We start from the raw sequence: 57,671 nt of genomic DNA, 5'->3' as shown, positions 1-57,671 counted from the left end.
GGTGATGGATATCGCCTTCCAATGCAGTAAATCCATTGTGAATCGCATGCGCGGCAGCTAATCCTCCGCTTTCGAATCCTAATCCGCTAAGAAGGGTATTCGCTTCTACAACAGCTTCCAAGGCAGGAGTCACTACTTTGGCCTTCACGGATTCATAGGCAAGGTGGCCATATTTGAACAGCACTTCTTCACATTTTTCTGCAATGGCTTCACCTGCAATCGTTGTTACGCCTCCCGCCATGGTGTGGCCGCCAAAAGCAATAACGCTTCTTGCTTCTACCCAAGTCGCCAATGCATCCGCAATGCCAGAAGCCAGCAGACGGGGCGGAGCTTCTGCGATTATTTTGGTGTCAACAAGAACCAGGTCGGGATTTTTGTTATAAAAGCGATAACTATCAAAGGTGCCTTCATCGGAATATACCACCGAAAGAGCACTGGTTGGGGCATCTGTCGAAGCTGCAGTTGGAATGATGACCGTGTAGGCGTTCACTTCATCGGATACTCCTTTTGCCGTATCGAGAGTTTTTCCGCCTCCCACACCAATAACGACCGTAGCTTGAACATTCTTTGCAATCTCTGCAATCCTATTGATTTCTATTTTGGAAGCTTCACCATTGAAAATGACTTTCTCAGAAGAAATGTTTGCCTTCTCTAATTCTTGTACAACCTTGTCTCCGGCTATGCCCCAAACCATTTCATCAGCAATCACAATGGTTTTACTGCCCATTCCCTTCATGTATTCTCCGATTTTTTCCAATGCATTTTTACCTTGCACATACTTGGATGGACTTATATAAACTCTTAATGACATGATGCATTCATCCTTTTCAAATATATTTTGTCTAGAGCCCGGTCTCCTATACATTAACCTTTCCCCAATCAGAAATAACTTATGTAAGCACAAAAGGTTAGGAATTCAAGGATAATCGGACCCAAGGCTTAATTATTCGGTCTTGAATAAGAGTGAGCACGCAAAATGTCGGCTGAATAGGACTTTGTGCTGGTCGAAATCGTCCGCATTTATAGATAGATAGAAAGAATCATTTTTTCGGGAAGATCGGCGAATTGGGTGTACGACCGGCGCTGAATATAATACGATCAGACAAAGTCTTCTGCTGATTAACACGAATAGAACCGAAGCGGATAAACGGAGGGATACGATGAAATTACTAAAGACGATCGCGGTTACATTGGCAGGCATCTGCTTGCTTGGCATAGGCTGTACAGGTCAGAATCAGGGAGATGAGACAACTCAGGTGCAACTCAAGCAATCCGGCAGCAATATTCGGGTTCCCCACAATGAGCGGCTCCACTTATCCACCGACCAAAAGTGGATCGAGCAAGAAGGGCATCAATCCGATCTGATTCGGCTCCAATGGACCGCAGAAAGGGCCAAACCCGCGATCGTATGGATGGACGAGAAGGGTAAGGACAAGACGGCGATCATCTCGCACGATAAGGCAAACAATCCGGAGCAGCGAGACCATAAGCATATCTCGTTCGAGACAACCATGTCGCCGACCGGCGAATATCCGAACCAGCTGTTCACTCGATTTGAGATCCCTTTTGACACCGATGTAAGTGAAATCCGTACTCATTCTTCGAACTTCAATGTCATGAGCGGCATTTTGCGAGTAGCAGGGGAAAGTGGAACAAACCGGGATATGCAGTTCAGTGTAGCGGGTGAGGACAATGAGACGACAGCCAGATGGGCCATTCGGGCCGATAGTTCGGAGGAATCGGGTGACAATTCCGGGGCCGATCTGCAATTTGTGCGTTACGCCGATGATGGCGAAGTTGTTGATTCCCCGCTTACCGTTCAACGCAGCAGCGGCCATGTCGGAATAGGGACGAATGACCCTGATACCAAGCTTGATGTAAACGGGGACAAACTTCGAATCCGCGAGAAATATACGCCGGCTTCTTCTACAGATGCCTGCAGTCAGGGTCAGATGGCATGGGATGAAGAATATGTCTATGTCTGCGTGACCGAAAACAAGTGGAAACGAACAGAAATTTCCACTTGGTAACAGGGATATTGGGAGACAAGAGCTGTCTCCTTCCGCGTATTCTTGACCTTCACTGATGGATATGCTAAGTTGTGTTCATATAAAAGGAAGCTTAAGGGGAGGGATAAAGCGATGACGGAATTAGAGGTTGTGGATGTTCTTGTGAACCTGTCATCTTCGCGATTTATTGGCATGGTTCACTTTATAAACAATCAGTTACCGGAACTTTATCCCCCCATATCGATATATGCCTAGCGCTTTTTGAATGTCTGCCGCTCAGGTTTATTAGGAATAGGGTCGGGTTTGCGTAAGCGCCGAGAAGCACTGGTTGGACCGGTGCTTCTCGGCGTTTTCCATGACTTCCGTGTAACGGGCGGGATCGAAGGTAGATATTCTCGCCAACACTCAGTTGGAGGTCGATTTTGATGTCACAGATTCAAGTTTCGAACTTGACGTTTGCCTACGAAGGCACTTACGATAACATTTTTGAGAACGTTCATTTCCAGATTGATACCGATTGGAAATTAGGATTTACCGGCAGAAACGGCAGAGGCAAGACCACGTTCCTCCGTCTCCTGTTAGGAGAGCTCGAGTATAGCGGGACGATCTCCGCAAGCGTTGAATTCGAGTATTTTCCGTTCGAGGTCGAGCATAAAGAATATCTTACGATCGACGTAATTGAAGAGGTGCATCCGGACTATTTGCACTGGAAGCTCGTTCGAGAGCTAAACTGGTTGAAGATCTCGGAGGATGTCCTGTATCGTCCGTTCGAGACGTTATCTAACGGTGAGCAGACCAAGGTGCTTCTCGCAACACTATTTATTAAGGAGAACCGTTTCTTGCTGATTGACGAGCCAACGAACCACCTCGACTTGCATGCGAGACAACTGGTTGCCGATTACCTTGGCCGAAAAAGCGGATATATCCTGGTCTCTCATGACCGGGCCTTTCTGGATCGCTGTGTGGATCATATCTTATCCATCAACAAAACAAATATTGAAATCCAGAAAGGGAACTTCTCGACATGGTGGGAGAACAAGCAGCGACAGGATCAATTCGAGCTGGCGCAGAACGAGAAGCTGAAGCGGGATGTTCAGCGATTGTCGGAATCCGCCAGGCGGACCAGCGGCTGGTCGCATGAAGTGGAGAGCACCAAGAACGGCACGAGAAATTCAGGCTCCAAAGTAGACAAAGGCTACATCGGCCACAAGGCAGCCAAAATGATGAAACGTTCGAAAGCCATCGAACAACGGCAGCAGTCCGCCATTGAGGAGAAGAGCAAACTTCTCAAGAATATCGAGAGCGCGGAGAGCTTGCAAATTGCCCCGCTTCATTATCACAAGGAGCGTCTCGCTGAGCTGGATCATGTGTCGATCTACTACGATGGGCACCAAGTAAGCGAGGATGTGTCGTTCGAGATCGAGCGAGGGGAGCGGGTTGCGCTGTCCGGAGCGAACGGTTCCGGCAAGTCCAGTTTCATGAAGCTGATCTGTGGCGAGGATATTTCATACAGCGGAGGGTTCCAGAAGGACACCCAGCTGCAAATATCCTATGTATCCCAAGACACATCCCATCTTCAAGACGATTTGTCCGATTACGCAAAAAGCCACGGCATTGATGAGAGCCTGTTTAAATCCATCTTGCGCAAGCTTGATTTCTCCAGACTGCAATTCGAGAAGGACATGGCCACATACAGCGGCGGTCAGAAGAAGAAGGTATTAATCGCCAGAAGCCTTAGCGAAAGAGCACACTTGTATGTTTGGGATGAGCCGCTTAATTTCGTAGATGTGATCTCAAGGATGCAGATTGAAGAGCTGCTGCTCGAATACAAGCCGACACTTCTGTTCGTAGAACATGACAGCGAATTCGTTCATAACGTTGCGACCAAGGTCGTAGAACTATCCCACTGTGCAACGCCATAAATAGGCAGCGTGATCTCTATCAGGAAGAATGCGTCTATTGCACGTATGGTTTTTTTACAGTAAACTGACAGGTACAACCTGATAGACGGAAGGATGAATGATAACGATGACCATTCCTTCATTGCATAGAATTAATGAGCTTAGCCGCAAGACAAAAAAACGAAGGTCTGACCCCGGCAGAACAAGACGAGCAGCAGCAGCTTCGTCAGGAATATTTACAAGCGATCCGAGGACAAGTGTTATCCACCATGTCTACGCTGAAAGTGGTAGACCCGAACGGTGATGACGTAACCCCGGTGAAACTGAAAATAACGCAGCAGCAGAACCCGTCCAGGCTGCATTAAGCTCTGAAATCGGCATTGTGTAATGGATTTAAAAGACCTCCGCAACCTCTTAGGGAAAGGATATCCGCTTCCCATCGAGATTGGTTGTGGAGGTTTTTTTGTGCGAAATGAACTTTTGTTATGACTGCGATCTCTTATCTATGAAGAGGGGGGACCATATGAACGTAAGCCGTCTTGTCAGACAAGCCCAAAGAGGCAACAAAGAAGCTTTATTACAGCTCATCCTGGCCGAACAGGACGCTTATTATCGCCTGGCATATAGCTACATGGGGAATGAGTATGATGCGATGGATGCCATGGAGGACATGATTGTTACACTTTACGAGAAGCTGGAACAACTGAAAAAGGGGGAAGCCTTCTACAGTTGGAGCAAGACCATCCTGGTCAATCGCTGCAAAACATTACTCCGCAAAAAAGAACGATTTCTTCCACTCGGAGATGAGCAGGAATCCGTGCTTACTGCATTAATTGAGGATAATCCATATCGTTTGACGGAGTCTGAACTGAATATGCAGGAGCTGCTGTCTCATCTGAATCCACGGCAGCGGGAAGCGATTGAACTTCGGTACGTGCACGATCTTCCGTATCAGGCCATTGCGGACATAACCGGTACGCCGATAGGTACGATTAAATCCAGAATTTCGCAAGGAATACTTAAGCTGAAAGCTATGATCGGAGGTGATCGTTATGAGGACGATCGAGGAGAGATTAGAGGAGCACAAGCAGGACATGAGTACGATGCAGGCACCGCCGGAACTTGAAGGCAGACTTCGACATGCACTAGAGGAGACACCTGCCCGCAAGAAAAAAATGAATCGAGCAGCAACGTGGGTGTTATCGTCAGCCGCGGCACTCCTGCTGCTTGTTGGAACCTATCAATATCCTGCATTTGCTTATTACGGAAGCATGCTGCTTAACAAAATCGAGCTTAGCTCGCTCAGCTTCGCGGAAGTGGCGGAGCAGGGGTACGGGCAAACGGTGAACAAAAGCAAAACGCTAAATGACGGCACGGTTATTACCATTGATGGTGTGATTGCGGATGATAATGGTCTGCTTATGTATTACACCATCGATCGTACCGATGGATCTGTGTTTACGGATAACGGTTCGTTTCGCTACGGCGTGAACCATATTCATGGTTTCTTGACGGATTCAGACCCGAAGGAAGGTAATGGAAATCATAGCCAAGATGAGACTCAGTTTGAAGGCGTATATAAATTCGAGCCGGTTAGTCCATTCTCCCGAACATTAACCGTGACCTTCAGTGAATGGCTGGAGAATGGAAAGCGAGCTACCTATCCGATCTCCTTCAAATTTGAAGCGAACAAAGCGATGAAGAGCATCGTTAAAGAAGACATAGCCCAAGCTATTCCCGTCGATCAAGGATCTGTTCACTATGATGCCATTATCGCCTCACCGACATCAACCATCGTCAAGGGGCATTACGAAATGAAGTATGAGGGAGCCCCGAGATTTCCAGCCAGGACGAGTCTCTACGTGAATGGGGTGGAGGTGAAGTCGTGGGGAATGCGGGCGGATCATTCCGGACCCAAGGGCAGCCCGGCATTTGAACTTGAATTTGACGTGCTTCCGACAGACAGGGTTAAAACCATAGAACTGGTTCTGAACAATTTCAGCGGCTATCAGAAGGTAGAAAAGCCTATTTCCCTGGCGTCACCATCGGATCAATCGATCCGCATCGGCGATGAGAAGTTATGGATTCGAAGTGTTACCCCAACCGCTTCGGGTTATGATATCGTGATCGCGAGAAAACAATTTACCCTCTTGGAGAAGGAACATGTATCCGTGCAGGCGGGGGGCAAGACCGTTCCTGTTTCATCTATTTCCCAATCACGTCCTTGGGATCTGAAGAACGGCAATATCCTGCGGGAACAAACCTATTCGTTCAAGACAACCGAGAAGCCGGAGCTTCTGCTGCTGAACGAATTTCACTATATTAAAACCTATGATAAAAGCGTATATATACCGGTGAATTCTCCATAATCAACTGCTTCGATTTCATTACAGTGCCCTACAAGTAGAACGAACACTGCTTGGGGGCATTTTTCCTGTTCAAATGGGAACGCATGGGATAAATTGCTAACTCAACAACATACTAACTCGCAAGAGGTGGTAAAAATTGCAGCAATCGTAGGAGCAGAATCTTCAACATATTGAACAGCAAGTCCGGGATTTGCTTCGTATTCTCGGACATCTGAAGTTCGCGCTCACGCCGACGCATATCTCATCCGAGCTTCCGGGAGAAATGGTGGGCAATCTGTAGAACGGTAAAGTCATCATCCTGATTGACCAGTTCTTATTTGCTTTTTCTTTTCCAGCGATCATAACCGATTTGTGGTCAACAACGCTGGATGTCAACTATCCTTATCTGTTTCAGGTTTTTTTACGGAGTATACGGGCGTCAAAAAAACGTGTATGAAACATTTTCCTGCCATTACACGTTATATTGTCGAAGGACAAGAAACTATTACTGAATGGAGGACAGCCCATGTTGATCAACAAGAAGAAACCATGGTGCCAACATCCAAGGAATCGACGAAGCAAGCGTCTTGTATCGGGTATTGTTGCTAGCATACTTACTTTACAAGGAATCATGGCGTTAGTGCCGTCGCAAGTTTATGCGGAAACCGCCGATTTATCGCTCCGAAACTGGCATGCATCCTCACATATCTCTGTACCGACTATAAAGCCATCTTGGACGATGCAGGTAGACAATTATCTGGACATGTACGATACCTATGAAGGTCACCATGCAATCGCTGAGGAAGGGAAAGTATTTACGTTCGCCGACCAACAATTGATTGCTATCGATGCGAGGACGGGGAAACGGTTATGGAGTTATGGCAAGGATCTACAGCCTTATGTGACGTATGGCAATGGCGTCGTATATGGGCTGTCTGCTGATCATATGCCGTTTGCTCTTCATGCCAAGACAGGAAAGCTGCAATGGAAGTCCGGCACATCCACATTCATCGATACACGTCTGCGTACGGAGGTAATGATTCCGACATCCGACATGCTTTATGCCATCAATGGAAGCGTGACATTTGCATTTGATCGTGCGAAAGGCAAACTGCGGTGGGAGGCCAACGAGCCGTTAGCAGATGGACATGGAACAGCTTATCTGGAAGAAGCGGATGGTGTCATTCTCCGTACGTTCATGGTTCAAGGAGCGCTCTCATCCGTTCAGTTGAATGCGTATGACAAGAAGACGGGCAAGAAGCTGTGGGGACATTTCGGTCAGGGAGAAGCGCTGACAATCAAAAACGGCCTCGTATATTCGATTGATTACTATTCTCCTCAGTTACTCGATTATCAGTCCGTGCCGGATCGCAAAGTAATCGTGAACGCGTATAATCTCAAGAGCGGGATTCAGAAGGGAAGCCGCGAATTCACCTGGAAGCTGGAGCATGAACCGCCGTACGAGTACGGCCGGGGTGGCGTATTTCTAAGCGGTGGCAAGCTATATATCGAACAAGGCAATCAGGTGGCAGAGTATCCTTTTGACGATTACAAGACGGGTGAAGTGCCACTGAGAGCCTTGAGTAGTCCTTACGGTGAAGAGTGGATATTACTTGGCGTGGTTCAGGACAGATTGATGTACAGGGACTATAAGACAGGGGAAATGAAGGGCGTTAAGCTGGCAAATGGTCAACCGGTAGTGTTGAGTGGTGACGCTCCGATTTCACAGATTGACGTATACGATAAAGGAATGTACCGAGCGCAGCGCAATGGCACGCTGCTTGGCATTAACATACAGACGGCCAAGCCGGCCTTTAGAGTAACAACAGGTGCAGATCTGCACGAGTCAACCTTGAAGACGGGGGATATGGTGATCATCCAGGCGGAAGGCAAACTCCTCGGAATAAAAATACCGGCTTCATTGCGTTAGGCGAATCAGAATAGAGTTTGAAATCGTTCTTCTAATTGACTATGGAGCCGCATAACTTGCGGCTCTATTTGTTGTATGTAATGAGTTTTAGTAACCATCACGTATGTAATCCTTACTTAAGCTATGGACGATGAAATAGATGAGAACACAGCGGCTGTTACACTGCTTCTGATTAAGTATCGATCGTATCGATGGATCTATATTTACGCCTGAGCTTGAACCAGTCCGGGGTCTTCTGATTACACTGATCAACCTGGGTTTGATTGATGACGCTGTTGCCTTGTAGTCATGGAGAAGAAGTGCATCTGCCCAAGCGGCAGATGCATTTCTTCTATACTCTATGAAGGTCAGCGTCTGCCCGCTTTATATAGTTTGGGAGGAAAAGAGGTGCGGAGGATGACTAAAAAAAGTATGGAGACAAGAAAAAAAACGTTTAATTCAATCAGGCATACTCTTTTCTCTCGGTATGTTTCTGGGTATTCTGCTAGGCAACTATGTGAACATAACCCCCAAGCAATATTACCGTCCGGGACAGGGGGCAGTATGGTATAACCTAGCCCTTAATAACATGGGTGCAGCTCTCCTCATTGCAGGCACTGGTTTTCTGTTTTCCATTCCAACCATCATTATGCTGCTGTTTAACGCACGGGCGGTCAAGCAACGAGAGAAAATTCCCTGGGGGAAGGAAGCCAGACAGAGCGCTGCTTTGTTTGCTGTGGTCATGGCGATGCTGATCGCTGCAAGTCTGATTGAAGCCCATATAACTCCGGTTATCATGGATTGGACACGATGATATTCTCTCGTACCTAAAGAGTCTCGGTACCCATTTGAGAGTGGAGCCTGACTTAGACGATATCATAGGAAGAGACGGCCTCCCGAGAATTCAGGGGCCGTCTCTTGTTTTTTAACAGCCTTATGCACGGCTGTCCACTTGTGTGGTTATGACCCGCATGTTCTGGTCTTCTGGAATCTGCTGCTCAAGACGGAACTCATGAATCGGTGACCAGGACGCGTAAGGAGGTACGGCACAGGGTTCGCGATGCCAGCCAGCAGCCGCTGACGGCGATGACCAGGGCGATCAATGTCAGGCCAATGGCAAGCGGCCACTCCATGATCAGCGGCAGTTTGACAATGCCGTATGCAGACAGCAAACCACGCAGCACGGCTGGCAGTATGTAAATGCCGCACACCATGCCAACCATTGCACCAAGCGCACCCAGTACGGCAATGCCGCTTGTCAAGGCGCGACGGATGTCTGATACCGTCAGGCCAAGCGAAGCATAAATCCCGTATGTTTTTGTTTCCTTGCGAATATGCAGTCGGCAAGTGCTATAAACAATCAGGCACGTAACTGCAAGGAACAGAAGAGCCAGCATACTCATCGGAATGAGCAGCACGGCGGCAGCTTCCTTAAATACGGAATCAAGCAGCACCTCCTGCTTCATAGCCTGAATGACAGGGCCGTAACGTTGGTTTAGCTGTTGGACAAATTTATCGCTATCCGCCGGGTTCCATAGATGAACAAACCCCGCATCTGGATTTAATGGACCGACAAGTTCCGATGTGACCCGGGCTATATTCGACAAGTTGGAAATGGACTGAAACGTGCCGGTGATCAGCAGCTGATGCTCTTTTCCTTCAATGTAGATCGTGAGTGTATCGCCAATACCTTTGTGCAATTTGCGGGCAATATTGATTCCAATCGATATTTCATTAGACAGAACTGGATTTCGGCCAGAAAGCGAGGCTAATCCCATCTCGTCCATGCTGCCCACCACAACGGTCAGAGGGAGGCTGAACGTCGCCTGATGATGGCTACCGGGCTCCGCGATGACGCCGTTGGCCGAACCGGACCAATTCAGGCTGAAAACCCGGGGATCGTTCTCGATATAAGACTGCATGTCGGTCCGGTCCAATCCCTCACCGTTGATCACCATAATGGCGATATCCGCGTCGTCATATCCCCATTGGGCCGAGGTTTCGCTGATACGATAGACACTGGTTACCAGGAGTGTGCCAAAAACGAGCACAGCCGCGGTAATGCTCATTAACAGAAAGATCAGCGCAGCTCCTTTTTTGTTGCCGGTCACATGCTTCCAGCCGATCACTGCGGGCACAGACCACCGGTCCAGCAGCCGGGTACGGGTTCCGTGACGATGGGCATGGGAATGCGAAGACTCTGACATGCCGTATCGGATCGCCTGTATCGGTTCGATACGGCGTGTTTTGCCTGCGTAGAGGACAACGCATAACAGGATGATGAACAGCATGCCGACGCCGGTCCAGATCGTGATTCCCACCGACTGCACGGAAACAGGTGTTGTATCGGATTTGAGGAAGGAGAGAGAATTCTGGATGATGACATTCGAGAGCAGACGGCTGCCGATCAGGGCAGGAATCAAGGCGATCCCCGTGATGAAACCGTATTGGAGCATATAAGTGCCGATAATGCGTTCAGAGGACATACCGACCGATTTGAGAATCCCGATGGTACGGTAGTTGGCAAGGATCGTGTCCGTGATCGTAAACCCGATGGTAAGCAGGGCTACAACAATCATGACCAGTCCAAGGCAACTCATAACGAAGCCAATCACTTTGTTCATGATAAAGTAAAAGGCGGACAACTCGGCAAACGAGATGCGTTCCTCCAAAAACGGCGTTCCGAGCGCCTGCTCAAAGCGCTGCCAGTATGCTTCGCTTTGTTCGGGATGTGCAAAGCGAAGCGACAACATATATTGCTCCGGGGTAGACAGGCCTCCCATGGTTGACTGATAGTCGGCTTCGTTCATCCAAATGCGGGCCGAGGTGGAGAATGGGCCGCCATGAGACAAGTCAATGACAATGGCACTAATCGTGAACTGTACCGGGGCTGCCCCGGAGGTGAACACCAATTCATCCCCGACCTCCATTCCGTATTTGTACGCGAGGGAGGTGGGTATCCATACTGTACCTTCTTCCGGTTTGGTCAGATGGGCTGGACCTGCAGCAGGGAGGGGGTTATTGACTCCATGAGGCATGGGCGGTGTATTGATCATATACAGATAAAGATTGGGCAATTCTTCCCCGTTATAAGAGAGGCCAGTCCAAGGCTTGTAAGGAACCAAGCTGGAGGCGCTCACACCGTCCTGGGCTGACCACCATTCGGCCACCATGCGTTCATCATGCAGCCCGCGGGTCATATTTATGATCTCATGAGCACCCTGAGCAGCCGAATGTCGCTCCTCAAATACACTTTCCGTATTCTGCAAAACAATGAAAGCGGTGCTGACTAACAGCGCAGACAGTGCAATCAGCAGTGCAATCAGCGCGTTTTGCATTTTTCTCTTGCGAATATTTCCCCAGCACAGCGTCAATATGGCCTGCATCTTGGGCTACCTCCTCCCGGTGACATAAGCAAAAATCATCGCTTCCCGCTCGGAGGCTTGCTCTGGTGCATAAGGCCCCATATCCAGCGTTCCGCCAATCTTGCCATCGCGAATGTAGATGAGGCGGTTGCCGCGGCATGCTGCCTTCATATCGTGAGTAACCATGACAATCGATTGACCGTCGGCATTCATGCCGCTCAGGATGTCGAGTACAGTAACGCCTTGTTCGTAGTTGAGACTGCCGGTGGGCTCATCGGCAAAAACGATATCCGGGTTGTTGATGAGCGCCCTGGCGATGGCAGCTCGTTGCTGCTGACCACCGGATACCTGGGACGGCAGTCGGCTGCCTTCTTTTTCAAGGTAGAGGCTTGTCATCAGTTCGTGCGCTCTTTGTTTCACAGCTTCTTTGTCCCGGTTTGCAATATAACCAGGCAGAGCAATGTTATCGAACAGGGTTAAATCCGGTACAAGATTGCTGTTCTGATAGATGAAGCCGATCTGATTGGCACGAAAGCGTGCAAGTTCCTTGGCAGAAAATTGATTAAGCTGCTGTCCCTGAAGCTGGACTTCTCCGGCTGTGACCGCGTCGAGCCCGCTAAGCAAATAAAGCAAGGTCGATTTCCCGGACCCGGAATCTCCCATAATGACGGTAAAGTCTCTTTCGTAAATTGACAGATCGACATTGCGAACGGCATGGTACTGCTCCTTGCCGGTGGTATAGGTTTTGCATAAGTTGGAAGCTTGCAGCATGATGGTTTTGCTTGTAGGCATGATAGAGTCTCCTTTCTTCACTAGCTTCCAAAGTATAGCGGACAATTCTTGCACATTTGTTATCAAATTATAAATAAAGTATGACAGGGGTCAGCTTAACGGCAGCGTTAAGCAGAAAGTTGTTCCCTGCTGTTGTTTGCTGTGAAATTCGATCGTGCCGCCATGCGCTTCCATGATATATTTACAAATCGACAATCCGAGTCCGACCCCGTGCCGCTGGGCCAGTTTCGTGCGGTCCGGGACACTTCCCTGGTAGTAACGCTCGAAGATAAAGGGCATATCCTGCGGAGAAATCCCGCTGCCCGTATCAGAGACGATGATCCGCAAGCAGGACCATTCGGTTTGTTCCTCCACAGCGAGCGTGATCGTATCCCCGGGCTCGGTATGCTTCAGGGCATTTGTGACGAGGTTGGCGATGACCTGCTCGATACGCACGGCATCAATAAAGACAAGGACGTTTGGAATAGTGGAGGGCTCTTCGCAGTTCACACCCATTGTACGAATGTAGTGGGCCATTGTCCGGAATATGGGCTCAAGCGCTGACGAGCTATACTGCTCCAGTGGATGTACCGCAATCTGTTCCAGATCGCGCAGGGCATGCAGCAGCAAATCGTCGACAAGCACGGCCATTTTGCTGGTATTTGCATGTACAACCTCAAGATAAGCCATCACGCTGGGCAGATCGGGGCAGATACCTTCACGAATCGCATCCACATAGGCTTTGATGGTCGCCAGCGGAGTTTTTAAGTCATGGGACAGATTGGAAATCAATTCTTTGTGCGACTGGTTATGTGCAGCTTGCAGCATATGTAAATTACGAATTTCCTCTCGCATGAGGTCAAAGACGGCATAGAGCTCTCCGACCTCGTTATCGCTCGTCCATTCGGCGCGCTGCTCGTAATCGCCTTTCAAGATAGCTTCCGCGTAAGGCTTAAGCTCGGCGATGGGTTGAACCAGATCGCGCTGCACCCGGCGTCCGATGGAGAAGAATAAATAAAGCAGCGTCAAAAAGGCCAGCGTAAGCAGCGTCCATGGCACAAGGATAACCGGGCTCGAGGCGGGTAACGCTGCGGCCATTACATGCGCAGGAACAGTAAACTGGGCGTAGCCGATTAAGGCGCTGGATTCGGCGTCCAGCAGCGGAAACGCAAGATGATAATCGGGCGGTTCGCTGTCAGAAATACGCAGCGTATAGTCCAGTTCAAAACGCGGATAAATATGCTGCAAGGATGGCAAGGATGAATGATCGCTATCATAGACCATCGTGCCGTCCGGAAGCACAACCTTGAGGCTGATGGTTGTCTCCTTGCTCCAGTCGTTCAATTTCTGCCGAAGCGGTGCATCGGACAGCAGCAGTTCGGTATGCTCCTTCTCCATGGTGTGCACAATCGGATTAGTCAGCACACGAATATGGTTGACAATGGATGACGGAGTCGGTTGGTTCGAAGGCCAAACGAGCCAACCGACGGACAGCAGCATAATAAGAAGAGATAGCCAAGCAACCAAACGCACTTTTCTATACCACAATTTCCAATTCATGGGAGGTTACTCCGTTTCTTCGGGATCGAATTTATAACCGACACCCCAAACCGTGGTGATATAGGAATGTTTGATTTCGCTTCGCTCCAGTTTCTCGCGGAGCCGCCGAATGTAAACCGTAATCGTGTTATCCTCGACAAAAGCGGAATACCCCCACACCTGATCCAGCAGCTGGGATTTGGTAAACACTTGGTTAGGATGGGAGGCGAGGAAGTAAAGCAGGTCGAATTCCTTCGCGGACAAAGATATCTCGAGATGTCCGGCCATGACCTTGCGGGCTGTTTTATCAATCGATAACGAGTCGAATCGTAATAATTGCTGTGTCGTTGCCTTAAATTTCGGATCTGCCAGTCTGCGCAAATGTGCCTGAACTCGTGCGACCAGTTCACTGAGCGAGAAGGGCTTGGTCATATAATCGTCCGCGCCAAAACCCAGAGCCAGCACTTTGTCCGTATCGCTGCTTCGAGCACTTAAGATAAGAATAGGCGCAGCGGTCAGCGTACGCAGCTTGCGGCAGACTTCAATCCCGTCGGCATCGGGCAGCGTTAGATCAAGAATGATGAAATCCGGCTGACGGTTCCGGACTTCCCGCAATCCGTCACTGGCATTCTCTGCGATAAACGCGCTGAATCCCTGAACACGCAGATAGTCGTTCACAATACGAGAGATATCCTGTTCATCTTCAATGATGAGTATGGTTTTAGGAGAATTCAATAATTGTCGCCCCTGTTCCGTATGCTTTAAATTTTCTGTTCATTATAGCATGGGACTGAAAGATACATAGAGCAAAACGAGGAGAATCTGGGCAGAGTACAGTTTTGCACAAAAGGGACTCCATGAATTGAACTGTCCCTTCTTCATTGCCCATGGGTATAATCAAGTTGCAAAAGGTACCACACTAAACGGCAAAGGAGTTGATGCCGTATTTTGGACGAACGCAGTACACGGATTCTGACCCTGCTTCATGAGGCAGCCGATTATGTATCACTGGAAGAACTGATGCAGAAGCTCGGTATCTCCAGACGAACCGTTTATTATGATATGGAAAAAGTAAACGACTGGTTGAAAGCGGTTCATCTTCCACCGGTTCAATATGTCAGGACAGCAGGCTACTATTTGCCTGATGAGAGTCGGGCGGGTCTGCCGAAGCTGGCGGGGAAGCCTCATGCACAGCAGTACTATTTGTCTCCACGAGAACGACTGGCCTGGATCTCGCTTTATCTGTTATCGGCTGTGGGGCCGCTTTTTGTACAGCATTTGACACATCTACTGCAGGTTAGTCGGGGAACTGTGCTCAAGGATTTGAATAGCGTCCGTCAGGAGATAGAGGGCGCGAGACTCAAGGTAACCTATGATCGCAAGCGAGGTTATGGTGTGCAGGGGCAAGAGCGTGACAAGCGGAAGCTGCTGAGCTATTACTTCGGGCAAATCTTCGGCAATGCTAGCTGGGAACAGGCGCTTGACCCGAACCAGGAATCCGAAAGCCACGAGCTTGCCGCGGTCTTGTTTCCGACCATGAAAGCGGACGATCTGAAGCGGGTTTATCGCTTGATCTCGGATAGTGAAATAACGCTGGGCGTAGATTTGACGGATGAGATGTTGTTTAATTTGACGGCACGCTTCCTGCTATATATACGGCGGATACAGGCAGCACAATGGATCTCAATTGATGAGGATGAGCGAAGCGTACTGCATAGAACGCCTGAGTTTGAAGCTGCTGCGCGTATTGCGGAGGGACTCGGTCCCCTGTTTGGCATCTCTTTTCCGGATGAAGAAGTTTGTTATTTTGCAATGCACCTGCTAGGAGCGAGAGTGAACCGGATGGAACAGGTGACCGGATCCGAAGAGGTACTCAAGCAGCTCCGGCAACGTTACCCAGCAGATGATCGATGATTTTCAACGATATGCCTGTGTATTTCTGCCGAACCGGGAAGCCATGGAGGAACATCTTCTGGTCCATTTGAAACCGGCTTATTACCGGATCCTGTACGGACTCGATCTTGAAAATCCGCTGCTCGAAAATATCCTTACCAAGTACAGGGAAGTGTTCGAGTTAACCCGGCGTTCCGCGGCGCCGTTCGAGCGATTGGTTGGTCGCAAACTTGATGATAACGAAATTGGATACCTCGCCATGCATTTCGGCGGCTGGCTGCGCAGAGAGAACACGAAGCCGGCCGTGAGGCGGCAGGGCGCCATCGTCTGCGTCAACGGTATTTCCGCTTCACGGATGCTGAAATCGCAGCTGGAGAACTTATTCTCGGCTGTGGATATATCAGCGGTGCTCTCGCTGCGCGATTACGAGTCATTTCATGAAGAGCGTGTCGATTTTATATTCTCGACGGTACCTCTACCGGACAGCAAAGTGCCCGTTCTCTTGGTGAATCCGATTCTAAGCGACAAGGATAAGGAGCACCTGCTGAACCAGATCAGCATGGTTGCCGGCCGTAAATCAAGAACTCAGGCCAATACAGTTCAGGCATTGCTGGACATTGTCCATAAATATGCCGCGGTAAAGGATGAGGCGGGACTTGCGGAGGAGCTTAACCACTACTTGTCCGTAGGAAAAACGTGGCTGAGCGAAGCGCGCAAGCCTTCTCTGTCGGATTTGCTTACCGAACGCATGATTCGAGTAAAGAGAGAAGCTGCTGACTGGCGGAGCGCTATACGTGAAGCCGCAGAACCTCTGCTTGAAGATGGGCATATCGATGGAGCTTACATCGATGCGATGATCTCCAAAGTGGAGGCGCTCGGTCCTTACATCGTTGTTGCGCCTGGTATCGCGATTGCACACGGCAAGCCGCAGGATGGAGTTCGGCGGCTGGGAATCAGCTTGCTGCGGCTGGAGCAGCCCGTCGCCTTCTCAGAGGAACCCCGCCATCAGGTTCAAATTATTCTGGTGCTGGCGGCGATTGACGGTGAGTCTCACCTGAAAGCGCTGTCGGAGCTGACACTCCTGCTCGGCGAGAAGGAGAACTTGACCAGACTGAAAGAGGCCAAGACGAAGGAGCAAATACTGCAGCAATTGCAAAGCAGTCATTAGCGCCAATTTAGCGCCAATTAGAATACCGGATTTGGGAGAGATGAGAGATGAAATTTTTAGAACCGTCACTAATTGCCCTGGATGTAGAAGCCGAGACGGCCGAAGAAGCAATCCGCTTAGCGGGAGGACTTCTTACGAATGCGGGAACGACGGAAGAACGTTACGCCGACGCTATGGTAGCATCCTACCGTGACAAAGGCCCGTACTTTGTTCTTGCGCCCCATGTCGCTCTTCCGCATGCCCGTGCGGAGGACGGGGTGAAGGAAGCGTCGGTCTCGCTGCTTAGATTGAAGAACCCCGTTGTATTTGGCCATGCAGCCAATGATCCGGTACAGCTCGTATTCGCCCTCGGCGGCTCCACGAGTTCGGAACATATAGCCATGCTGCGCAAGCTGACTACGCTGTTAAGCAACCCGGACAATCTGGAACAATTCAAGCAAGCCGCTGATGTGGAGACAATCCAACAACTTATTAGGGGGAACGAAACATGAAAATTTTATGCGTATGCGGTTTAGGACAAGGAACGAGCCTGATTCTGAGAATGAATGTGGAGAATGTACTGAGCGGCATGGGAGTCAATGCCGATGTCGAGCATACGGACGTCTCAACGGCCTCCGGAACAGCAGCCGACTTTATTATTACAAGCAACGAGCTGGCACAAAGCCTTCAAGGGCATGAAGCCAAAGTTGTTATCGTCAATAACTATTTTGACAACAACGAAATCAAACAGAAGCTGGAAGAAGTACTGTAAACCATTAGAAAGGGAGAGGGCTTATGGACGTACTTTATTGGATTGCCACCAACATTTTTGGAACGCCGGCCATTCTGCTTGGATTTATCGTTCTGGTAGGTCTTCTGCTTCAGAAGAAATCAACGAGCCAACTCGTAAGCGGCACCTTTAAAGCGATCATCGGTTTCCTTATTATCGGTGCAGGATCTGATGTCATCGTGAAAGCCTTGAACGTATTTGAGCCGATGTGGAAAGAAGTTTTCGGTTTGGAAAGCGGGTCCCTCGGTACCTTCATGGGGCAGGAAGCTTTCAATTCCAAATTCGGCAGCGCCGTCACTCTCGCCATGCTGTTGGGCTTTCTGATCAACGTTGCGCTGGCACGATTCACCCGGTTTAAGTTTATTTACCTGACCGGACATATGATGTTCTGGACCTCGACTATTTTTGCAGGTGTCATCGTTCATGCTGCCAGCGGTATTTCGATCTGGAAGCTGGTTCTGATGATTGCGGTTGTCCTGGGTGTGTACTGGACATTTCAACCGGCGCTGGTTCAGCCGTTCCTGCGTAAAATTACGGGCAACGATAACATCGCGCTGGGTCACACCTCGGCCTCGGTTGCCCTGCTTGCTGCCTTGTTCGGCAAATGGTTCGGGAACAAGAACAATGACTCCGAGAAAATTAAAGTGCCGAAGGGCTTCGAGTTTCTTCGCGATTCCAATGTTATCACTGCGCTCAGTATGGGAATTTTGTTTCTGATCGGAGCGGTTATTTTATCGACAAAAGGCACGCCTGCAGCGGCCGAGCTGATTAAACAATCGGGTGACCAGAACTTCATAATCTACTCCATTATCCAATCGTTCACGTTTGCAGGGGGAATCGCCATTGTTCTGATGGGGGTGCGGATGTTTATCGGCGAGCTGGTTCCGGCCTTCAACGGAATTGCTACCAAACTGGTACCGGGCGCTAAACCTGCACTGGATGCACCTGTTGTATACGCTTATGCGCCGAATGCGGTCGTTCTCGGTTTCCTGGGAGCTTTTGCGGGTGCCATCATCTGGCTGCTTGTTCTTGGCAATACCGTTTCCTACATCTTCGTGCCGACGATGATTGTGTTGTTCTTTCACGGGGCAACGGCGGGCGTATTCGGGAACTCGACAGGCGGAGTCAGAGGGGCCGTCATGGGCGGCTTCATCACGGCAACTGTTGTGGCATGGGGACAATTCCTGATGGTGCGTTTCTTCATTGGCTCGACGGTGCCGGATACGGCCATGTGGGCGGCCGATTCCGATATGTTCATCATCGGACCGATTCTGAGTTTCCTGGCGAAGCTGTTCTTTTAACCATCCTGTTGCAAAAACGATGGAGTGTCTTAGCGGCTTGACTGTCTGAAGATTACAGATACAAAGGAGCAGGAGGGATTGTATCCGCGAGTTCAACTTCCGCTATATGCGGTCAATCCCTTCAGCTGCTTGCCTAACAATGAGTGGAGGAGATACGATATGGACTTTATTCGTACCTTACATGGAGATATCAGCAAGGAGGAGCTGGGCTTTACGTATTCCCACGAGCATATTGTCTGCCGCCCGGCCTACTGGCAGGAACGGGGAGAGGACGATTTGCTTCTGGACGACAAAGAGAAATCCAAGCGGGATGTACTTGACTTCAAACAACACGGCGGTCGATCAATCGTGGATGCTACAGCCGTCGATTACGGACGGGATGTTCAGGCAGTACAGGAAATCGCAATCGAAACCGGTATTCATATTGTGGGAACGGCGGGTTTCAACAAGAGTTTCCTATGGGATGCCCAAATCAAGGAGGAGCTTAAGCCACTGACTGGCGATTATGCCAGCTACGCGCAGTGGATTGAAGCAAAAAGCATCAACGAACTGGCGGATTTCGTCATTCGGGAAGTGGAGGAAGGGCTTGAAGGCACGCCTTTCAAAGCGGGTCAGGTTAAATTCGGGACAGGCTATAACCGCATCACACCTCTGGAGGAGAAGACGCTGCGCGCTGTAGCACGCGCTCACCATGAGACGAAAGCACCGATCCACTCCCATACTGAGGTCGGGACGATGGCGCTTGAGCAAATAGATTTGCTCAAAAGCGAAGGCGTGGAGCTGTCCTATTTAAGCTTGGGGCATATGGACCGCAATCCAGACCCCTACTACCATGAGCAGATCGCCTCAACGGGAGCTTACATGAGTTTTGACGGCATCGGCAAAATCAAGTATGCACCGGAAAGCTCCCGGATCTCGCTTATTCTGGAGCTTGTCCGCAAAGGCTACGAGGATCAGATTCTCATCAGTGGAGATACCGCCCGAAAAACCTATTACAAGCATTACGATCACGGTCTTGGACTGGAATACATTATCTCCAGGTGGGTGCCGCGCTTTGTGGATGAGGCGAACCGCTGCGGTTTTGACGGCCGGAAGCTGGTGGAGAAATTTTTCGTAAGCAATCCGGCCAGCTGCTTCTCATTTAAAAAATAAGGAGTGCGCCTACTATGAAATTCGAACTCGAAAATTCGGCTGAGGTGAAGGATAAAATCCGTAGGCTTGGCGCTGCCATCCTGCCGATCGGCGCCGTTGAAGCGCATGGTCCCCATCTGCCGCTGGGTACGGATAATCTCCTCGCGGCCAGACTGGCGGACAAATTGGCAGAGCGGACGGACAGCTTTGTACTGCCGACCCTCCCATATGGTCAAGTGTGGAGCCTGCGTAATTTCCCGGGAAGCATCAATGTGTCAAACGAAGCGCTCATTCGGCTGCTTGCCGATATCGGGGAGAGTTTATATCAGCAGGGATTCCGGATCTTCATCATGGTCAACGGCCATCTGGGTAATGCCGCTGCGCTGAAGGAAGCCGCAAGAATTTTATACGAACGGGTCCCCGCATTGAAGGTATTCTATTTCTTTTATCCAGGCACGAAGGAAATAACAGCGGAAGTACGGGAAGCTTCGGCTGCTCACGGCACCTATATGCATGCCGATGAAATTGAGACATCCTACATGCTCTACCTCGCGGGCGAGTATGTAGACATGAGCAAGGCCATCGACGGTGCTCCGCACATCCCATTCGATGCGGATTTCACGCCTACACCGTGGGAGGAGATGACGGCCTCCGCCGTACTCGGTGATGCAACCCTGGCAACAAGGGAAAAGGGTGAGCGGATTATCCAGCGGAGCCTGGATGTCATGGCTGAAATGGTTCTCCGGGCGAAAAAGGCGTTATGAGCCGAACCGGTCCGATTCGATACGATCCGATTACGAGACTGCAATAAGCACAAATGAATACACGAACAACGAGGTGAAAGCGATCATGATGAACACCTATTTTGATATAATCGGCAAGTTGTTTGACAAAGTCCGAACCGAACAGGCCAAGCCGATCCGTGAAGCTGCGGAGAAGGTGGCGTATTGTATACAGCAGGGCGGTATCATTCATTTGTTCGGCTGCGGGCATTCGCATATCTTGACAGAGGAAGTCTTCTACCGGGCAGGCGGACTCGTGCCGATATCTCCGATTCTTATAGAGAAGCTGATGCTGCATGAAGGCGCGGTACGTTCGTCGGAACTCGAGAGACAAAACGACCTTGCCGCCGAATTCATGAGGAAGCAGGATATCCGCAAGGACGAGGTGGTATTCGTCCTGTCTACCTCGGGCCGCAATCCCGTTCCGGTGGACGTCGCTTTGATGGCAAAGGAGAAGGGAGCCTTCACTGTAGGCATGACCTCACTGGAATATTCCATGAGCCAGCCGTCCCGCCACCGCAGCGGCAAACATCTGGCGGATGCCGTTGATCTGGTGATCGATAATTTCTCGGTCAAAGGAGATGCCGTATTGAGCCATCCGGGCCTCCAGGTGCCGTTCACGCCGAGCTCGACCGTAGTCGGTGCCTTGATATTGAACGCCCTGTTCGCCGAATCCATCGAGATTATGATTGAAGCAGGGTTTAAACCTCCTGTATTTCTTAGCGGAAATGTTGACGGCTCCGATGAGCATAACCAAGCGTTGATCGAGGTTTATAGAGAACGGATAGCCTTATTGGCCTGATGATGGAGAACCATGCGATTTAGGCCATAATACTTGATTGCCAAACTACACAATATAGCAGGCCGCCTGGCAAGGATGAATCAGATACGGGCAGGCCGTACAGGATGAGGAGGAACGACATGTTTGCACAAACCGTAACCATACAGAATGAGCAGGGCTTTCATGTCCGTCCGGCACAGCTTTTCTCTGAAAAAGCAGGACAATATGAGGCAGAGGTACGTCTAATGACAGGAGAAGGACGTGCCGCTGATTGCAAAAGCATGCTGGAGCTGATGACACTCGGCATTGAGCGAGGAGCTGTCGTGAGCATTGAAGCGAGCGGGGATGGAGAACAGGAAGTCGTCGAAGCTTTGGTACAGCTCGTCGTAAGCAAGTTTGGTGAAGGGTGATGAAGAGGCAGGAAATTCAAGGAATCGGCGTATCGGAAGGAATTCGGATAGCCAAGGCATACATCTACAAGCCTGCGCAGGATGGCGGAACAGTTGACTCTCCCGTAAGCCAGCTGGATACCCCGGCGGCGGTCGATGCAGAGCTTCATAAACTTCGGAAGGCTAAAGCCGACTGCGCGGAACAACTGGAGGAGCTGACGCAGAAAGCAACGAAAGCTGTTGGCGAGGAGCAAGCGGGCATTCTTGCGGGACAGCGAAAGCTTCTGGACGATCCTGCCTTCTATCCGAAGATGGAAGCCCGGGTCCGAGAGCATCTGGAGCCTGCGCCGCGGGCCGTTGCCGAAATCGTCGGTCAGGTCGCTTCGCTGTTGGAAGACATGAACAACGATTACATGAAGGAGCGCGCCGCAGACATTCGCGATATCGGCAGCCGGCTTCTTGCCTGTCTATCGCCGGGGCATACGCACGGTCTTACCGGAATCACCGGACAGGTCATTCTGGTGGCTGACGATCTGGCACCGTCGGATACGGTGCAGCTGGACCCTGCCTTGGTGGTCGGTTTTATTACCCGAACCGGAGGTGCCACCTCGCATACCGCTATCCTTGCGCGGTCGCTCGGTATTGCCGCTGTCGTCGGCGCAGGTGACGGCGTCGAGGGTATCAAGGACGGCGATACGCTCGTCCTTGACGGGGCCGCCGGGCTCTGTATTGCCCGGCCGCAAGAAGCGGAAGCGGAGCAGTACCGGCTCCGCATGTTGCGGGACCTCGAGCGCAGCCAGTCGCTCGAGGCGTACGCGGCGCGGCCGGCAGTGACTGCCGACGGCGCGCGCGTGGAGCTCGCGGCGAACATCGGCAGACGCCGCGGTAAGCCGGGGCCGCCGTCCTGCAGGGCGCGGACGGCGTGGGATTGTTTCGCACGGAGTTCCTGTTCATGAACGCCCAGGCCATGCCGGGCGAGGAGGAACAGTTCCGTGCATACCAGGAAGCGGCCCGCATCATGGAGGGCCGCCCCGTGATCATCCGCACGATGGACATCGGCGGAGACAAGGAGCTGCCGTATCTGCAGCTGCCGAAGGAGGCGAACCCGTTCCTCGGCTACCGTGCGATACGTGTGGGGTTAGTCCGTGAGGACCTGCTTCGCACGCAGCTGCGTGCGGTGCTGCGGGCCAGCGCCTTCGGCAAGGTGAAGGTCATGTTCCCCATGATCTCCGGCCTGCAGGAATGGAGACAGGCCAGAGGAATTCTGACGGAAGTGCAGGCTGAATTAAGGCAGGAGAGCCTTCCGTTCGACGAGAATATGGAAGTGGGCATTATGGTTGAGATTCCTTCAACGGCCGTATTGGCAGGACTTTTTGCAAGTGAAGTAGATTTCTTCAGCATCGGTACGAACGATCTCGTTCAGTACACGGTAGCAGCAGACCGTATGAATGAATATGTGGCTCACCTGTACGATTATTTCCATCCAGCTGTGCTGCAGTTAATCCGCACGGTCATTGAGGCTTCCCATGCGGCCGATAAATGGACCGGCATGTGCGGCAGCATGGCGGGTGATCCCTTGGCCGCACCACTCTTACTCGGTCTTGGGCTGGACGAATGGAGCATGGAGGCCGGCTGTCTCAGCCGGATGAAGGAGACGCTTGCAGGCCTGGATCGCGGGGAATGCCGCGAGCTGGCAAAGCGCATTCTTCTTCTCGACACCCCCCAAGCCGTTCGTCAGGCGCTGAAGGACTTTCATAACGCCAAACTCAACAAACTGTATGAAGAAGTATGACAGACCACTGTCATACTTCTTTTTTTATATTTAATGATAGCCGGGGGTAGAATTGCTCTCGCGCATTACTTTATGACTGCATCATCGACCAAGGCATCCATATTGTATATTCCATATAAAAGGAAGGTTGTATTTAAACCATGGAAATTGAAAACTTGCTTGCAATTACTTCGAGAGCAGAATTGAGGAGTTGGCTGCTGGAGAATAGCCTTACTGAAAAAAGCTGCTGGGTCGTGGTCAGTATGACGCCAAACCCGGATGCAATCTTGTATTTGGACGCAGTCGAGGAAGCCTTGTGTTTTGGATGGATTGATGGAGTCAAGAAGAAAATACCTGGGGCGGGAGTGGTGCAAAGACTGTCTCCTAGAAGCAGGAAAAGTTCATGGACGGAACTGAATAAAGAGCGTGTCCGCCGTCTTGAAAAATTGGGGTGGATGAGAGATGAAGGAATAAAGGTTCTTCCTGATATGGATCCGGATGCTTTCGTAATAGACAATGTGATTATGCAAAGGCTTAAAGAGGACAGGGAGGTGTACGCAAATTTTGTGGCATTTCCATCACTTTATCAAAGAGTGCGGATCGACACAATACAAAGCAACAAAGATGATCCCGAATTGTATATGAGCAGATTAGACAAATTGATAACAAACACGAAAGAGAATAAAATGTACGGTCAATGGCATGATGACGGACGTCTTCTGGGTTATTAACATGCACCCGCTTGTTTAGCTAATGAGGATTATCGCCGCATAATGGAATTTAAGATAGAAGAAAACAACGTACTCTTTAGGAGGGAGTTCGTTGTTTTCGTTCGAGGAATCTCTCTATTTATTCATCTGATCTGTCAATTCCGTTCGGCTCGTTCTAATTATGATTTCCGGAATAACGAGCAGCAGCGCTATTGAAGCGTAAATGCCGATGGTGTAGCTCGCAGCGTATTCGAGCCCGAGTCCCTGATGAAATAGGGAAGTGATCAGATGAATGAACATGTTCGTGAAACAAAAGGCGTAACTTCGGATCATCCAGTTCCGGTGCCGGATTATTCGTTTCTTTTTGATCTGGATGAGAGCAGTGATGGTGATAAACAGCCATAACATATTTAGCGCGTTGAATCCCCAACTGCTAATTTTTCCGTTGGTGGCGTAAGGAGCCATATAACCGGAAGTCAGAACAACAAGCAGCACGGACACGATGTAGATATAGCCGTTGATGCGATGAAATCTGCGGCTTTTTTCGAAAATCCGATTAGAAAAGTTGACCAGTCCCGATGCCATGGCGAGGCAGGCAAATGCAACATGAACGTACATGACATTTAACCACACCGGAAGATTCAGCTCGCGCTTCAGCCCGGTTTTGCGGCTCAAGAACCCCGTCGCTCCCGGATCAATCCAATAGTTTTTTACCAAGGCATAAAAAATAAAAATAATACTGACACAGGCCAACAAACGGTATAATGTTTTCCGTTTCTTCATGTAATCCAAAACCCCCGAGACTCTACTATGATTATGGATGGGACATCCCTGCGCTAGGACACCCGGTTCCCTGTTAATTTGGAGGAGGGGAGCACCCCTGCCTTGGCAATTCCGGTCATGCGGTCTCCGTCAACTTCAACTTCGAATTTCAAGTTCAAGCGCATGGGTTTCGTGATTCGAAGCGACCAGGACAGCTTGTTGTCGATAAACACGGGGTTCGCGAAAGGGATGGTTTCTTCGCCTTGCACTGCCGTTCCCATAATTTTATCTGAGCCCACCGCTATCGAGAGTTTAACCTCCATATTCCCGAGAGGTGTTGCGATCGTAGCATCCCAATCTCCGTTGAAGGCTGAAGTTTGTGTAATGTCATTAGGCATGATCCCGAGAGTCGAGGTCGCAGGGCTCACTTCTATGTTCGATTCTTCGCTCGTCGACACCATAGGAGTGCTAGGGGTCATTCCCGTCTGCCTCCAAACGGTTCCTCTTCGTTCATATTCAAACAGCTGCTCTACGGCGTGTGCGATTTGCGGTCCCAGTTCACGCTCCACCAAATATAGCGCGACATCAAGTCCCGAGGTCACGCCGCCGCCGGTAACGAGGTTGTCATCGTCCACGACGCGTGCCCATACGGGAATTGCCCCGGTTGCTCCCAGCAAATCCATCCCCAGGTGATTCGTTACCGCCGGTCTGCCTTCCAGCAACCCTCCCATGGCAAGTAACATGGAACCGCCGCATACCGTAGCTACTATGATGTCTTTTTGTACAAGAGCCTGACGGATCAGACCGGTTAATTCGGTCTGCATCGCCCGGTTCAGAATAGCCGGGATCGATTGGGGGCCATCTCCCGTGACGTCGCCGGATGCACCAGGCACGAGAATGATGCCCGCACGATCCGGATTCAGTCTGCCAGTCGCTTCGATTCTCAATCCATTGATACCGCTGGCCACGGACCTAGCTCCCTCAGCCGTGACTAGCTCTACGCTTAATTCGTTCTCGACATGCATGGCAGCGGCGCAAAAAACTTCGTATGGTGCAATGGCATCCAGAAGGTCAAAGCCATCAAATAACACAATTTGAATGGTAAGCATACATACATCCTCCTCGTCTTTTTTATCCAGTGTCTGCGCTGGCAAGCGAAATATAAAGTCACCCGTGTCCGCAAGGAGAAGCATAACAAACGAATATCTCAAACAACGTCGTAAAAAAGTCACAAAACCATAAACATCTCATCACAAAATGCAAATCCACATGGGCTCTGGAAGAAAAAATGATAAACTAGAATGCAAAAGGTGGGGTATGCATGAGTGTATATCATACGGTGCTTGTGGTAGACGATGACCAAAGCATCGTTGAACTATTGAGGGATTTTCTGGAGAATGATAACTTTCACGTAATGACCGCAGGTGATACCGAGCAAGCATGGGACATGTTCAAACAACAACCCGTTCATTGCATCGTGCTGGACATCATGATGCCGGGTCAGAACGGATTTGAGTTATGCCGCCGGATTCGAGGGGAGAGCAGCGTTCCCATCCTTTTCTTGAGTGCTCGCAGCCATGATGTGGACAAGATTCGGGGTTTGACGCTCGGCGGCGATGATTATATCGTCAAAACAGCTTCGCCTGGTGAAATTGTTGCCAGAGTCAAAGCCGTTCTAAGGCGCTCTGCTTCACCGCAGCCAGTGGAGGGAAGGGTCTTGGACTACGGCCGTTTCAAGATGAATCTGTCTGCAAGAGAAGTCGTAGTGGAAGGTAAGAACGTTGTGCTTACACCCAAGGAATATGAGCTGTTGCGTTTATTTGCCGAGCACCCGAGGCATGTTTTCTCATATGAACAATTACTTGAGAAATTTTGGGGTGGCGTGGGCGACAGGCACACTATTCGAGTCCATCTGAGCCGACTTACGCGAGAAAATCGAATCCGATCCGAACCATCCGCAACTTTTGGTCAACGTATGGGGAGTCGGGTATCGCTTTGAGGGAGGATAGTATGAAGCTTCGCATTCGTACGTTTACGATACTTTGTTTATTCTTCTTGCTTACAGTGCCGTGGATATTCTTTCTCACCGCTAACTTTGTCGAGACGCAAACGCTTAGCATCTCAAAAAGCCATCGGTTAAACGAGGAGCTGCAGCGGCAAATAACCGAAACGATTCATATGATTGAAGCAAACTCGGACCAATGGGAGGACCCCGATTGGCAGCATCGATTGATTACCCATCTGCAAAAAACCGAGATGGATGTAGTGATTCAATCAGCGTCAAACTCGGAGATTTATCGTTCAAATCCAGAGCGCCGGAGCGCTTTGTCATCTACTGAACAATTCTCTATCATCGAAGACGGGCAGCTCCTGGGAAGGGTGAGTGTTTATCTCCCCAGATCAACTTCAGTACAGATGATGATGGCTTTGATCGGACTGCTGCTTGCTTTTGTTGTTATTGGTATGACCATGAGAAGGTTCCTTCTGAAACCTTTGGAGAGGATGAGCAAGGCCGCGAGGCAACTTGCGGAAGGCGATTGGGATGTATTGCTGCCCACGTCCAGCATCACGGAAATCGCCGAAGTGCGGGACGGCTTTGAGGTTATGGTGAAAGGGCTTGAGTTATCTTATCGGAAACAAACGGAATTGGAGGAGGAACGACGATTCGTGATTGCTGCCGTCGCGCATGATTTACGTACGCCATTGTTCGCCTTGCGCGGTTATTTGGATGGATTGGAGCAAGGGATTGCCCAGTCACCGGAGAAAATAGCCAAATATATAGCGGTATGCAAGGAGAAATCGGCTCAATTGGATCGATTGGTTGAAGACCTGTTCACGTTTACAAAGATGGATTATTTCGAGACGCAGCTTAACAACAAAACGATGGATTTTGCACACATACTCCAGGAGTCGATCAACAGTCTGACCCCGCAGGCTCGAGAGAAACATATATCGCTGTCAACTGACTTTACGCACAATTGTTTCATTAGCGGTGATAGGCATCTATTGGAGCGTGCGATGAACAATATTCTTGAAAATGCCGTCAGACATACACCCTCTGGGGGTGAAATTGATGTCCATTGCCACAGAGACGATCAGTATGTCAGGTTTACGATACGCGATAGCGGAGCTGGCTTTTCTATGGAAGAACTAACCCGCGTGTTTGAACCGCTGTATCGTGGGGAAGCCTCTCGAAGCCGTTCTACCGGAGGCAGTGGATTAGGGCTTACGATCTCGCACAGAATCATGAAGCAGCACGGAGGCGAGATGGAAGCAAGCAATCATCCGCAGGGAGGGGCAGTGCTGGCAGGCTGGTTACCTGTTGCTGGTTCCAATCCGAAGGTGAAAGAGGCGAACAGCGAAATATCCGACAACTAGAGAATATATTGACGACGAAGGCCGTGTATAGCGGCTTTTTTCGTTGTGAGTCATTGGTTTGTATTTGGAGACCGAGCTTAATAAAGTCGCCATGGCAAGATCCCCCAGCGAATTATGGGAGAAGCAAATGCTTGATCCAATAACAAAAGGAAACGGGCTCTTCCTGTAAACAGGAGTCCGTTTCCTTTTTTCATCATACGTCCGTTACTTGCCAGTGTTCCGTTATAAATTCGTCTCGACCGGATTTCTCGCGATCTTCCTTGTAGTGCTTCACATTCTTCTTATGATAGTCCTGATGATATTCCTCTGCTGGATAGAACCGTTCAGCCGGAAGAATCTCCGTGACGATTGGCTTGTCAAATCGGCCGCTGTCCTCCACAGCTTTTCTCGAAGATAGGGCAAGCTCCTGCTGCCGCACGTTATGATAGAAAATGGCAGTTCGATACTGACTGCCCCGGTCGTGAAACTGGCCTTCAGGATCGGTCGGATTGATTTGTGGCCAGTAGAGTTCAAGCAGCTTCTCATAAGGAAATACTTCGGGATCAAACGTGATTTCTACCACTTCGTAGTGTCCGGTTGTTCCCTTCTTAACCTCTTCATAGGTTGGATTCGTTACGGAACCCCCTGTATACCCTGATACAATGCCATGAATGCCGGGCAGCTCCTCAAAGGGCGTAACCATACACCAGAAGCATCCGCCTGCAAAAGTAGCCTTTTCCATATGCTCAACCTCTTTCGATATCTTGTTATTGGATCTGATAGATTCGTAGAAGTTCAGTATATCAAATCCACATGAGTTGGCACAAAGGTTCTTTCGCATATTGTAGATAGCCAAAATAAGAGGCCTGAACCCAAAAAATGGTACCTGTTTATCTGATTCCGAATTCGATAGAATGAAGAGGATCTCATCTGTAAGCGTTTTCCTGAATGCGCAGAGATTGAGAATCTATCAGATTAAGGGAGGGTATTTATGAGGCGTTCTCGCACGATGGAAAGACGGTTTATGCAAAAAGCATTATGTTTATTCTTAGCAATAGGGGTCCTCGCAAGTGTAAGCCTGTGGCAGCCTGCCCAGGTTCACGGCGCGGAGGCGGCAGCCACCACGGTTACCTCTATGGATTACTTCTCAGCAGCAGACGGACCCATTATCTCCAAATCAGGGGTGGGACAGGCCAGCTACGGTTTTGTTATGCCCAAATTCAACGGGGGCACCGCCACCTGGAATGATGTTGCCCAGGACGTTGGCGTCAAAGTAAAAGTAGGCGCAAACTGGGTCGATATTGACAGTGTCAGCAGCTTTATCTATAACCAGAACTGGGGACACTGGAGTGATGGCGGTTTTACAGGATATTGGTTCACTCTCTCGGCAACGACCGAGATTCAGCTGTACTCCAAGGCGAATGGAGTCACATTGAATTACACGCTTGTGTTTCAGAACATTAACAAAACCACGATTACAGCCATGGTACCTACGCAAGGGCCACAGATTACAGCAAGCTTCACGGGTGGAGCCGGTTTTACTTACCCAACGTTCAATAACGATCCGGCTGTGACATATGAAGCTGTCGCAGATGATCTGAAGGTGTACGTAAAGCCAGTCAACAGCAGCACGTGGATTGATATCGACAACAACGCTGCCAGCGGCTGGATTTACGATCAGAACTTCGGACATTTCACTGATGGAGGCGGCGGGTACTGGTTTAACGTAACGGAGTCGATTAACGTCAAACTGGAATCGAAAACCTCGGGGACTAACGTCGTGTATACCATCACGTTTAATGAGCCTGTAAGGAATTCATATGTCATTACGCCTTATGAAGGAACAACGTTTACAGCAGATGCGAACGGCGCTATCGGCGTACCGCTGCCTAAGATCGATGGAGGTGCACCAATCGGCACGGAGCTTGACAATTTTGTATACCAAATCAACATCAACGGGCAGTGGGTGAACATGGGGGATTCGGGTCTGAGTGGATTTACATACTCCGCCAACGGCTATAACAATATGTCGGATGCCAATCAATGGGGATACTGGGCCGACCACATCTATGGCCTGTGGTTTCAGCCTATCCAGGAAGACATGCTGATCCGTATCGGCTATCCATTAAACGGGCAAAAGGGTGGCAGTCGTGGGCAGCAATTATGTTAACTATACGTTTATTGGCAATCCCAATGCGCCACGCCCGGATGTCAGCGACCAAGAAGACATTGTCATCGGAACGCCGAGCAATCCGGCCATCGACGGCATGAATCTCATCTGGCAGGACGAATTTAGCGGGACTTCGCTGGATATGAGCAAATGGAATTATGAGCAGGGCTATTATCTCAATGATGTATCCGAATACATGGGGTTGGGGCAATGCGGAATTGCAGCACTATACTGACAGTGCGCAAAATGTATTCGTGCAGGATGGAAAGCTGAACATTCGGGCTTTGAATGATCCGAAATCTTTCCCGCAGGATCCAAACCGGTATGCACAGTACTCATCCGGGAAAATCAACACGAAAAATCATTTCACCCTTACCTATGGCCGGGTTGACTTCCGTGCCAAGCTGCCAATAGGCAATGGCATATGGCCGGCATTGTGGATGCTTCCGCAAGACAGTCCCTACGGAACATGGGCTGCATCTGGCGAAATCGATGTAATGGAAGCGAGAGGAAGATTGCCTGGCTCGACGAGCGGGGCCGTTCACTTCGGTGGGACATGGCCGGCGAACCGGCATATTTCTGGCGAATATCATTTCCCTCAAGGGCAGACCATCAACAATGACTATCATGTATATTCTGTAGTCTGGGAAGAGGACAACATCAAATGGTATGTAGATGGCAAGTTCTTCTTCAAAGTGACGAACGAGCAATGGTATTCACTGGCCGCACCAAATAATCCGAACGCACCGTTCGACCAGCCTTTCTATCTCATTATGAATTTGGCGCTCGGCGGGAATTTTGACGGTGGCATCTCCCCGGGGCCGTCTGATATCCCTGCTACGATGCAGGTTGATTACGTGCGGGTCTATAAGGAGAACGGCGGATCGAATCCTGGAAATGTTCCGGTGACCGGCGTAACCTTGAATCCTGCGACTGCGCAGGTGGAAGTGGGACAAACCCTTCAGTTAAACGCCAGCACAGCACCGTCGAATGCTTCGAACAAGCAGGTCACTTGGTCCGTATCGGGCTCCGGTATTGCTTCCGTTAGTCAGAACGGGCTTGTGACCGGGCTTGCTCCGGGCACGGCAACCGTAACGGCGACAACCGTTGACGGCAATCATACAGCGGCTTCCACCATCACGGTTGTGCCGGAACCATCCACCGTCATCATCATTGGCGATGAGGTGCGGGGTCTGAAGAAAACCGGCGATGACTTGCTGTTTTATGTCAATGGCGCAACCTTTGCTGATCTGCACTATAAGGTCAATAACGGAGGGCAGTTGAACGTAGCCATGACTCCGACTGGAAACGGCAATTATACGTATCCTGTGAAGAATCTGAAACATGGGGATACTGTCGAGTACTTCTTTACGTATAACCCGGGACAAGGAGCTCTGGACACCCCTTGGTTCACCTATGTCCACGGGGTAACTCAAGGCACACCGGAGGTAAACCCGACAGCTTCGGAAAGATCAGGCTGCTGCTGAAACAGCAATTCCTTCCGAGCAGCGGGAGAGCCATAACCATATGCTCTCGCGCGTATCGTTCAGAATAGCCATTCGTGTCAGGCAGACAACTTTATAAAAAGCTTCTCTAAGCAGCCTTAGTTCGGATCTTGACCGGACTAAGGCTGCTCATTTGTGCTTCAAGTTATGTACGAGTGAAATGGAGTTCTCATGCAAGGAAGCTTTTTCTGCTTGCCTGAAGTGAGGCTGAGCTTTCTATCCCATAAAACAGAAAACCGCTCCGTATGGAACGGAGCGGTATCATAGAGTTTCTTCAGCCTGCATGTTGAGGGAGAGAATGAGCGAATTCAGAGGCTGTCATGTCGTTACTGAATAGTTTCTGGTGTATGAACAGGAACGAATCGGGCATGGGTAGCTTGCTCAAAGGAATAGGCAAGATCAAGAAGCTTTTGCTCACTGTATGCCGTACCGAGGAACGAGATGCCCACGGGTACTCCTGCTTCCACTGCTCCTGCAGGGACGGTGATTTCAGGGAAGCCTGTTGCTGATGCCACATAACTTGCGGCATAGGTGTCATATGCTTCACAGATATAAGTAGGATCTTCTTTGTCAAAACGGTTCGAAGCCGGGCAGGACATGGTAGGAAAGACAATTGCATCAAGTTTGTTGTCCTTCATTATTTTCGTGATTTCCTCACGGGTCTTCGGAATTTCTTTGTTCATGATGTTCTTGTATTCTTTGGAATACAGCGTATCCGCTTGTGCCAATGCTGTCTTCAAGCCTTCCAGACGTGCGGGGTTAACAGGCGTCTCCGAGTTCAATACTTCAGGAGACTCACTAATGTCAATCACGTCCTGCAGCGTTTTGGGTGCGCCAGCAGGAAGGAAACTTAAGAATTTTTCAAACTGGCTTTTGAATTCGGCATCCCCGATCGGTCCAAGCACCGGAGTCCAGAGGTATTTGGTTTGATTGGAGAACGATACAGGTACGACAACCGTTCCCATACTTTTCATTTTCGCGATTGCTTGATTTGTTATCGTATCCACTTCGACATTGTCACCGAAGAAATCAGTTGCGACCCCAATGCGTGCATGCTTCAACGAAGAAGAATCTAATGCTTTGGTGTAGTCTTGAACATGCTGTTTCGCAAATTTTGTTGCTTTATCTTCTTTATCTGTTCCAGCCATCGCAGTGAGTACTAAGCCAGCGTCCTTCACACTCGCGTGCCATAGGGCCCGTTACGTCCAGAGAGAGTGAGCTAGGAATCACGCCGCTAGCGGCTGGTCAATCCCATAGTTGGTCTGATACCAACAAGGCCGGTAACATTAGCTGGACCTCTGACCGAACCGGAAGTATCCGTTCCAAGCCCGAATACGGCAAAATTAGCCGCAACAGCTGCAGCACTGCCACTGCTGGACCCCGAAGCATCACGATTCAGATTATAAGGATTGATTGTTAAACCGCCCATGGAGCTATAGCCCAGTCTTCCGTAGGAAGCGGCAAGCTCAGACATGTTTGTTTTGGCAATTACAATAGCCCCGGCATCGACAAGCTTCTGTACGGTGAATGCATTCTTGGTTGGATATGCATTCTTCAGAGCAACGGATCCGCCTGTTGTCGGCATGCCCACGACGTCGTAATTATCCTTAACGACAAAAGGGATGCCATGCAGTTTGCTTCTTGGACCTTTCTTTTTAAGTTCAGTATCCAGAGCTTTTGCTGTTTCAAGCGATTTGTTGTTAATTGTAATAATGGAATTTATAGCGGGACCTTGTTTGTCAAAGGCCTCAATACGCTCCAGATAATATTCTACGAGTTCTTCCGATGTAATTTGCTTCGTTTTCAAAGCAGTTGCGACTTCATCAATACTTTTCTCAAACGGATCAAACGCCTGTTTCTTTATTTCGGCACTTGCATGATTCCATGGAAAAATGGCTGCAATTAACAAAATAGCTAATAATACTTTGAAATTTAAAATTCTTTTACTCAAGTGTCTTACCTCCTGATGTTTGTATAGTACAAATTACTCATTATGTTTCTCTCTCTCCCTATATAAATATCGTTATTAATAGTGTGAAAATGAATAGTATCCAACCAAAGTCTTAAAAATTTGTGAACAATTCGACAAATTTTAACAAAATCCACTCCTTCTGCCGATAGAATGTAAGGACACATACATAAATGTTTAACACTGGAGGAGAAGCAACATGAGAGAAACTGGAGGAGAAACAACATGAGAAAGAAATTGCAATGGAATTTAAAGCTTCAACTATTGGTTACGATGGTCGTCATGGTATTGATATCGACATTATCACTTGGCCTCGCGATAGACCAAAAAGTTAAGAATGACATGGAAAATAATTTCTATGAAGCCACTCGTAAGGAAATTAAGCAAGTTAGTGGTGCTATGAACCTATACTTTAATACGGTAAATGAATCGGTTGAATACTTCGCTAATCATCCTCTCACTAAGCAGATCGATAAATCCATCACCTCTTATGTGAATGAAGTAGGCCAAGACGGGACCATTCAGATGACGCCATCAAAAAAAGCAGGTTTGGAATCGGACATTTACAACTTTTTCTTGAATTATTCCAAAACACATCCGAATGTTGCTTACATCTATTTGGGAACAAAGGATGGTGGATACATTCAATGGCCGGAAGGTACTTCTAACGATAAATTCGACCCAAGACCCAGGGAGTGGTACACCCAGGCTATCGATAACCCGGATAAAGTTATGCGCACAGGTGCTTATGCTTCGTTTACCGGAAATGTTCCAATTGTCAGTTCGTCCGTTACCATCAAGGACAAGGCAGGCAACATCGTTGGTGTTCAAGGTGTAGATGTAAGCTTGGAATCACTGACGGAGACCATCAATGACATAAAAATCGGTGAAACCGGCTATGTCATTCTGGCAGACCAAAATGGTACGATTCTGGCGAATCCTAAGAACCCGGAAACGAATTTCAAAACGCTGAAGGATCTAGGAGTGAAGGAATTTACTGAAATCGACAAGTTGAAAGATCAGAATTTTGATATCACCTTGGATAACAAGAACTACACAGCCAGCGTCTTTGTATCACCGGAAACCCAGTGGAGATATATCGCGATCATGGACAAGAGTGAAATCGTGGAATCCATCAATGCAATTCAGCGAATTATTTTCATTGTTATGGGTATTATCGTCCTGATTGCCATCGGTGTCTCGTTGATTGTATCCGGCGCGATTACCAAGCCGATTCATGCTGCTGTCCATTATCTGCAGCAAATTGGCAGTGGTAATCTTGCCGCTGAAATTCCACAAGCGATGTTGAAGAAGAAGAGCGAGGTAGGCACAATGGTTCGGGCCATTGATGTCATGAAGCAGGATTTACAGAGAATAATCGGTGGGATATCGGGTTCGGTGCATATTGTCTCACAATCGGCGTCCAACCTTAAAGATGGCATGGATCAGACTCAAAAGGCTTCCTCTCAAATAACCGAGTCCATCATCCAGCTTTCTACCGCATCCAGTGAAGAAGCGAACACTGTTATGAATGGCTCTGAAAAAGTAGAAGAACTCGGCGGAGCGATCGATCAGGTCACAACATCCACTCAGGAAATACTGGATATTGCTCGACATACGGGTGAGCTTAATCAACGAGGGATTGTCATTATGCAGGAGTTGGTAGGAAGATTCAACAATACGCTGAAATCGTCAGAAGAAACAGCACTGGCCATTAATCAAGTGAATGAAAGTGCAGGTGAAATCAGCAGCATACTTGTCACAATCCTTGAAATATCCAGACAGACCAACCTGCTGGCCCTAAACGCTTCGATCGAGGCCTCCAGAGCAGGCGAGCATGGGCGTGGATTCTCCGTTGTAGCTGCCGAGATCCGCAAGCTTGCTGAGCAATCAGCTTCCGCGGTGAACAGTATTAGCTACATTATTTCAAACGTAAACAGTCAGGTAGGTGCGGCAGTTCAGGCTATCGGCACATCCCGTGAGCTCTTCAGGGATCAAGAAACGGCTGTACGGGAAACGGAATCGATCTTTAACGACATTATGGTCTCCGTTGACAGCCAAGTGGATAAAACAAGCGAGGTAGATGTTCATATCCAGTTGATGGAAGAAAAGCGGTATGCACTTACGGACGTCTTTACCAATATATCAGCGATTACTGAAGAAAATGCAGCCATTACTCAAGACGTGTCTGCGGCTGCTGAGGAGCAATTGGCTACGATTGATGACTTGGCAGATTATCTGTCTCAGCTCAAGGCACTGTCCACTGAACTGGAGGATAATGTAAAAAAATTCACCATAAATAATAAGTGATTCACTTCAGGCTAGAGAGAAGCTGTACGGCTGACCCGGTTTACATCTCTCGATATGCCTGCGAAGTAGTATTTTAGAGGAAACTCATCCTACAGCAAGCCTTGCTCTTAGCAGGGCTTGTTTTTTGTACAGCGATAGAACATCGTTAACGAGCCATTCCATTAAAATCGCAAAAAAAGAATGGAGGAATGTCGATTAGACCTGCTCTTGTTCGTTGTCTATATAACGGAGAAGTTCATTCTGCGTAGGTAAAAAGGAAAATTAAGGAGGAAGAAGATCATGATGATGATAAACAAGCAAAATTATAAGGTGATTCGTATGCTTCTGATAGGTGGAGTTATATCCACCCCGTTGTTCTATGTAGTAGCTATTATTCAATTGTTTACGCGTACGGGATTCGATATCAGGTTCCACGCTATTAGTACTCTTACTTTGGGGGATGCGGGATGGGTCCAGAGCGCTAATTTCTTCATTACTGGATTGCTTGCTGTATGTGCGGCGATTGGCGTGCGCCGTTTACTTCGTGGATTCCAGGGAGGTACATGGGGGGCTCTGCTTATTGGAATCTATGGGATTGGCATGATGATGGCGGGTCTGTTTCGACCAGACCCTGGGCTCAGCTTTCCTCCGGGTGCGCCCGCAGAAGCGCCGACATCGATGAGCGGCCAGGCAGCCCTTCACTCGGCAGCTTTTTTTACCGCCTTTATTTGCCTGATCGTGGCCAATATGGTCTTTGCACGTCGGTTTGCTTCACAAGGCGAGCGTGGTTGGAGCTTCTATTGCATTGCATCTTGCATTCTTGCGCCTGTGCTCATCATAGTAGGTTCGATGAACAGTGCTTGGATTGGCGTTATTATGGGCAGCGCCGGAATGGTTGCTTTCGGTTGGGTTTCGCTGCTTGCCGCGAAACTGCGTGCTGAAACACTCCAGGTATAAGAAGCATAAATACGAGGAGGGAATCCAAATGCAATTTAGGTTAATTGTTGATGCGATGGCGGACAAAAAAGACACAGTCAAAGGGAGTCGCTGTGCTTCCAGCTGCTGAAGTGCTTATGCGAAGGCTTGACGATAAAATGAAGCCTTCGCAGGAGCCCGGTATACAGATCATGGAGGCTGATTTGCAGGATCATCTCCACATGTTGAGAAAGAAAATATAGAATATTGGCGGCTGCCGTTATGGTAGACGGGAAGGTGACATGTAGATTTTGCGTGCATTCGTATGAATTGCCTATTGGAACAACGCATATATATTAGCTGGTGCATGAGGACCGCCGTGTCTGTATTACTCCGGCAGTAATTGTTGAAAGTCAGCAACGCAACGGTATTTATCATTGACAGAAATTGGCATGGTGAGCATAATAATTGTAACTATGGAAAAGGGAGGGGCGTCTAAGTCAGGTTAGATTTGAATGGCATTCTCTAAACGTAAGGATCGGTTGTACCCTCACACATTATCACTTTAAAGGAGTGTAGTCATGTACGATAAAATCGTAGACATTTTGTGCGCTATTAAGGAAGACCAACCGGAACTTCGCCAAATTCTGTCCCCTACCACGGAACTGAACAACGATATTGGCCTCGATTCACTCCAAATGATCCAGTTTATGCTTAAAGTCGAGGAACAGTTGAACGTTGTCATTGACTATGACCAATTCGATTACGAGCATCTCCAGTCGATCGACACCTTTATGACTTTCCTGAAAAGCTGCCAGCCTCAGGAGTTATCTTTATACGAAGATGTCCAGAAGTGAGGCCGGCTTGATGCCAACCATCGTAATGGGTACATTCGATCCCGAAACGAGGTGGAGGGATCCGAATCTAACCAGGCTGCCCGCTATGCCGGATAGAGAACGGGAATCCATAGTTCTCTGTATGGACGAGCTGCTATTTCCATTTTGCGGACCGGACGATATCCTCTACAGCCGGTGTCAAATCGATCCAGAACTGTATGAATACCTGGCCGGGTTAGGATTTTCCTTTCGAAGTCGCTATCACTTTGATTTAAGCGATGAGAAGAAGCACCTGCCAGAAGCGGACGTTTTCAAGCGGTGCATGTTCCGTCTTGCGGCGGATCAAACCCAAAATCAGATAACGGCAGACCGCATGCTGCAGGCAGTAGGTTCCGGCTATCCGGAGGCAACGGGGTTGGCGGAAATGATATCTCCCAAGCATGCTGCCGGTGGTCTGCACCGTGAAGCGGTATGGACTCACACCGTCAAACCTCTCACTCCGTACGCCATTACGGCTGATACGGAAGTTTACCTTCAAGCCGCCGGGCCCTTTAGTCCTTTGCCTGACCTTGAGACGGTTGTCCGTGTGAACTCCAAAATCTACTCCAACCGCCTGCTGGCTAGAATCGGCGAGAAGTGTTACGGCATGGAGGCGAACAGCGCGGCGGAAATGGAGTCGGCCGGAAATACGCTTCTGAAGCAGGGGCCGTATTTGCTGAAGGATCCCTTCGGTGTGTCGGGCAAGGGTAACCTGCTCATCGACGGCGAAGCCATGCAGCGAAGGATAGCGGGACATCTGGATAAACAGGAGCGGAGCGGCCTCCGCTCACAATTTCTGCTGGAGCCGCTGCTGAGGAGGGGGACCGACTTCAGTTCCCACTGGTTCATCCGGGAAAATGGTGAGAAGGATTTCATCTCCGTTCAGCGGATGATGAATCAGCAGCAGAACTACGGCGGGTCTATTAAAGCGGATGAAGCTTTGATCCGTCTTCTGGAGCACGCCGGTTATTTCGACACGATGGAAAAAGCACTCGGCATATTGGCTGAGGACGGCTACCACGGTTTCGTCTGCTTCGACTCCATGATTCTGGAGAACGGGGATGTGGTGCCGATTGTAGAGATTAACGCCCGCATGTCTATGGGCCTCATTAACGCTTATCTCAATAAAGTCTGGGAAACGCATGGCCATACCAGTTGGCTTACATTCCTGTCCCTCGGTTTACCCGAAGGCTTCGCGTTCGGGAGGCTGCTGGACGCGCTGCGCGTGTCCGGTCTTCTCTTAACTGTCCAGGAAGGGTACGGGATTGTGCCTCTTTCATCTAACACCGTAATGGTGAACGATATTCTGACCTCCCGCCGTATCACCGACGGATTGCAGAGCAAACGGGGCATGCCGAAGGGACGGCTGTATGTATCGGTGGTAGGTCGTGACAACGAGCACCGTAGTGAACTGATTAACAGGCTGAGACAGGTGCTCGCTGACTTGTCGGTTAAAGTGTACAACTAAATCGGGAACGAGGAGGCAGGGCATGAATTCATCTTCGATCACCATGCTGGCGTCGGGCAATTCGCTTGGCGCGTACATTCCGGCTATGCACCTGTACACGTACCTTCAAGACAGAGGTGTCAGAGCAGCGGTTCACGTTCTGGAGAATTTGTATCACGAAGAAATCAGGCGCAAGATCCCTTCCACAAAAAAAGCATTCCACGCCGATTTCTCCGTTGCCCTGATGGGCCATAAGCTGGCCAAACCCGTTGAATCTTCCCTGAACGAGGAGGAGGTCCAGCGTCTGCTGGATGCATGGAACCGTGATGGGGTGTCCCGCTTTGCCGTGTTTACCGGCTTCTGGCTGCCGATCCTGGAGCGCTACAAGATCATTGCACGCGAGCCTCTGGATATTCGACTGATCCGGTTGGATGCGTGGGATACGCCGTCGTTCAAGGTACACAAGTCCTTGTACCCCGGCTACCATAACGTCTGGTTCTATGAGCCTTCGAAATGGTCACCGGGCGGCTATATTGCTTCAGACGAGACGGAGCCTCTGCCTTATGCGCAGCGTGCCGGACGCATTCTGATCCATGGCGGCGGCTGGGGGATCGGGACGTATGCCGGAACGATCCCTAAGCTTCGCGAGCTCGGTTACCCGCTGGATGTGATTGTCTATGATCCTTCCGAGGTGGAGGAGGACGACGGGGTTACACGGTACTTCGGAACGGACGCAGCCTGGGACCCGTGGAGCCGGGATGAACAGGGGCGGCATACGTTTCCGCCGATGGTCCGTTATCTCCGTGAGGGCGGCGTTTTACAGGATATCCCGCTCAGGGATTACGCCGCTTACACGGATCTGATGCGGAACTGCGCTGCCATCATCAGCAAGCCGGGAGGAGCCACCCTGAACGACTCGCTGTCATATGGAATCCCTTTTGTCATGCTGGAGCCGTTCGGCGAGCATGAGCTTCACAATTCAAGTTATTGGGAATCCTGCGGCTTCGGCATCCGGTTCGCGGAATGGGCAGCCCAGGATTTCTCGAAACAACATCTGGAGAGAATACACACGCGTTTGCTGGAGGAGCGATCAAAAATCAATCATTTCGGGAGGAAAACTTATGCAGCCGAAAACAGCAGTTACGTTTGACCAGCTGACATTCCAAAATATGAAAAGGACCCTCGTTCCGCTGGCGGAAACGGGGAGGAAGCTTCGGGAAGATCCGACTTATGCCGCCCCCGTGCCTTATGAGATCGGGATCAAGCTTAATAACGGCTGCAACCTGCGCTGCAAGCACTGCTTCGAATGGAATCCGGACGGGTTCCATCACGGGTTTGCCAAGGAAGAGAAGAAAGACGAGATCGACATTCCCGTTGTGGAGAAGCTTCTGGCTGAAACGAGAGAGCGCAAATCGCGTGTGTTCCTGTGGGGTGGAGAACCGCTGTTCTATTCCAAGTTCGATGAATTGGCGGAATTGCTGGCCAAGGAAGACCGGTACACAACCATTTGCACAAACGCGATTCTCATCGAACAGAAGCTGGATTCCATTCTGAAAATGTCGGAAAATCTGGTTATGCTGGTCAGCCTGGAAGGTTTCGAGAAGGAGAATGACGCGATTCGGGGCAAAGGCACCTTCAAGAAAGTGATCCACGCCGTACAGCTGCTGCTTGATCTGCAGAAGCAGGGCTTGTACAAAGGCAAAGTTTCCGTAGCCCTGACGGTGAATGACCAGATGGTTGGTCAGCTTTACAGCTTTATGGAATTCTTCGAAGAGATGGGCGTCGATTCCGTTTACTTCTGCTTCCCATGGTACATCCCTCCCGGTACGGCGGAAAAGATGGATACCTACTTTGATGCCCATTTCCCGCACCTTGCCTCCCGCTTTGCGGACAATCACAAGAATAGCTGGCACTCCTTCACATTCCATATCTCCCCGGGCAATTATGACACACTAATCGAAGAGCTTAAACGCGTCAATTCCCGTGTATGGAATGTGCGCATTCGCTATCAGCCTGCACTGGAGCCCGAAGAAGTAGAAGGATTCATCCGAGGCAGCGAGAAGCCGGCCATGAAGAGGACCAAGTGTTTTTCCATCTCGAATCGGATGGATGTCATGCCGGACGGCAAAGTGAATCCGTGCAAATTTTTCCCGGAATTCAGTGTCGGCAATCTGTACGAAGACAGCGTGGCGGATATTTTTCACGGCGAGGATCTACGGAAACAGCGCGAGGTGCTGGCCTGCGGTTTGATGCCGATATGCTCCAAATGTGTGCTTCTGTATAACAATGGAGTTTAAGCTTTCAGATTGGATACCGCCCAAAATGGGACTATATGTTATCGTTCAGGAGGAGCGGGGATGGACTTTATCCGTGTGCGGGAGCTGCACAAATCATTTGTGTATTACCGGAAAGAAGCAGGACTTAGGCATTCACTGAAAAATCTGTTTGCCCGGAAGTCACTTGTGAAGGAAGCGGTTAAATCCGTTTCCTTCGATATCGGCCCCGGCGAGTGCGTTGGATTTCTGGGTCCTAACGGGGCGGGGAAAACCACGACACTCAAAATGCTGTCGGGTATTTTATATCCTACAAGCGGGGAGGCCAACGTGCTCGGCTATGTGCCTTGGGAGCGAAGGAACGAGTTCAAACGGCTGTTCTCCATTGTGATGGGTCAGAAAAACCAGCTCTGGTGGGACCTTCCCGCCAGCGAATCGATTTATTTAAACAAATGTATATATGACGTGGAGGATGATCTTTACCGCCGAAGTCTTGCCGAACTATCGGAGATGTTAGGTGTGCAGGAGCTTCTGAATGTGCAGGTGCGCCGGCTGTCCCTGGGCGAACGGATGAAAATGGAGCTGATTGCCGCTCTGATCCATCGCCCGAAGCTGCTGTATCTGGACGAGCCGACGATCGGCCTGGATTTCCCCTCCCAGAAGAAGGTCAGGGAGTTTTTGAAATATTATAATGAACAGTTCGGCGCGACGATTCTGCTGACCAGCCACTACATGAAGGATGTGGAGGATCTGTGCAAGCGTACGATCATCATTAACGAAGGAAGCCTGCTGTATGACGGCGATCTTCATAAGATTAACCATTTATTTGGCGAGCACAAAATCATCAGGCTGCAGTTCTCCGAGCCGGTCGCGGAACAGCGGCTGGCTTCGTTCGGGAAGATTGTGAGTATGGACGATTATAACGCTGTGCTGGAGCTGCCGAAATACCGCATGAAGGAAGTATCGCGCGCCGTCCTTGATTCGTTTGATATTTTGGATTGGACGATTGAGGACGTGCCGATCGAAGAGAGTATATCAAGGCTGTACCGCAAGGAATATGCAGGATGAATAGACGCAGATTGTATACGGCTGTTTTTTCGATGGGAATTCAGCATTCGATGGAATACCGATTCCACTTCTTCCTCGGACTTCTTGGAGCCGCGTTTCCGATTCTTGTCCAATATTTTATCTGGACGGCAGTTTACCGGCACTCCGGCGAAACGGCGCTGTTCTCGTATTCATACCATCAAATCATATTGTATACGATTTTGGCGGGATTGGTGTCCAAGCTGATCGCGACCCAGTTCGAGCACCAGATTGTCGACGATATCAAGAACGGCGGACTCAACAAGTATTTGATCAAACCGGTCAGCTACTTCGGGTATCGACTGGTGTCCTTTTTCGGGCAGAAGGCGATTTATTACGGAATTACCGCTGTCATGCTTGTCGGGATCATCTGGATCGCAGCGGCCGGGGACGTAATCGAGCTCCAGGCCGTACGGCTGGTCTTGTTTGCTGTCACGCTGTGGGGCGCGCTTTTGCTTAATTTCCTGATCGCTTACTGCATCTGTGCAAGTGCTTTTTATCTGAATGAAATCTCTTATTTTTTTGTTATTACGAGTCTGCTTGTCAATATTTTGAGCGGAGGCATGTTTCCGCTTGAGATTTTCGGAGATTCGGTGGTGCAGGCACTTCAGTACACGCCGTTTCCGTACACCATTTATTTTCCGGTCAATGTCCTCAGCGGCAAAACAGAGGTAGGGGCGATGTACCAGGGGCTGCTCATCCAGTGTGGATGGATACTCCTGTTCTTCTTGCTATCCCGACTGACGTGGCGGGTTTCCATGAAGAAATATTCGGCGGTTGGGGGGTAGCGGGCATTCCATATGTTTAAAACCATAAGAAAATACGCACATCTGTATGGCATGTTCATCAAAAATTGTCTCATCGCCCAGATGGAGTTTCGTGGCAATTTTATGATGAGTCTGCTTGTGGAATCCGTCTACCTGCTCGCCAAGCTGTTGTATGTGCTCGTTGTGTTCCGCACCGATCTTCACGTAGACGGCATACCGCCTGAAGGTCTGCTTCTATTTATAGGCATGCACACCGTAGTGACCGGCATTTATGTGGGACTCTTTTTCACGAATTTCACAAAAATTCCGGAGTATATCAAGGACGGCACGCTCGACTTAATGCTTACAAAGCCGGTTTCTCTCCAATTTATGGCTTCCTTGCGTTATGTCGATCTGGCGCTGCCGATCCCTGATATTCTGGTTGGGTTCGTCATGATTGGCATAGGCTGGCATGCCATGGATATTCCGCTGACGCTGCTGCAGCTTGCCGGGTTTATGCTGCTGCAGCTTGTCTCCGTTGTCATCACATACTGTCTGATGATTATCCCTGCGCTGCTGTCATTCTGGTTCGTTCAGACGGGCTCTGCGTCGGAGATCGCCCATTCCGCCTGGGACGCCAACAATTTTCCCATGGCGATTTACCCGGCTTGGGTCCGCCGAATCGGAACATTTGTCATTCCATTGTTCCTCATTACCAATTTCGTACCGCTGTTCCTTCTGGGACAGCTCAGCTGGCTCTACGCGGGATTGGCACTTGCCGGTTCGCTTCTGCTCTTCACAGTCATTCGACTGATTTGGAAGCAGGCTGTGAAGGGATACAGCAGTGCAAGCAGCTAAGAAGATCTGTCGGTCATGTATGGCAGCTGGGTGATAACTCAGAAACCAGAAGGGGGAGAATCCATGAGGGCTGTTCAGCTTCCGATATCGAATCCGCCGCTTAAAGGATTTTTACGATGGGCTTATACACTTTCGATCACCAGCATCCACGAAGAAACGATTCCTTGGTATTACAGCAATTTTATTCAGTTGTCCTGCAAAAAAACATTCCTGGAGGATGGCGGGCAGTTCTATTTCGATTTTTTTCGCGGCAAACCGAATGAACTGAATTTCAACAATCCGTTTCTGCTCACGTGCTCCGTCAACTATACGATTTTGGAGTTTTTGCCCTTGGACGCCTGGCCGCAATTCTTTGCGGATCAGATTCGCAGCGGCTATTATTGCGTTGTGTTTCTGGACGAATCAAGGCTATCCCCGGCGGCGGCCTATCAGAAAGAGCCGTTTCCCCACCATCTGTTTCTATATGGTTTCGACTTGGACCAAGCAATTTTCGATGCTTCCATGTTCGACCATACGGGAGTGTACCGCAATCTGCAGATCCCGTTCACAGAGTTCCAGGATGCTGTCCATTCCATGAGGCATCTGCTGAAGGAGGGGGTTACGGCGGATCATCACACGTATTTCTACAAATACGAACCGCATTCTCCGTATCCTTTTGATCGAACAGCTGCGATTGACCAACTGCGCGATTACTTAAACGGTGAGACTCATTTAAACCGAATCAATTATAATCCGGACGAAGAGCAGGCTTTCGGATTAAAGGTCTACGACTATTTGCAAATGTACTTTGATGCCGTAGAGAGCAACGATTCCCGGCTTGGTGACCGTAGTGACGTGAGGCATCTACATGTGCTCTGGGAGCACAAAAAAATGATGAGCGAGCGGATCGACTATTTGGTGGACGAGGGGATCATCCCGTACGATGAAGAGCTTGCGGATGGCTACAGGGATATCACCAAGAGTGCGATGAAACTGAGGGATCAGTACATTCGTCATGAAATTCGAGCAGACAAGGACGTGTTTGAGCGGCTCAGGCTCCGGTTCGACCAGTTCCGAAAGGAAGAGCCGGTTCTGCTGCAAAAATTGATTGCACTGCTCGAAGGCTCCACCTAGCTGATCATAATAAATGATATGGATTACTATCTGTTTCTTACACGGATAATCGTATTTTCTCCATCTTGTAATATCCAAATCCTGGTGCTATACTCATAGCAATATACAGGCAATGCTACTGAAAAGTACAACCTTGGCTTCGTCCGGGGTTGTGCTTTTTTTGCGTTCAGATTTAACTTATACATCAAAAATTGAGTGTAGAAAGAGGTAAATCCATGAGTGACCATGCAAACAAATCATTCTACAGGACGCTATATACATTAGCGATTCCCATTGCGCTGCAGAGCTTAATAATGGCTCTGCTAAACATGACAGACCAAGTCATGGTAGGACAGCTAGGTGATATTGCCATCGCATCAGTTGGAATCTCCAGCAAAATTTTCAGCGTTATTTCCGTCGTTCTGGCTGGACTTGCTGCCACACTTTCCATCTATACTGCTCAGTATTGGGGGAAGAAGGATACAAAGAGCATTTCACACTTGCTGGGACTGAGCTTGTATCTGGGATTATCACTGTCGATACTGTTTGCCATTATCGTTTTTTTCAATCCGCAGCCGCTGCTCTCCTTGTTTACGACAGATATGCTTGTGACAGGAGAAGGCGGCATCTTTCTGCAGATCGGAGCGCTTAGCTATGTTCCAATCATGCTGACGATGTTATACTCTGCAATTCTGCGCAGCACAGGGCATGTAAAGCTTCCGATGTATGTCAGTTTATGCGCGGTCATGCTTAACATTATTCTTAATTACTTGCTGATCTTCGGACATTTCGGTTTCCCGCAGCTTGGACTCGCAGGCGCTGCATATGCAACCGTTATTGCCAGGTTAGCGGAATGTTTACTCATTATTGGAGCCGTATACTGGTTCCGTCTTCCGGGGGCCGTGGAGTTCAAACATCTCTTCCGCACATCGAGGCCGCTAGCGAGAAAGTTCCTTGTCACCATGTACCCGCTTGTGCTGACAGAGTTCGTATGGGTGCTCGGTGAGGCAGTTTATGCTGTTATTTATAGCCGAATGGGTGTGGCCGAGATGACGGCCATGACCATTACGTTCCCGTTTCAAGGGCTGATGATCGGTTTATTGTCGGGTATAGGAGCGGCGGCAGGTGTAATGGTTGGAAACAAGCTTGGCGAAGGTGATCATACGCAGGCAATGAATTACGCTAGAAAACTCATTCGCGTCGGCCTGGTGACTTCATTCGGACTTGGCATTGTGGTCGTTCTCCTAGCTCCAATGTATACGAGAATATTCCAAGTTTCGGTGGAAGTGAAACAGCTGTCCGTTTATGTCATATGGGTTTTTGCTGCATTCATGTGGGTTAAGGTTGCAAATATGATCATCGCAGGGGGGATCCTGCAAAGTGGCGGTGACAGTAAATTCGTTTTTGCCATGGAGTCGACGGCTACATGGCTAGTCGGGGTACCCCTCGGATTCATGCTGTCTTTTGTATGGAAGCAGCCGCTGTTTTGGGTTTATTTTTTCCTCTCCTTGGAGGAGGTCGTGCGATTTATAATCGGTTATATTCGATATCGATCTGGTAAATGGATGCAGAATTTAACGGTGCAATCGGATGCTTCCTAATGAGATTCATTCAATATCCAACACATTTAAAGTTGTGGATTGTTAATCGGGTTGTTATGTTTTATAATGAGTAAAAACTCACTCATAAAAAGGAGCTGTTCAATTGCCGCGTACGAAGGAACAGTTTGAAGAAATGCGCAATGCCACTAGAGCGAAAATACATGCTGCCGCAATGCAGTTATTTGTTCATCAAGGATTCGGATCGACCAATGTTCAAGATATTGCGGATACAGCTGGCATCAGTATTGGGCTTCTGTATCGGCATTACAGAACAAAGGATCAATTGTTTCACGAATTGGTGGACTTTGCCATCGAAGGATTGAAACGTAATATTGCCTATTTCGAATCCGATCTATCCCCCAAAACCTTAATGGCACGATTTGTGGACGAAATCTACACGGATTTCATGAATGGGGAGGAACTAGTCAATCTGTTGATTCTGATCAATCAATCCATGTTTGCAGGCGCTGGCACACCCTCCAAACAACATGAAGAGATTCTCCAGGTCAATGCAAGACTGCTTGATGCAACGGCCCAACTTATTCGTAAGGGGCAGCATCTTGGAGAATTCCGCTCAGGCGATGCACGCGAAATGGCAGTCTTTTTTTACGCATCGGTTCAGGGCTTGGCTGAGATGAAGGTGCTGTTGAAGAACAGTTTTGCGATGCCCTCACCGTCGGTGCTCACAGCGTTTCTATTTAGAGAGGGAGTGGACGTGTCATGATTACCATTGTAAGAGCGGATCAAGCCGAGTGTGATGTGAGGCAAGGAATAGCTGAAACATTCGCCGAGGGCTTTACACAGTGGCTAGGATTTTTCTCCAAGGATCCCAAGAAGATAGCAGCGTCATTTGCCCATATGTTCATTCTGGATCAATTCTACGTGGCTGTATCCAACGGACAAGTAATCGGAATGGCAGCCTGCACGGATGGAGCCTCATTTTCGGTTCAACTTGATAAAAAGGAACTTCGAAAACATCTGGGCTTTTTCAAAGGCAGCATGGCCGCTATTTTCCTGAAAAAAGAATTTGAAACGACTCCCGGACATCCTTCACCTGGCGCAGGTTCCATCGAATTTGTAGGCACGGCTGCTGAGTTCAGAGGGCAAGGTGTTGCTTCACAACTGATATGTCATATCCTTGAGCATACACCTTATCAAGTTTATTTGATTGATGGAGTCGCAGATACCAATATTCCGGCCATGAAACTGTATCATAAATTAGGTTTTGACGAATACAAGCGAAAGCCAATACCTGTTAAACAGGCTAAGAAAATAGGAATTAATTACTTTGTGTCGTTGATCCATACCCAATAATCTCCAAAACGAATTCTCGCCAACTCTACGTTCAGACCATCCCGTATGCCAAACACACACTATGATCTAGCTTATTCAGATCATAGCGTGTGTTTTTTTATTTAAGAGATTTTATTTTCAATTAACATAAACATGGATTCTATTAAATTATTCTTACTTAAAATCAAATACGCAGGGTCATTAAACCGGTTTAATGATTATGCAGAGTATTCAGAATTCGCAGCAGAGGAAGGAACCAAATGTAATGGCTACCATTGATGATGTTGCCAAGATGGCAGGAGTATCCAAGGGGACCGTATCCAGCGTGTTCAGCAAAAAAAGACCGATCAGCCAACAAGTGACGGAGCGGGTACTGAGAGTAGCTCAAGAGCTGGGATATTTCCCTAACCATCTGGCGCGAAGCCTCGCGATCAAAAGGACGATGAGCATTGGTCTCAAGATACCCCTTCCTCCCGACGGGACGATGACGGCCTTTGATACTCAGATGATAAACGGTGTCATCAAGGAATGCACCAAGCAAGGCTACAGGGTGGTGCTTGACACTCTGCCGGAGCAGGAGGATCCCACTATGTATTCCCAGGATCCCGTTGATGGCGTCATCCTGCTGAACCCTCGTAAGAATGATTCACGGATTAAACGGTACCGTAAGATGGGAATTCACCTCGTACTGGTGGGACGGCCTGACCCGCATGACGAATCGATCAGCTACGTGGATAACAACAATACGGAAGCTGCCCATGAGGTAGGAGACTATTTGCTCCGAAACGGCCACGAATCGATACTGTTTCTGAATGCTGCAGCCGATATGACGGTGGCCCAGGACCGGAGACAGGGCTTGTCGGAGGCCTATCGCCTGCACGGCCTGTCGTTACGGGATGAATGCGTGATGTACTATGCCCATACCAACGGAACGGATTACGGTTATATGTCCATTTTGAATACTTATGGGAAATTAAGCTATACAGCCATCATTACGGATACGGACAGAGTGGCTCTTGGCGTGCTGAGGGCTGCTAGAGAGCTTGATATCAAGGTGCCGGAACAGCTGTCGGTCATCGCGCTGAGCAATGATGCGATTTTAGCTCAAGACATGAACCCGAGGCTTACGTCGGTCGAATTGTCGGCAGAAAAGCTCGGAGATGAAGCTGCCAAGCTGTTAATTGAGAAAATAAACGACAGCAGCGTCCACAGGCAAGTCATCATCCCCGCGCAGCTGGTTGTAAGGGAATCCTGCAGTGTTTTTTGTTGATCATAAATGACGAATAAGGAGTGGTTAGCTTGGCAACAGGAAAGAAGATTCTTAGCGCAATCATGGTTGTAACTTTATTCGGAAGTGTACTTGCAGGCTGTTCTCCGAGTTCGGACAACCGCAGCAGTGCGGCATCTCAAGAATCATCGAATGGGGAGGAACGCACGCTCAAAATCATGACAGGTGTCATCGGTGGGAAAACGCCGGAAGAAAACATTCAGTTCGAGCAGGAAATCGAACGTTTAACCGGCATCAAGGTAACGATGAACAAGCCGGCTTCCGACTACGATCAGAAGCTGCTTGCCGCTATCGCTTCCGGAGAAAAGTTCGATCTGCTGCAGATCAGCAAAGAGAAAATGTCCACCTTTATTGATCAAGGCATCCTCATGCCGTTAACCGATCAAGTGAATGGCTCCAAGGTGCTATCAGACACTGAAGTTATTCCCGCCAAGGAATGGGAGCAGGTTAAGACCAAGGATGGGCAGGTTTACGGTGTGTTCACCAAATATCAGGGAGGTACGATGCCGATCGTTCGCAAAGACTGGCTGACCAAGCTGAATCTGTCTGAACCTGAAACGCTTGATGATTACTATAAGGTCCTCAAGGCTTTCACGGAACAGGATCCGGACGGCAACGGCAAAAAAGACACCTACGGACTCAGCACGGCAGGCATGTACGAATTGCAGGGCTTCTTCAGCGCAGCGGGCCTTAAACAGCGATATGTGGAAACAGCGGACGGCAAGCTGGACGTTCCGTATTCTACAGATGCGGCCATCCCGGTTTATGAATGGCTGAACAAGCTGTTTACAGAAGGGATTCTTGACCCGAACTTTGCCACCAACGACACAGGTAAAATGCGCGACCTGTTCCTGACCGACCGCGTCGGCATGATTACGTACTGGGACGCTTGGGTAGGCATGCTGAACAATACGCGTTATGAACAAGATCCGACTACGAAATTTGAAGCGAAGGGCCTGCCGGGAGCGGCAGATTCAAACGGCAACCACATGCTGCGCAGAGGTGATCCGGATGTTTGGGTTGTTCCAATCAATGCAGAGCATCCGAAAACAGCCTTTGAATTTATTGAATGGTGGCATTCCGAGGAAGGCATTACTTTAGGAAGCTTAGGTATCAAGGATATTGATTACACAGTAGATAATAGCGGCAAGTATGCACTGACCCAGATCGGTAAAGAGCATGCTTCCGACCACGGTGTTCCATTCTGGTACAACAGCAACGTCGAAGCGCCTTTTGGCAAACTGCCAGGCGTACAGGAAGCGCAGGATCTCGTTGATCAATACGCATCACTGGAATTAACGCCTCCCCATTGGTCGGACGCTGAGAAGATTATCAATAAATATTCCTTCAAAGCTATCATGGGCGAAATGCCGGCTGCCGATGCAGTGAAACAAATGCGCGAAGAACTCAAGGCAGGCGGGTTTATCGATTAATGCTTGAAGAGGAGGGGGCGGCGGCACTCTGCTCCCTCTTTATTTTATTATGAAGGTGGTGAATGTACGTGAGAGCCGTGTTCAAGTATAAAACACTCTATTTTATGATGTTTCCAATCCTGGCTTACTTCCTGATTTTTTCCTTTTATCCACTTGCGCGCGGACTTGTCATCAGCTTTCAGGATTACCGTCTCATCGGGGACCGGCCGTTTATCGGCTTCGATAATTATGGAAGTGTACTAAAGGATCCGGCTTTTTGGGATGTTTCCAGGAACACTCTTGTGATCGGCGGCGGAATTTTTGTGATCAACTTTATTTTACCGCTGATCCTGGCGCTTTCCTTGAATGAAGTGGCTTCGGTCTGGTTCAAAAAGATGACCCAGATGATCGTTTATTTACCTCATTTGTTCTCCTGGGTTGTTGTAGGCGGCATGTGGATTCTGCTGCTGTCCCCGGACACGGGCATCGTAAATCAGATCATTCAGCTCTTCGGCGGTCAGTCTGTTGGCTTTCTGTCTTCCGACCGCTATGCCCGTACCGTGATGATCCTGACCTCAGGTTGGAAGGAGATGGGGTATACCTGCATTCTGTACTTGGCTGCCATCGTGAACATCAATCCGTCATTATACGAGGCTGCAAGCATGGACGGAGCCAGCCGCTGGCAGAAAGTCCGTTATGTAACGCTTCCGATGCTCAAATCCACTATGAAAGTGGTCATCATGTTGAATATACTGGGTATCCTGCGGATGTTCGATCAAATATTCGTGATGAGTAATGGCGCCATCGCTAACAAGGTGGACGTGATTATGATGTATACCTATCAGAAAGGCATATTGGAGTTTAGTATCGGGCCAGCTACGGCTGCAGGGTTCCTCGTAATTATGGCGACATTCATGCTTACGTACGCAACGAGAGCGGTTATCCGCTACGATGAAGGGTGAATCGATATATGAAATCAATGAAAAAAATAAGCTATCCGAGCCGTATTTTTGATACGATCAATATTTTGTTTCTCCTTCTGCTCGTATTGACCATGGTGATTCCGTTTTTAAATACGCTTGCGCTTGCATTTTCATCTAATTTTGCTTCCATGCAGCCAGGCATTGTGCTCTGGCCCAAAGAATTCAGCATAGAGGGCTTCTCCACGGTATGGAGCCGCATGAAGCTCTATTTGCCTTTTACGAATAACGTCATCGTGACTGTGGTAGGTACCGTTTGTCATGTTTTCTTAAGCTCTATGGCAGGTTACGTGCTGATCCAGAGAGGACTTCCGGGAAAGAAGTGGATGTTATCCGCGATCCTTCTGACCATGATGATTCCAAGCGAGGCCATTATGATTCCTTTGTATATCGTGAATAAGGACTTGGGCCTCCTTAACACGCTGAGTTCGCTGATTCTTTCGGGTTTCGTATCCGGCTTCAGTGTAATGCTCATGCGAAACTTCTTTTTAAGCGTCCCTTATGAGATGTCAGAATCAGCGCGGATCGACGGAGCTGGCGATTATCGGATATTCTTTACGATGTATCTGCCTCTTGCCAGAGCGGGACTGGCAACGGTCACTCTGTTCGAGTTTGTCAGTCGCTGGAATCAATTTACACCGGCCGTGCTTTATATTAACGATTCGTCCAAATATACGCTGCAAATTGCGTTGAAATCACTCATCGTGGATAACGATGCAACCTCCAGCAATTTCATGATCACGACCAATGTCAGGATGGCAGGCATTGTCATTGCCCTGCTTCCGCTTATCATCATCTACCCGTATGTGCAAAAGTATTTTGTTAAAGGGATGTTTGTTGGAGCAAATAAAGAATAAGGCAGGAATCAGGAGGGATACACATGGCAAACTCAAACGCGCAGCGGCGTTCTTCTGCTACTTTCAAGCGATATATTGAGCATTCGGAGCAAAGCACGTACATTGAGGTTCCGTTCCAAATGCCGGAGCAGGTTGAGGAAATCCACGTTCGCTATCAGGTGGAAGCATACGGCAGGGAATCCGCAGCGGTGATTGATCTTGGTGTACGGGACAGCGTCAGAGTCAGAGGCTGGAGCGGGGGAGCGCGTCAGGAATTTAACATCGCACAGAGCCAAGCGACCCCGGGTTATCTGCCGGGAGCACTGGCCCCGGGCGAATGGGCTGTACTTCATAATGCCTACAAGGTACCGGAAGAAGGCTGCACGGTAACGATCGACATTGAGTTTATGCACAAGACACCGCGCTGGTTGAAGGGAGACCTTCACACGCACAGCGTTCATAGCGATGGTGCCTATACACTGGAAGAGAATGCAGCCATTATGGAGAGTCTGGGATGCGATTTTATCGCGATGACAGATCACAATACGAGCAGTCAAAACCTCGCGTATCCCCGAGAAACATCGGTTCTGATGATTCCGGGTTCGGAATTTACAACGAATTTCGGGCATAGCAATTTTCTCGGAGCTATGAGCCCCATGGATGATTTCCGTGTAACAGAGATGTCCGATGTACATGAGAAGTTTCGGATTGCGCGTGAGCGGGGGGCCAAAATTGTATTAAATCACACACACTGTGATCATTGCCCATGGGAATGGGACTTCGAAGTGGATCACGACGGGGTGGAGGTGTGGAACGGCCCCTGGGATGAGCGAAACCGACGCGCGCTTTCCTGGTGGCAGGAGCAGCTCGTCAAGGGCAAACGTCTGGTAGCGGTGGGCGGAAGTGACGTGCATCGTCCGGGTCCGCACGTGAAGCATGCGATGCCATGTGTATGGGTCTGGTCTGAGGAAAAAACCGTGGAGCGAGTGCTGGACGGCATTGTTCAGGGTCATGTCGTAATCACTCATGCCCCTGACGGGCCGTTTGCCAACCTCCAATGCGGCGAGTTTGGAATTGGAGATGAAGTGCCATTTGATCAGGCTGATCAAGACGTAGTTGTTCAATTGGATGGTTTGCGTGCCGGTGATCTGGTTCGGCTATACAGCGAACGAGGCTTTGAAGAGGAGATCGCTGCTGAAACGGATGGGGAAAGGATACTTAGATTTGATGCTAAGGAACGGCGCTTTGTGCGAGCCGAAATCTGGCGGTATTTTCAACAGGTGGAAAGGACGATGATGGCTGCATTGACCAATCCGATCTATTTTAATACCAACGTGATAGTCCGGGACTAATGGGGAAGGACGAAATTTTGAGCTTAGAGCCTGGAGAAGTCGCGGAAACCGCGGCTTTTTTGTTTTTACTGATAGGAGTTCTTGTCCCAGGCTGCCTTTGAACTGAACTGAAGTTTTGTTTATCATAGGGGTAATACTTCTCCAACAGCATGAGTGCGCTGAATGTGATTAATAGACAAGAAGGGGACTGTGGAATGACAGAGACGTTTGTATCCTCCAATAGCGCATGCACAACACAGTGCCGCACGGTGGTTTTCTTTTTTGCTGGTGTGTTGACGTATCGGAATAATTTTGAAGCGGCTGCCAGTGAGATTGCCAAAAGCTATCAGCAAGCTAAGATCGTGATGATCTTTCCCTACGGTATGGCAAACGGCACCAAGGGCTCCTCAACCTTGCGTTTGCTGGCCCGGCAGCTTACGCAGGTTGGCTATGATCTGGCTCGCGATCAGTCCCGGCGAGTTACCAAGGCAGCGCAAATCATTCTTCAGCATGCATCAGATGCAGATCGCCTGATCCTTATCGGACACAGCGCCGGAGGTGTAATTGCCTATCGGGCAGGACTTTATTTGGAGGACAAACACGATATTCAGCATGTGCAGGTATTTGCTGTGGGCTGCCCCAAGTTTTATGTGAAGGACATTCCATATAATGAAAGATTCACCTATATTACTGGACAGAACCCGGACAGGATCACCCAAATCGGCAGCTGGCGTAAGCCAGGATCCAGGTTGTACCGAGGGAAGCCGGGGCGCGAAATTCAGATGGATTTTAATCCGGATCATCAGGGCTGGCGATTTCATGCCTCGTATTTTCTCAATTCAACCTGGACGGATTCGAACCAAGCGTTCCGTACCAATTCAGAAGAGCTGATCTCCCAAATCCATAACATTTGCCCGGACCGTTGAGCGTGAAAATAGATACCTTGCTGGAGATCCAGCAACAGGGCTGGCTAATGCATCCGAAAATGGAGTCAAGTCAAAAAGCCGCCGCTTCTTTCCGTCAACGGAAGAGAGCGGCGACTTTTGATGGGCAGTCAGTGAAGAAATTTATATTAGTTCTGGCAGCACTAAGGCTGGTTATTGATTGGACTGGCTCTCAGCAAGCAGCTCATTGATATTAAGGGAGTGTGCTCAAGAATGGCCTTACTGTCTTGGCAAGGGTATAATTCGTGGTTGCATCCCAGTTAATGGACCATGTCATCGCTCCTCGGATATCAGGGTATTTAGCTACTGGCTTATAACTTCCGCAGCTGTTTCCGGTTGCAAGACAATTCAGTGCATTATTGACAACCGTAGGGGAAACATATCCTCCCCCTGCGGCTGAAGGGGTAGCTGGCACGCCCAATCCCAATTGGGAAGGAGACACCCACTGCAGCGTCAAGTCCGAAAGAGCCGTAAGGAAATCAACGGTTCCCTGGCTGTAACATTTTCCGTCACGACCCAGCATGCATCCGGAATTATAGTACTGCACGTTCACCACGGTCGTTATATCCTTCAGATTGTTATAAAGCTGGCTATAAGATGTATTTGGATTCTGCATGTCAATGGTTTGCGGAGCCATCGTCAATACAAAATCATTCCCGACTTTTTGCTTCAATTGACGAATCGCATTGGTTAAATTAGGTACATTCAAGCCATGCTCGAGGTCAACGTCCAATCCATCCAGTCCAAATTTCGTGATGATCCCATAAACGCTGTTCACAAAATTCGTTATATTCGGCGAAGGATTATTAAGATTGACGTTCCCCAGTTCTCCTCCAATAGATATAATAACCTTCTTGCCTTGAGCACGTTTAGCCTGGATATCCGAGATCAGCTCAGCTTCTGTGTACCCGCCGAGAGCATTGGATAGGGCAGAATTAACCGTAAAGGTGACACCTCCGGGATTAGCAGGGTCCATCTCTGCGAAGGCTAATACAATGATATCGTACTGATCCGGTATATTTCTCACTTTCACATTGGTAGCACCATTGACAAAATTTTGCCAGTATCCTGTCAATATATGCTTCGGCAGTTGGCCAACACCGCCAGGAGTTCCCTCGGCTGTTGTTGCACTCACCGTTGCACTGGCTGGAGAAAGGTTTCCAGCAGCGTCCTTGGCAACGATCTTGAAAGAATAGGTTGTCTTGGCGGAGAGCCCGGTGATTGTCGCTGTATTCGAGGTTACGGTTACTGCAAGTGATGTACCTTGGTATACATCATAACCTGTCACACCTACATTATCCGTGGAGGCCTGCCAGGACAAAGTTACGCTGGAGGAGGTGACTCCGCTCACGGTTACGTTCGCGGGAGCTGTGGGAGCTACCGTATCGGAGCCTCCGCCGCCTTGAACCTGCTGCCACAATGCCGGAACATTGGGTGGTTCCCAGCCTGTCAATGAGGTATGGGGCTGAATAGCCTTGTACGTCTTTCCACTGTAAGTGACGGTATCGTTTACGGCGTAAGCCACATTGGGTGCCCATGCACCCCGTTCTGCTGCTGAAACCTCGCGCGGGAACAAGCTCATCATCATAGCTACGACAATCAATAGAGGCAGCATCATTTTGGATTTGCCCAGCGCCCCGAATATGCCCTTTCTCATCATTAATTCCTCCTCACTAATCGTTTATCAGATTTTGTCTACCTGCGTAAAGCAGCATCGCCTCCTTTCAAAACTTCACGGAAAACTAGTGATTGACAGCGCTTACGTGTTGGCGTGAAACGATTTCCTCTGCGTATCATTGCTCTTGGTTTGATAAGCATAATTTACTTTAAATGTTAATTATTCTCAATAGATCTGGAGAATCAATTTAAACTCAGAATATTTTAAATTGCAAAATAATTGATGTAACATATTTAATTTGTGAAGTGTTATGAAATCGCTATCATTCTATAATTTACTTAGAAAGGAGGTAAAGGAAAAAACATACAGGATAAGGGATGTGCTGCACAGCGAACCAATCGACATGCAGACGTATGAGGCAATTACAAAAATCTGAGGAGGTAGATTATGTTTAGGTTTAGTAAGAAATTGATGACGGTCATTCTTG

Annotated in this window: 53 protein-coding genes and 2 pseudogenes (2 of these 55 cut by a window edge); 44 read left to right on the top strand and 11 right to left on the bottom strand. The window is 49.1% G+C overall.

Annotated elements, in window-relative coordinates:
• On the bottom strand, nucleotides 1–811 hold the 5' portion of the coding sequence (locus tag PVOR_RS16510; RefSeq protein WP_006210532.1) for a glycerol dehydrogenase. 299 nt of this gene lie to the left of the window's left edge; 811 of the gene's 1,110 nt are visible here — the first part of the coding sequence; it begins with the start codon at nucleotides 809–811; its stop codon lies beyond the left edge, outside the window.
• Between the two features lie 349 nt (nucleotides 812–1,160).
• On the opposite strand from PVOR_RS16510, the gene PVOR_RS16505 reads away from it, so the two are divergent.
• From PVOR_RS16505 to PVOR_RS16475, 7 genes are all read left to right on the top strand, one after another.
• On the top strand, nucleotides 1,161–2,030 hold the full coding sequence (locus tag PVOR_RS16505; RefSeq protein WP_006210531.1) for a hypothetical protein: 870 nt from the start codon (nucleotides 1,161–1,163) through the stop codon (nucleotides 2,028–2,030).
• A 404-nt stretch (nucleotides 2,031–2,434) separates the two neighbouring features.
• Nucleotides 2,435–3,931: an Lsa family ABC-F type ribosomal protection protein gene (locus PVOR_RS16500; RefSeq protein WP_006210529.1), complete on the top strand. Its 1,497-nt coding sequence runs from the start codon at nucleotides 2,435–2,437 to the stop codon at nucleotides 3,929–3,931.
• 134 nt (nucleotides 3,932–4,065) lie between these two features.
• A complete protein-coding gene (locus tag PVOR_RS16495; protein ID WP_006210528.1) occupies nucleotides 4,066–4,275 on the top strand; it encodes a DUF896 domain-containing protein in 210 nt (69 codons plus the stop codon).
• Nucleotides 4,276–4,433: 158 nt separating this feature from the next.
• Nucleotides 4,434–5,036, top strand: a complete 603-nt coding sequence (locus PVOR_RS16490) for an RNA polymerase sigma factor (RefSeq protein ID WP_006210527.1) — start codon at nucleotides 4,434–4,436, stop codon at nucleotides 5,034–5,036.
• A complete protein-coding gene (locus PVOR_RS16485) occupies nucleotides 4,963–6,279 on the top strand; it encodes a DUF4179 domain-containing protein (RefSeq protein WP_040680674.1) in 1,317 nt (438 codons plus the stop codon). The genes PVOR_RS16490 and PVOR_RS16485 overlap by 74 nt, the downstream gene beginning before the upstream one ends.
• A gap of 505 nt (nucleotides 6,280–6,784) precedes the next feature.
• Entirely contained in the window at nucleotides 6,785–8,188 is a 1,404-nt protein-coding gene (locus PVOR_RS16480) for an outer membrane protein assembly factor BamB family protein (protein ID WP_006210525.1), read from the top strand.
• A gap of 466 nt (nucleotides 8,189–8,654) precedes the next feature.
• Nucleotides 8,655–8,981 carry a hypothetical protein gene (locus PVOR_RS16475; RefSeq protein ID WP_006210524.1) on the top strand — a complete coding sequence of 109 codons (327 nt, stop codon included), beginning with the start codon at nucleotides 8,655–8,657 and terminating at the stop codon, nucleotides 8,979–8,981.
• 196 nt (nucleotides 8,982–9,177) lie between these two features.
• On the opposite strand, the gene PVOR_RS16470 is transcribed toward PVOR_RS16475, so the two are convergent.
• The 4 genes from PVOR_RS16470 to PVOR_RS16455 form a co-directional block, all read right to left on the bottom strand.
• Nucleotides 9,178–11,553: an ABC transporter permease gene (locus tag PVOR_RS16470; protein WP_006210523.1), complete on the bottom strand. Its 2,376-nt coding sequence runs from the start codon at nucleotides 11,551–11,553 to the stop codon at nucleotides 9,178–9,180.
• A gap of 6 nt (nucleotides 11,554–11,559) precedes the next feature.
• Nucleotides 11,560–12,324, bottom strand: coding sequence for an ABC transporter ATP-binding protein (locus tag PVOR_RS16465; RefSeq protein ID WP_006210522.1), 765 nt, complete (start codon nucleotides 12,322–12,324; stop codon nucleotides 11,560–11,562).
• 90 nt (nucleotides 12,325–12,414) lie between these two features.
• Nucleotides 12,415–13,863: a HAMP domain-containing sensor histidine kinase gene (locus tag PVOR_RS16460; protein ID WP_006210521.1), complete on the bottom strand. Its 1,449-nt coding sequence runs from the start codon at nucleotides 13,861–13,863 to the stop codon at nucleotides 12,415–12,417.
• A gap of 6 nt (nucleotides 13,864–13,869) precedes the next feature.
• On the bottom strand, nucleotides 13,870–14,577 hold the full coding sequence (locus PVOR_RS16455) for a response regulator transcription factor (RefSeq protein WP_006210520.1): 708 nt from the start codon (nucleotides 14,575–14,577) through the stop codon (nucleotides 13,870–13,872).
• A 213-nt stretch (nucleotides 14,578–14,790) separates the two neighbouring features.
• On the opposite strand from PVOR_RS16455, the gene PVOR_RS31895 reads away from it, so the two are divergent.
• The 11 genes and pseudogenes from PVOR_RS31895 (at nucleotide 14,791) to PVOR_RS16405 (ending at nucleotide 24,558) form a co-directional block, all read left to right on the top strand.
• Nucleotides 14,791–15,756 (top strand): BglG family transcription antiterminator, encoded by a 966-nt coding sequence (locus PVOR_RS31895; protein ID WP_234972989.1) that lies wholly within the window; start codon nucleotides 14,791–14,793, stop codon nucleotides 15,754–15,756.
• Nucleotides 15,746–16,903: a BglG family transcription antiterminator gene (locus PVOR_RS31890; RefSeq protein ID WP_234972988.1), complete on the top strand. Its 1,158-nt coding sequence runs from the start codon at nucleotides 15,746–15,748 to the stop codon at nucleotides 16,901–16,903. Before PVOR_RS31895 ends, PVOR_RS31890 begins: the two co-directional genes overlap by 11 nt.
• A gap of 47 nt (nucleotides 16,904–16,950) precedes the next feature.
• Nucleotides 16,951–17,394 carry a PTS sugar transporter subunit IIA gene (locus PVOR_RS16445; RefSeq protein ID WP_006210519.1) on the top strand — a complete coding sequence of 148 codons (444 nt, stop codon included), beginning with the start codon at nucleotides 16,951–16,953 and terminating at the stop codon, nucleotides 17,392–17,394.
• Nucleotides 17,391–17,654, top strand: coding sequence for a PTS sugar transporter subunit IIB (locus PVOR_RS16440; protein ID WP_006210518.1), 264 nt, complete (start codon nucleotides 17,391–17,393; stop codon nucleotides 17,652–17,654). Before PVOR_RS16445 ends, PVOR_RS16440 begins: the two co-directional genes overlap by 4 nt.
• 23 nt (nucleotides 17,655–17,677) lie before the next feature.
• Nucleotides 17,678–18,973, top strand: coding sequence for a PTS ascorbate transporter subunit IIC (locus PVOR_RS16435; RefSeq protein WP_006210517.1), 1,296 nt, complete (start codon nucleotides 17,678–17,680; stop codon nucleotides 18,971–18,973).
• A 159-nt stretch (nucleotides 18,974–19,132) separates the two neighbouring features.
• The gene (locus PVOR_RS16430) at nucleotides 19,133–20,125 is read left to right on the top strand and encodes a phosphotriesterase family protein (RefSeq protein ID WP_006210516.1); all 993 of its coding nucleotides are present in this window, start codon (nucleotides 19,133–19,135) and stop codon (nucleotides 20,123–20,125) included.
• 14 nt (nucleotides 20,126–20,139) lie between these two features.
• A complete protein-coding gene (locus PVOR_RS16425) occupies nucleotides 20,140–20,868 on the top strand; it encodes a creatininase family protein (protein WP_006210515.1) in 729 nt (242 codons plus the stop codon).
• Between the two features lie 85 nt (nucleotides 20,869–20,953).
• A complete protein-coding gene (locus PVOR_RS16420; RefSeq protein WP_006210513.1) occupies nucleotides 20,954–21,688 on the top strand; it encodes an SIS domain-containing protein in 735 nt (244 codons plus the stop codon).
• 119 nt (nucleotides 21,689–21,807) lie between these two features.
• On the top strand, nucleotides 21,808–22,077 hold the full coding sequence (locus PVOR_RS16415; protein WP_006210512.1) for an HPr family phosphocarrier protein: 270 nt from the start codon (nucleotides 21,808–21,810) through the stop codon (nucleotides 22,075–22,077).
• Nucleotides 22,077–23,848 (top strand): annotated as a pseudogene (ptsP, locus tag PVOR_RS16410) (phosphoenolpyruvate--protein phosphotransferase). The gene PVOR_RS16415 and the pseudogene ptsP overlap by 1 nt, the downstream one beginning before the upstream one ends.
• 140 nt (nucleotides 23,849–23,988) lie before the next feature.
• Nucleotides 23,989–24,558 carry a YdeI/OmpD-associated family protein gene (locus PVOR_RS16405; RefSeq protein ID WP_006210510.1) on the top strand — a complete coding sequence of 190 codons (570 nt, stop codon included), beginning with the start codon at nucleotides 23,989–23,991 and terminating at the stop codon, nucleotides 24,556–24,558.
• A gap of 114 nt (nucleotides 24,559–24,672) precedes the next feature.
• Here the strand turns inward: PVOR_RS16405 and PVOR_RS16400 are convergent, their stop codons facing one another.
• Nucleotides 24,673–25,320, bottom strand: coding sequence for a DUF2306 domain-containing protein (locus PVOR_RS16400; protein ID WP_006210508.1), 648 nt, complete (start codon nucleotides 25,318–25,320; stop codon nucleotides 24,673–24,675).
• Nucleotides 25,321–25,373: 53 nt separating this feature from the next.
• Nucleotides 25,374–26,408: a DJ-1/PfpI family protein gene (locus PVOR_RS16395; protein WP_006210507.1), complete on the bottom strand. Its 1,035-nt coding sequence runs from the start codon at nucleotides 26,406–26,408 to the stop codon at nucleotides 25,374–25,376.
• 212 nt (nucleotides 26,409–26,620) lie between these two features.
• Between PVOR_RS16395 and PVOR_RS16390 the strand changes: the two are divergent.
• Nucleotides 26,621–27,308 (top strand): annotated as a pseudogene (locus PVOR_RS16390) (response regulator transcription factor).
• 1 nt (nucleotide 27,309) lies between these two features.
• On the top strand, nucleotides 27,310–28,677 hold the full coding sequence (locus tag PVOR_RS16385; protein ID WP_006210505.1) for a sensor histidine kinase: 1,368 nt from the start codon (nucleotides 27,310–27,312) through the stop codon (nucleotides 28,675–28,677).
• A gap of 193 nt (nucleotides 28,678–28,870) precedes the next feature.
• On the opposite strand, the gene msrA is transcribed toward PVOR_RS16385, so the two are convergent.
• Nucleotides 28,871–29,398, bottom strand: a complete 528-nt coding sequence (gene msrA, locus PVOR_RS16380; protein WP_006210503.1) for a peptide-methionine (S)-S-oxide reductase MsrA — start codon at nucleotides 29,396–29,398, stop codon at nucleotides 28,871–28,873.
• Nucleotides 29,399–29,647: 249 nt separating this feature from the next.
• Here msrA and PVOR_RS31885 point away from each other — a divergent pair, with 249 nt between their 5' ends.
• The 3 genes from PVOR_RS31885 to PVOR_RS31875 are packed head-to-tail and all read left to right on the top strand — an operon-like array spanning nucleotide 29,648 to nucleotide 32,313.
• The gene (locus PVOR_RS31885) at nucleotides 29,648–30,826 is read left to right on the top strand and encodes a hypothetical protein (protein ID WP_234972976.1); all 1,179 of its coding nucleotides are present in this window, start codon (nucleotides 29,648–29,650) and stop codon (nucleotides 30,824–30,826) included.
• Nucleotides 30,807–31,061, top strand: a complete 255-nt coding sequence (locus PVOR_RS31880; RefSeq protein ID WP_006210500.1) for a hypothetical protein — start codon at nucleotides 30,807–30,809, stop codon at nucleotides 31,059–31,061. The genes PVOR_RS31885 and PVOR_RS31880 overlap by 20 nt, the downstream gene beginning before the upstream one ends.
• On the top strand, nucleotides 31,006–32,313 hold the full coding sequence (locus PVOR_RS31875; protein WP_234972974.1) for a family 16 glycosylhydrolase: 1,308 nt from the start codon (nucleotides 31,006–31,008) through the stop codon (nucleotides 32,311–32,313). Before PVOR_RS31880 ends, PVOR_RS31875 begins: the two co-directional genes overlap by 56 nt.
• Before the next feature lie 344 nt (nucleotides 32,314–32,657).
• Here the strand turns inward: PVOR_RS31875 and PVOR_RS32575 are convergent, their stop codons facing one another.
• Entirely contained in the window at nucleotides 32,658–33,509 is an 852-nt protein-coding gene (locus PVOR_RS32575) for an amidase family protein (protein ID WP_138917791.1), read from the bottom strand.
• A gap of 56 nt (nucleotides 33,510–33,565) precedes the next feature.
• Nucleotides 33,566–34,282: an amidase gene (locus tag PVOR_RS32570; protein ID WP_052649288.1), complete on the bottom strand. Its 717-nt coding sequence runs from the start codon at nucleotides 34,280–34,282 to the stop codon at nucleotides 33,566–33,568.
• A gap of 243 nt (nucleotides 34,283–34,525) precedes the next feature.
• Between PVOR_RS32570 and PVOR_RS16360 the strand changes: the two genes are divergently transcribed.
• The 20 genes from PVOR_RS16360 (at nucleotide 34,526) to PVOR_RS30680 (ending at nucleotide 55,757) form a co-directional block, all read left to right on the top strand.
• Nucleotides 34,526–36,610, top strand: a complete 2,085-nt coding sequence (locus PVOR_RS16360) for a methyl-accepting chemotaxis protein (RefSeq protein WP_006210496.1) — start codon at nucleotides 34,526–34,528, stop codon at nucleotides 36,608–36,610.
• 318 nt (nucleotides 36,611–36,928) lie between these two features.
• On the top strand, nucleotides 36,929–37,546 hold the full coding sequence (locus tag PVOR_RS16355) for a DUF998 domain-containing protein (RefSeq protein ID WP_160164005.1): 618 nt from the start codon (nucleotides 36,929–36,931) through the stop codon (nucleotides 37,544–37,546).
• Nucleotides 37,547–38,085: 539 nt separating this feature from the next.
• The gene (locus tag PVOR_RS16350; protein ID WP_006210491.1) at nucleotides 38,086–38,361 is read left to right on the top strand and encodes a phosphopantetheine-binding protein; all 276 of its coding nucleotides are present in this window, start codon (nucleotides 38,086–38,088) and stop codon (nucleotides 38,359–38,361) included.
• Nucleotides 38,348–39,847, top strand: a complete 1,500-nt coding sequence (locus PVOR_RS16345; RefSeq protein ID WP_006210489.1) for a hypothetical protein — start codon at nucleotides 38,348–38,350, stop codon at nucleotides 39,845–39,847. Before PVOR_RS16350 ends, PVOR_RS16345 begins: the two co-directional genes overlap by 14 nt.
• Nucleotides 39,848–39,869: 22 nt before the next feature.
• The gene (locus tag PVOR_RS16340; protein ID WP_006210488.1) at nucleotides 39,870–40,976 is read left to right on the top strand and encodes a hypothetical protein; all 1,107 of its coding nucleotides are present in this window, start codon (nucleotides 39,870–39,872) and stop codon (nucleotides 40,974–40,976) included.
• Complete coding sequence (locus PVOR_RS16335; protein ID WP_006210487.1) at nucleotides 40,948–42,123, top strand: radical SAM protein; 1,176 nt, start codon at nucleotides 40,948–40,950, stop codon at nucleotides 42,121–42,123. Before PVOR_RS16340 ends, PVOR_RS16335 begins: the two co-directional genes overlap by 29 nt.
• 60 nt (nucleotides 42,124–42,183) lie before the next feature.
• Nucleotides 42,184–43,167, top strand: a complete 984-nt coding sequence (locus tag PVOR_RS16330) for an ABC transporter ATP-binding protein (RefSeq protein ID WP_006210486.1) — start codon at nucleotides 42,184–42,186, stop codon at nucleotides 43,165–43,167.
• Entirely contained in the window at nucleotides 43,164–43,973 is an 810-nt protein-coding gene (locus PVOR_RS16325) for an ABC transporter permease (protein WP_036637622.1), read from the top strand. Before PVOR_RS16330 ends, PVOR_RS16325 begins: the two co-directional genes overlap by 4 nt.
• A gap of 12 nt (nucleotides 43,974–43,985) precedes the next feature.
• Entirely contained in the window at nucleotides 43,986–44,789 is an 804-nt protein-coding gene (locus PVOR_RS16320; protein WP_006210483.1) for an ABC transporter permease, read from the top strand.
• Nucleotides 44,790–44,852: 63 nt separating this feature from the next.
• A complete protein-coding gene (locus PVOR_RS16315) occupies nucleotides 44,853–45,902 on the top strand; it encodes a hypothetical protein (RefSeq protein WP_040680672.1) in 1,050 nt (349 codons plus the stop codon).
• Nucleotides 45,903–46,117: 215 nt separating this feature from the next.
• Nucleotides 46,118–47,482: an MATE family efflux transporter gene (locus PVOR_RS16310; protein WP_006210481.1), complete on the top strand. Its 1,365-nt coding sequence runs from the start codon at nucleotides 46,118–46,120 to the stop codon at nucleotides 47,480–47,482.
• A gap of 103 nt (nucleotides 47,483–47,585) precedes the next feature.
• Nucleotides 47,586–48,206 carry a TetR/AcrR family transcriptional regulator gene (locus PVOR_RS16305; RefSeq protein ID WP_006210480.1) on the top strand — a complete coding sequence of 207 codons (621 nt, stop codon included), beginning with the start codon at nucleotides 47,586–47,588 and terminating at the stop codon, nucleotides 48,204–48,206.
• A complete protein-coding gene (locus PVOR_RS16300) occupies nucleotides 48,203–48,796 on the top strand; it encodes a GNAT family N-acetyltransferase (protein ID WP_006210479.1) in 594 nt (197 codons plus the stop codon). Before PVOR_RS16305 ends, PVOR_RS16300 begins: the two co-directional genes overlap by 4 nt.
• 244 nt (nucleotides 48,797–49,040) lie before the next feature.
• Nucleotides 49,041–50,045 carry a LacI family DNA-binding transcriptional regulator gene (locus PVOR_RS16295; RefSeq protein ID WP_006210478.1) on the top strand — a complete coding sequence of 335 codons (1,005 nt, stop codon included), beginning with the start codon at nucleotides 49,041–49,043 and terminating at the stop codon, nucleotides 50,043–50,045.
• Nucleotides 50,046–50,074: 29 nt separating this feature from the next.
• Nucleotides 50,075–51,496, top strand: a complete 1,422-nt coding sequence (locus PVOR_RS16290) for an extracellular solute-binding protein (protein ID WP_006210477.1) — start codon at nucleotides 50,075–50,077, stop codon at nucleotides 51,494–51,496.
• Nucleotides 51,497–51,564: 68 nt separating this feature from the next.
• The gene (locus PVOR_RS16285; RefSeq protein WP_006210476.1) at nucleotides 51,565–52,437 is read left to right on the top strand and encodes an ABC transporter permease subunit; all 873 of its coding nucleotides are present in this window, start codon (nucleotides 51,565–51,567) and stop codon (nucleotides 52,435–52,437) included.
• Nucleotides 52,438–52,445: 8 nt separating this feature from the next.
• Nucleotides 52,446–53,312: a carbohydrate ABC transporter permease gene (locus tag PVOR_RS16280; RefSeq protein ID WP_006210475.1), complete on the top strand. Its 867-nt coding sequence runs from the start codon at nucleotides 52,446–52,448 to the stop codon at nucleotides 53,310–53,312.
• Between the two features lie 23 nt (nucleotides 53,313–53,335).
• On the top strand, nucleotides 53,336–54,643 hold the full coding sequence (locus PVOR_RS16275) for a CehA/McbA family metallohydrolase (RefSeq protein WP_006210474.1): 1,308 nt from the start codon (nucleotides 53,336–53,338) through the stop codon (nucleotides 54,641–54,643).
• 194 nt (nucleotides 54,644–54,837) lie between these two features.
• The gene (locus PVOR_RS16270) at nucleotides 54,838–55,548 is read left to right on the top strand and encodes a lipase family protein (protein WP_006210473.1); all 711 of its coding nucleotides are present in this window, start codon (nucleotides 54,838–54,840) and stop codon (nucleotides 55,546–55,548) included.
• Complete coding sequence (locus tag PVOR_RS30680) at nucleotides 55,545–55,757, top strand: hypothetical protein (protein ID WP_040680671.1); 213 nt, start codon at nucleotides 55,545–55,547, stop codon at nucleotides 55,755–55,757. Before PVOR_RS16270 ends, PVOR_RS30680 begins: the two co-directional genes overlap by 4 nt.
• Before the next feature lie 2 nt (nucleotides 55,758–55,759).
• Here PVOR_RS30680 and PVOR_RS16260 read toward each other — a convergent pair whose 3' ends face one another.
• Nucleotides 55,760–57,223 (bottom strand): chitinase, encoded by a 1,464-nt coding sequence (locus tag PVOR_RS16260; protein WP_006210468.1) that lies wholly within the window; start codon nucleotides 57,221–57,223, stop codon nucleotides 55,760–55,762.
• A 408-nt stretch (nucleotides 57,224–57,631) separates the two neighbouring features.
• On the opposite strand from PVOR_RS16260, the gene PVOR_RS16255 reads away from it, so the two are divergent.
• A protein-coding gene (locus PVOR_RS16255; RefSeq protein ID WP_006210467.1) for a glycoside hydrolase family 11 protein crosses the window boundary here: on the top strand, nucleotides 57,632–57,671 show its 5' end (the start). It continues 596 nt past the right edge of the window; only the first 40 of its 636 coding nucleotides appear in the window; it begins with the start codon at nucleotides 57,632–57,634; its stop codon lies off the right edge, out of view.

This window comes from Paenibacillus vortex V453, from assembly GCF_000193415.1.
GTDB lineage: Bacteria > Bacillota > Bacilli > Paenibacillales > Paenibacillaceae > Paenibacillus_AQ > Paenibacillus_AQ glucanolyticus.
The sequence above is the reverse complement of the archived record's forward strand: the minus strand, read 5'-3'. Positions and strand labels throughout refer to the sequence as shown.

What these genes read in the sequence shown, in the direction of transcription:
- PVOR_RS16470 (WP_006210523.1), bottom strand. Translation starts at nt 11,553, where the DNA reads ATGCAGGCCATATTGACGCTGTGCTGGGGAAATATTCGCAAGAGAAAA.
- PVOR_RS16425 (WP_006210515.1), top strand. Translation starts at nt 20,140, where the DNA reads ATGAAATTCGAACTCGAAAATTCGGCTGAGGTGAAGGATAAAATCCGT.
- PVOR_RS16500 (WP_006210529.1), top strand. Translation starts at nt 2,435, where the DNA reads ATGTCACAGATTCAAGTTTCGAACTTGACGTTTGCCTACGAAGGCACT.
- PVOR_RS16415 (WP_006210512.1), top strand. Translation starts at nt 21,808, where the DNA reads ATGTTTGCACAAACCGTAACCATACAGAATGAGCAGGGCTTTCATGTC.
- PVOR_RS16435 (WP_006210517.1), top strand. Translation starts at nt 17,678, where the DNA reads ATGGACGTACTTTATTGGATTGCCACCAACATTTTTGGAACGCCGGCC.
- PVOR_RS16405 (WP_006210510.1), top strand. Translation starts at nt 23,989, where the DNA reads ATGGAAATTGAAAACTTGCTTGCAATTACTTCGAGAGCAGAATTGAGG.
- PVOR_RS16480 (WP_006210525.1), top strand. Translation starts at nt 6,785, where the DNA reads ATGTTGATCAACAAGAAGAAACCATGGTGCCAACATCCAAGGAATCGA.
- msrA (WP_006210503.1), bottom strand. Translation starts at nt 29,398, where the DNA reads ATGGAAAAGGCTACTTTTGCAGGCGGATGCTTCTGGTGTATGGTTACG.
- PVOR_RS16295 (WP_006210478.1), top strand. Translation starts at nt 49,041, where the DNA reads ATGGCTACCATTGATGATGTTGCCAAGATGGCAGGAGTATCCAAGGGG.
- PVOR_RS16340 (WP_006210488.1), top strand. Translation starts at nt 39,870, where the DNA reads ATGAATTCATCTTCGATCACCATGCTGGCGTCGGGCAATTCGCTTGGC.
- PVOR_RS16355 (WP_160164005.1), top strand. Translation starts at nt 36,929, where the DNA reads ATGCTTCTGATAGGTGGAGTTATATCCACCCCGTTGTTCTATGTAGTA.
- PVOR_RS16275 (WP_006210474.1), top strand. Translation starts at nt 53,336, where the DNA reads ATGGCAAACTCAAACGCGCAGCGGCGTTCTTCTGCTACTTTCAAGCGA.
- PVOR_RS16475 (WP_006210524.1), top strand. Translation starts at nt 8,655, where the DNA reads ATGTTTCTGGGTATTCTGCTAGGCAACTATGTGAACATAACCCCCAAG.
- PVOR_RS31875 (WP_234972974.1), top strand. Translation starts at nt 31,006, where the DNA reads ATGATGTATCCGAATACATGGGGTTGGGGCAATGCGGAATTGCAGCAC.
- PVOR_RS16300 (WP_006210479.1), top strand. Translation starts at nt 48,203, where the DNA reads ATGATTACCATTGTAAGAGCGGATCAAGCCGAGTGTGATGTGAGGCAA.
- PVOR_RS16320 (WP_006210483.1), top strand. Translation starts at nt 43,986, where the DNA reads ATGTTTAAAACCATAAGAAAATACGCACATCTGTATGGCATGTTCATC.
- PVOR_RS16400 (WP_006210508.1), bottom strand. Translation starts at nt 25,320, where the DNA reads ATGAAGAAACGGAAAACATTATACCGTTTGTTGGCCTGTGTCAGTATT.
- PVOR_RS16350 (WP_006210491.1), top strand. Translation starts at nt 38,086, where the DNA reads ATGTACGATAAAATCGTAGACATTTTGTGCGCTATTAAGGAAGACCAA.
- PVOR_RS16325 (WP_036637622.1), top strand. Translation starts at nt 43,164, where the DNA reads ATGAATAGACGCAGATTGTATACGGCTGTTTTTTCGATGGGAATTCAG.
- PVOR_RS16310 (WP_006210481.1), top strand. Translation starts at nt 46,118, where the DNA reads ATGAGTGACCATGCAAACAAATCATTCTACAGGACGCTATATACATTA.
- PVOR_RS16485 (WP_040680674.1), top strand. Translation starts at nt 4,963, where the DNA reads ATGAGGACGATCGAGGAGAGATTAGAGGAGCACAAGCAGGACATGAGT.
- PVOR_RS16335 (WP_006210487.1), top strand. Translation starts at nt 40,948, where the DNA reads ATGCAGCCGAAAACAGCAGTTACGTTTGACCAGCTGACATTCCAAAAT.
- PVOR_RS31885 (WP_234972976.1), top strand. Translation starts at nt 29,648, where the DNA reads ATGAGGCGTTCTCGCACGATGGAAAGACGGTTTATGCAAAAAGCATTA.
- PVOR_RS16460 (WP_006210521.1), bottom strand. Translation starts at nt 13,863, where the DNA reads ATGAATTGGAAATTGTGGTATAGAAAAGTGCGTTTGGTTGCTTGGCTA.
- PVOR_RS16260 (WP_006210468.1), bottom strand. Translation starts at nt 57,223, where the DNA reads ATGAGAAAGGGCATATTCGGGGCGCTGGGCAAATCCAAAATGATGCTG.
- PVOR_RS16360 (WP_006210496.1), top strand. Translation starts at nt 34,526, where the DNA reads ATGAGAAAGAAATTGCAATGGAATTTAAAGCTTCAACTATTGGTTACG.
- PVOR_RS16345 (WP_006210489.1), top strand. Translation starts at nt 38,348, where the DNA reads ATGTCCAGAAGTGAGGCCGGCTTGATGCCAACCATCGTAATGGGTACA.
- PVOR_RS16280 (WP_006210475.1), top strand. Translation starts at nt 52,446, where the DNA reads ATGAAATCAATGAAAAAAATAAGCTATCCGAGCCGTATTTTTGATACG.
- PVOR_RS31890 (WP_234972988.1), top strand. Translation starts at nt 15,746, where the DNA reads ATGATCGATGATTTTCAACGATATGCCTGTGTATTTCTGCCGAACCGG.
- PVOR_RS16330 (WP_006210486.1), top strand. Translation starts at nt 42,184, where the DNA reads ATGGACTTTATCCGTGTGCGGGAGCTGCACAAATCATTTGTGTATTAC.
- PVOR_RS16385 (WP_006210505.1), top strand. Translation starts at nt 27,310, where the DNA reads ATGAAGCTTCGCATTCGTACGTTTACGATACTTTGTTTATTCTTCTTG.
- PVOR_RS16490 (WP_006210527.1), top strand. Translation starts at nt 4,434, where the DNA reads ATGAACGTAAGCCGTCTTGTCAGACAAGCCCAAAGAGGCAACAAAGAA.
- PVOR_RS16440 (WP_006210518.1), top strand. Translation starts at nt 17,391, where the DNA reads ATGAAAATTTTATGCGTATGCGGTTTAGGACAAGGAACGAGCCTGATT.
- PVOR_RS16430 (WP_006210516.1), top strand. Translation starts at nt 19,133, where the DNA reads ATGGACTTTATTCGTACCTTACATGGAGATATCAGCAAGGAGGAGCTG.
- PVOR_RS16465 (WP_006210522.1), bottom strand. Translation starts at nt 12,324, where the DNA reads ATGCCTACAAGCAAAACCATCATGCTGCAAGCTTCCAACTTATGCAAA.
- PVOR_RS16420 (WP_006210513.1), top strand. Translation starts at nt 20,954, where the DNA reads ATGATGAACACCTATTTTGATATAATCGGCAAGTTGTTTGACAAAGTC.
- PVOR_RS16505 (WP_006210531.1), top strand. Translation starts at nt 1,161, where the DNA reads ATGAAATTACTAAAGACGATCGCGGTTACATTGGCAGGCATCTGCTTG.
- PVOR_RS16445 (WP_006210519.1), top strand. Translation starts at nt 16,951, where the DNA reads ATGAAATTTTTAGAACCGTCACTAATTGCCCTGGATGTAGAAGCCGAG.
- PVOR_RS16395 (WP_006210507.1), bottom strand. Translation starts at nt 26,408, where the DNA reads ATGCTTACCATTCAAATTGTGTTATTTGATGGCTTTGACCTTCTGGAT.
- PVOR_RS16495 (WP_006210528.1), top strand. Translation starts at nt 4,066, where the DNA reads ATGAGCTTAGCCGCAAGACAAAAAAACGAAGGTCTGACCCCGGCAGAA.
- PVOR_RS16270 (WP_006210473.1), top strand. Translation starts at nt 54,838, where the DNA reads ATGACAGAGACGTTTGTATCCTCCAATAGCGCATGCACAACACAGTGC.
- PVOR_RS16315 (WP_040680672.1), top strand. Translation starts at nt 44,853, where the DNA reads ATGAGGGCTGTTCAGCTTCCGATATCGAATCCGCCGCTTAAAGGATTT.